This is a genomic window from Micromonospora sp. NPDC020750, from assembly GCF_044334565.1.
GTDB lineage: Bacteria > Actinomycetota > Actinomycetes > Mycobacteriales > Micromonosporaceae > Micromonospora.
Genome location: NZ_JBIRTH010000017.1, coordinates 1 through 51,875, shown reverse-complemented (window position 1 = coordinate 51,875; position 51,875 = coordinate 1). Strand labels below are relative to the sequence as shown.

Here is a 51,875-nt window from a genome sequence, read left to right as displayed (position 1 = left end):
CCACTACATCAGCGTCGTCGGCTACCGCGACAACGGGCATGTCGTGAAGATCGCCGACTCCGCCAACCCCGCCCAGGCCAGCTACGACATCACCGTCGACAACCTCGCCGACTGGATCGCCACCCGCGGCTACGCCACCTCCTGACCCACCCACAAACGACAAGGGCCGGCCCCCACCCGGGGAGCCGGCCCTTTCGTCGTACGAGGGAAACGTGTCGTCGGGCGTCAGCCGCCGGAGTCGGCCAGCTCCGCGCCCTCGGGCACGGTGTCGTCGTCCCGGCTGGCCAGCCAACCCTCGGGGAGGTAGACCTTGCCCGGGGAGTTCGTCCGGCCGCGCGGCTGGCCGAGCGTCGCCACCGGGAACGGCTCCGCCGGGTCGAGCTTGCCGAGCAGGTCGTCGAGCTGGGCCAGGCTGTCGATCATGGCGAGGGAGCGGCGCAGCTCGCTGCCGACCGGGAAGCCCTTGAGGTACCAGGCGACGTGCTTGCGGAAGTCTGTGCAGCCGTCCCGCTCGCCCCTGGCCGGGTTCCGCGCCCCCGCCACGAACTGGTCGACCAGCAGCTCGGCGTGCCGGCGCATGGTCACCGCCACCTCTCCGAGGGTGGGCAGCCGCCGCTCCGGCCGCCCGTCGAACGCGGCCTCCAGATCGGCGAAGAGCCACGGCCGGCCCAGGCAGCCACGCCCGATCACCACCCCGTCGACCCCGGTGTGGGCGACCATCCGCAGCGCGTCGTCGGCCTCCCAGATGTCGCCGTTACCGAGCACCGGCACGTCGAGGGTCTGCTTGAGGGTGGCGATCGCGTCCCAGTCGGCGGTGCCCGAGTAGCGCTGGGCGGCCGTACGCCCGTGCAGGGCGACCGCCACGACTCCGGCGTCCTGGGCGGCGAGCCCGGCCTCGACGTACGTCAGGTGGTCGTCGTCGATGCCCTTGCGCATCTTCACGGTGACCGGGACCCCGGCGGGCGACGCGGCGTCCACCGCGGCCTTCACCAGCCGGGCGAAGAGCCGACGCCGCCAGGGCAGGGCCGACCCGCCGCCCCTGCGGGTGACCTTGGGGACCGGGCAGCCGAAGTTCAGGTCGATGTGGTCGGCGAGGTTGCGCTCCACCACGATCCGCACGGCGGCGGCGGTGATCTCCGGGTCGGTGCCGTAGAGCTGGAGGCTGCGCGGCCGCTCGTCGTCGCCGAAGGCGATCATGCGCAGGGTCTTCGGGTTCCGCTGGACCAGCGCGATCGTGGTGATCATCTCGCAGACGTAGATGCCACCGCCCTGCTCCCGGCAGAGCCGGCGGAACCCGACGTTGGTGATGCCGGCCATCGGCGCGAGCACCACCGGCGGCCACACCTGGTGCCGCCCGAGGGTCAACGGACGCTGCGCGGGCAGGATCGGGGCGGTCACCGGACAAGTGTACGGGGCCCCGACCGGCACGTTTCCGCGCCGGCCGAGGCCCCGTGGACGGTGCTCAGCAGCCGGGGAGGCGCTCGATCAGGTAACGCTCGACCTGGTCCAGGGAGATCCGCTCCTGGGCCATGGTGTCCCGGTTCCGCACGGTCACCGCGTCGTCGTCGAGGGTGTCGAAGTCGACCGTCACGCAGAACGGGGTGCCGATCTCGTCCTGGCGGCGGTACCGGCGGCCGATGGCCTGCGAGTCGTCGAACTCGACCACCCAGCGCTTGCGCAGGTCGGCGGCGAGGCCCTTGGCCTTCGGGGAGAGCGCCTCGTTGCGGGACAGCGGCAGGACCGCCACCTTGACCGGCGCGAGCCGGGGGTCGAAGCGCATGACGGTGCGCTTGTCCACGCCGCCCTTGGTGTTCGGGGCCTCGTCCTCGTCGTACGCCTCCAGCAGGAACGCCAGCACCGCGCGGGTGAGGCCGGCGGCCGGCTCGATCACGTACGGCATCCAGCGCTCGCTCTTGCCCTGGTCGAAGTACGACAGGTCGACGCCGGAGTGCTTGCTGTGCGTGGACAGGTCGAAGTCGGTGCGGTTGGCGATGCCCTCCAACTCGGCGAACTCGCTGCCGCCGAACCGGAACCGGTACTCGATGTCGACGGTGCGCTTCGAGTAGTGGGAGAGCTTCTCCTTGGGGTGCTCGTAGAAGCGCAGGTTCTCCTCGGACAGCCCGAGGTCGAGGTACCAGTTCCAACGCTCGGAGAGCCAGTACTCGTGCCACTGCTCGTCGGAGCCCGGCTCGACGAAGAACTCCATCTCCATCTGCTCGAACTCGCGGGTACGGAAGATGAAGTTGCCCGGGGTGATCTCGTTGCGGAACGACTTGCCGGTCTGCGCGATGCCGAACGGCGGCTTCTTGCGGGCGACCGTCTCCACGTTCTTGTAGTTGACGAAGATGCCCTGGGCGGTCTCCGGGCGCAGGTAGTGCATGCCCTCGTCGCTCTCCACCGGGCCGAGGTAGGTCTTCATCAGGCCGTTGAACATCTTCGGCTCGGTGAAGGTGCCCTTGTTGCCGCAGTTCGGGCAGTTCAGCTCCGACAGCGAGGCCAGCGGCTTGCCGTGCTTCTCGGCGTACGCCTCCTCCAGGTGGTCGGCCCGGAACCGCTTGTGGCAGGACTGGCACTCCGTCAGCGGGTCGACGAACTCGGCGATGTGGCCGCTGGCCTCCCAGACCTTGCGGGAGAGGATGACCGCGGAGTCCAGGCCGACGACGTCGTCGCGCTGCTGGACCATGGTCTTCCACCACTGCCGGCGGACGTTCTCCTTCAGTTCCACGCCGAGCGGACCGTAGTCCCACGCCGACCGGGTGCCCCCGTAGATCTCACTGGAGGGGAAGACGAAGCCCCGGCGCTTGGCGAGGCTGACGACGGCGTCGATACGGTCGGCTGGCATGTTTCCTCCTACGCCGGCTGGCGGTCGGCGGGGGCGAGATGTGGATGGATCGGTCGGTTCGGGGACAACGGTACGACCGTACGGGCCCCGGGCCCAGCAGAATACCGGGGGCGGGGCCGGCCACCCCCGCGAGCCTCCGTTCGGCCAGCGGGGGCGGGTGGTCAGCTCACCCCGCACACCTCCATGGCCCCGGTCTGCCCGTCGGCGGCGAGGGTGACCTCCTGGTGGCCCCGGTTGCCGCCGCTGAAGGTGACAGACACCGGGGCGGTGAGGGTGGTGGGGTCCACCTCGCCCACCCGGTACGAGTCGATCTGCGGTTCGGCGGCGACCCGACGCTCGAACTCCGCCCGGGACTCGCGGCGCTGCGCGTCGTCGCAGAGCGTGTCGTACGACCTGCCGTACTTCCGCTCGACCAGCCCCTGGTAGTAGTCATCGGTCACCGCGCGGCCCTGCTCCCGCACCGCCTGCACGTTGCTGATCAGCAGGCCGACCACGGCCGCCCCGCCCCCGCCGCAGCAGAGCAGCACGGCCAGCGCCCCGACCCCGAGGCCGAGCCAGAGCCGGGCGCTGCGCCCCTCGGTCGGGGGCGCCACGAACGGCGGGGCCACCCCTGGGCCGGCCGGGGGCGCGGGCACCCCGGGCTCCAGGTGCGGCGGCGGCTCGTCCGGCCCGGGCGCCATGGGGTACGAGGGTGGACCGGCCGGTCCGGGTGCGGTCATAGGTGCAGGGTAGTGCCCGGCGACTCAGCGGTACGGGGCAGCGGCCCGATCACTGGGGTTCACCTCGACCGCCCCGCCGGGGGCCGCGGCGGCCAGCGCCTCGTATGCGGACGGCTCGTCGAGCGACTCGGCCAGCAGCGGCGTGGCGTGCACCTTGACGTCGAACCCGCCCAGTGCCCGCCGGTAGGCCCCGACGGACTCCCACTCGGTGACGAGACACCAGTGGCGCGGGTCGTCCAACGCCCGGAGCAGCTCCCCACGCAGGTAGCCGGGGCGGGTTGCGAGCGCAGCCAGGGCGGCGTGCGCGCGTTCGGTGAAGGTGGGGGCGACGTCCTCGTCGACCACGAACCGGTTGGTGACCAGCACCGGGTCCTCCTCGTAGAGTCTGTGGGATGCAGCGTACGCAGCGCACCTTGCTGGGCCGGTTGGCCCGGGCGAACCCGACGACGATCTTCCTGGTCACGCTGGCGCTGGTGCTGGTGGCGCTGTTCACCCCGGGCGTGGTCGGCGGGATGCTGCTGCTGGCCCTCGCCGCCGCCCTGGTCGCGCTGCTGCTGACCACGTGGGCGGTGCAGGCGCCGGCCACCCGGGTGATCCGGCTGGTGATGCTCACCCTGCTGGTCACCGCGGCGCTGACGAAGCTGCTCTGACCACCGCGTCGCGGCGAACCGGCCCGTCCGAACGGGGCACTATCAGACACCCCGCTCGCATGCAAGCATGCGTTTTTGACAATCAATTTCGTTGTCACGGAGAGTTGGGGCATGAAGCTCCGCCGCTCCACCGCACGTGCCCTGGCCGCAGCGACCGCCCTGATAGCCCTCGGCACCCTCACCGCCTGCGCGGAGGACGGCGCTGGCGCAGACCCGCAGCGGGTCGACGTGGCCGCCGCCTTCTACCCGCTCCAGTTCGTCGCCGAGCGGATCGGGGGCGACGCGGTCCGGGTGACGAACCTGACCAAGCCCGGCGCCGAGCCGCACGACCTGGAGCTCACCCCCCGCCAGGTCGGCGAGGTGAACCAGGCCGAGCTGATCATCTACCTCAAGGGCTTCCAGCCCGCGGTGGACGAGGCGGTCGAGCAGAACGGCGGCGACCGGGCCTTCGACGTCACCGGGGTGCAGCCGCTGCTGGCCGGGAACGCCGGCGGGCACGACCACGACGGTGAAGAGGCCGGACACGGGGGCGGGGAGGAGGGCGGCGGCCAGGACCCGCACCTGTGGCTCGACCCGACCCGGCTGGCCACCGTCGGTAACCGGCTCGCCGAGCGGCTCGGTCAGGTCGACCCGGACCGCGCCGCCGACTACACCGCCCGGGCGGGCGCGTTGCGCGCCGAGCTGGAGACGCTGGACGCCGAGTTCGCCGCCGGGCTGCGGACCTGCCAACGCCGCGAGCTCGTGGTGAGCCACACCGCGTTCGGTTACCTGACCGAGCGCTACCGGCTCGACCAGGTCGGCATCACCGGGCTGGCCCCGGAGAACGAACCCTCCCCGCAGCGCCTCGCCGAGGTCGCCCGGGAGGCCCGGGAGCATCAGGCCACCACGATCTTCTTCGAGACCCTGGTCAGCCCGAAGGTCGCCGAGACCATCGCCCGCGAGGTGGGGGCGAAGACCGCGGTGCTCGACCCGCTGGAAGGCCTGTCCGCCGATCACGGCGGGGACTACCTTTCGGTGATGCGCACCAACCTGGCGACCCTGCGGACGGCGTTGAGCTGCTCGTGAACGCGCCTGTCATCACCGTCACCCGGGGGACGGTCGGCTACGACGGCCGCCCGGTGCTGCGCGACGTCTCACTGACCGTCACCGCCGGCGAGGTGGTCGCCGTGCTCGGCGCCAACGGCTCCGGCAAGTCCACCCTGATCCGCGCGGTGCTCGGGCTGGTCCCGCTGCACGCCGGGTCGGTCTCGCTCTTCGGCGTCCCGCTGCGCCGGTTCCGGCAGTGGCAGCGGATCGGGTACGTCCCGCAGCGCCTCGGCGCCGGCGGCGGCGTCCCGGCCACCGTCCGCGAGGTGGTGGCCTCGGGCCGGCTCGCCCGCCGGGGCGTGCTGCGCCCGCCGGGCCGGGCCGACCGGGCGGCGGTCGACGCCGCGCTGGCCGCTGTCGGCCTGGCCGACCGGGCCGGCGACCCGGTGGCCACCCTCTCCGGCGGCCAGCAGCAGCGCACCCTGATCGCCCGGGCCCTGGCCGGCGAGCCGGAGTTGCTGGTCCTCGACGAGCCGACCGCCGGGGTCGACGCCGCCAGCCAGGAGGCGTTCGCCGGGGCGCTGCACGGCTTCGTCGACGGCGGCGGGACGGTGCTGCTGGTGGCCCACGAGCTGGGGCCGCTGCGACCGCTGATCACCCGGGCCGTGGTGGTGCACCACGGTGGGATCGCCCACGACGGCGCGGTCCCCGAGCCGGCCGGCCACCACGCCGATCCCGACCACGACCACGTGCACCCGCACGGACCCGACGAGCCCGCTGGGCTGTGGAGCAGTTGAGCATGGAGCTTTTCCAGTACCCGTACATGCAGCGCGCCCTGATCGGCGCGCTGGTCATCGGCCTGGCCGCCCCGGCGCTCGGCATCTACCTGGTGCAGCGCCGGCTGGCCCTGATCGGCGACGGGGTCGGGCACGTGGCGCTCACCGGCGTCGGCGCCGGGCTGCTGCTCAACCGCTCCCCGGTGCTGGTGGCCGTGGTCGTGGCGACGCTCGGCGCGATCACCATCGAGCTGGTCCGGGCGCGTGGACGCACCTCGGGCGACCTCGCGCTGGCGCTGCTGTTCTACGGCGGGATCGCGGGCGGGGTGACGCTGGTCGGGCTCTCCGACGCCACCAGCGCGAAGCTCAACGCGTACCTGTTCGGGTCGCTGACCACCATCTCGCCGCAGGACCTGACCACCATCGTGGTGCTCGGCGCGGCGCTCCTGGTGACCATGCTGGCACTGCGCCCGGCGCTGTTCGCGGTCTGCCACGACGAGGAGTACGCCCGGGTCGCCGGGCTGCCCGTGCGGGCGCTGAACATGCTGCTCGCGGTCGGCACCGCGGTCACCGTGACGATCGCCATGCGGGCCGTCGGGGTGCTGCTGATCAGCGCTCTGATGGTGGTACCGGTGGCCACCGCCCAGCAGGTCACCCGGGGCTTCCGCAGCACGATGGCCGCGGCGATGACGCTCGGGCTGTTCGCCGCCGGCTCCGGGGTCTGGGTGGCCGCCAACGCCGACACCGCCCCCGGCGCGTCCGTGGTGCTGCTGGCGATCGCCTCGTTCCTCGTCGTCGCGGTCGCCGGCGCCGGCTGGCGGGCGGTGCGCCGACGCCGGACGACGGCCGGGACGGCGGTCGTCGAGCCGCCCGAAGTGGTGCTTCGGTGATCCTGGGCCCCGACGGCCCGATGGGATTGGTTACCGTTACAAGGTGACCGGCGGATCAGGATACGAGGCGTACGAGGACGCCGGTGAGCTGCTGCGCGCCCTCGCGGCCCCGATCCGGCTGGCGATCGTGAGCGAACTGGCGCAAGGTGAACGGTGCGTGCACGAACTGGTGGAGAAGCTCGGGGCGACGCAGCCGCTGGTCTCCCAGCACCTGCGGGTGCTGCGGGGGGCCGGCGTGGTCCGTGGCTCCCGGCGCGGTCGGGAAATCGCGTACGCGCTGGTCGACGAGCACGTCGCGCACATCGTGGCCGACGCGGTCAGCCACGCAGGGGAGGCATCGTGACCGAGGGGAACCCCGTCCGGAACACCCGGCAGCGCTCGGCGGTGAGCGCGCTGCTCGCCGAGGTCGAGGGGTTCCACAGCGCGCAGGACCTGCATGCCATGCTCCGCGAACGCGGCGAGCGGGTGGGGCTGACCACCGTCTACCGCACCCTCCAGGGGCTCGCCGACGCGGGCGAGATCGACGTGATGCGCCCGCCCGGCGGCGAGCACCTCTACCGGCGGTGCAGCGAGGGCCACCACCACCATCTGGTCTGCCGGGCCTGCGGGCGCACCGTCGAGGTGGCCGGGCCGACCGTGGAGGCCTGGGCGGAGCGGGTGGCGGCGCAGCACGGGTACGCCGACGTCAGCCACACCCTGGAGATCTTCGGCACCTGCCCGGCCTGCGCCGGCTGACCCCGCCCGGCAGCCCCTCGCCCCACGGCCCGGCCGCCGTACCGCGCCGGCCGGGTCGCGTCCGCGCCGGCCGGGAAAACCGACCCGTGCCGGGCGGGTCGGGCCGTGGCACGCTGTCCGGCGTGAAGATCTACGCCGATCGCTTCCCGACCGCCGTCCGCCAGTTCCTGACCGACCTGCTCGTCGCCGTCTGGGTGTACGCCGCGATCCGCTTCGCGCTCTGGGTGCACGACCTGGTGCAGAAGCTCGCCGTACCCGGACAGAAGCTGGAGGGGGCCGGCGGCGGCCTCGCCGACAACCTGGCCGACGCCGGCGGCAAGATCCGCCGGGTGCCGCTGGTCGGCGACGAGCTGACCGCCCCGTTCGCGAAGGCCGCCGATGCCGCCCGGGCGATGGCCGAGGCGGGCCGGGACCAGCAGGAACTGGTCGGCCAGCTCGCCCTGGCGCTCAGCATCGCGGTGCTGGTGTTCCCGCTCGGCCTGGTGCTGTTCGGCTGGCTGCCGCTGCGGCTGCGTTGGATGCGACGGGCCGCCTCGGCCAAGGCGCTGGCCGCCGTCCCGGCCGGGCGGGACCTGCTGGCCCTGCGGGCGCTGGCCGGTCAGCCGATCGGCAAGCTGACGCGGATCGCCCCGGACGTGGCCGATGCGTGGCGACGCGGCGACGACGCCACGGTCGAGGCGCTCGCCGCGCTGGAGCTGCGCGGACTCGGGCTCCGGGGTGGCCGCTAGGGTGGTCCGGTGCTCTACTTCCTGATCGTCGTCGCCGTGCTGCTGCTGGCCTACGCCGTCGTGCTGGTCAGCTTCGTCCGCCGGGGCCGCAAGATACCGCCGGCGGCGTACCTGGTGCTGGCGGCGCTCAACGGGCTGATCCTGGCCGCCGTGCTGGCCTGGGCCATCGCCCGGTGAGCCCGCGCCGGCCCGGGGCGCGCCGCTCCGGACGGGCCCCCTGCCGTGCCACGGGCATCGGCAGGGGACCCTCCCTCGTCACTCGGGGCGGGGGATGCGGCGGCGGACGTCCTGGGCGGTGGACGGGCCGGGGGTCCAGCGGGCCACCCAGGGCAGGTCGGCCGGCGGGGTGATCACCCCGTCCTCCAGGGCCGCGTACCGACCGTCGAGGATCCGCTTCGCCGCCGCCACGTCGACGGAGTCGGTGTTCGCCCACAGGCCGGTGAACAGGGCGTCGACCCGCAGCCGGGCCTGGCGGCAGAAAAGGTCGGCCAGCTCGACGTTCTCCGGGCGGGTGTCCTTCTCCGCGTACGCCCGGACGCAGACCGCGGACATCGCGAACAGCTCCACGCCGATGTCCACCACCCGGCCGAGGAACGCCTGCTTGCGCTCCATCTTGCCCTGCCAGCGGGACATCGCGTAGAACGTCGACCGGGCCAGCTTGCGGCTGTGCCGCTCGACCTGGCGCAGGTGGCCGGCGAGCGGGCCGAACTCGGCGTACGCCCTCGGCGCCTGGCCCCGGCCGACGGCGAGGGTGGGGAGCCACTTCGCGTAGAAGGCCCCGGCCCGCGCGCCGGCCTTCGCCTTGCGGCCGAGCCCGGCGTCGGGGTCGATGATGTCCCCGGCGACCGAGAGGTGGGCGTCGACCGCCTCGCGGGCGATGAGCAGGTGCATGATCTCGGTGGAGCCCTCGAAGATCCGGTTGATCCGCAGGTCGCGCAGCATCTGCTCGACCGCGGCCGGGCGCTCGCCCCGGGCGGCCAGGGAGTCGGCCGTCTCGTAGCCGCGCCCGCCCCGGATCTGGAGCAGCTCGTCGCCGATCTTCCAGGCCATCTCGCTGGCGTAGAGCTTGACCAGGGCCGCCTCGATCCGGATGTCGTTGCGGTCGTCGTCGGCGAGCAGACAGCACAGGTCCAGCATGGTCTCCATGCCGTACGTGGTGGCGGCGACGAACGCGAGCTTCTGCGCGACGGCCTCGTGCGCGCCCACCGGCCGGCCCCACTGGACCCGGTCGGCGGCCCAGTCCCGGGCCACGTTCAGCGACCACTTTCCCGCGCCGACGCACATCGCCGGCAGCGACAGCCGCCCCGTGTTCAGCGTGGTCAGGGCGATTTTCAGCCCCTTTCCCTCGCCGCCGATGACGTTCTCGTTCGGCACGAACACGTCGTGGAACCGGGTGAGGCTGTTCTCCAGGCCGCGCAGGCCGGTGAACTCGTTGCGCCGCTCCACCGTGATGCCCTCGGCGTCGCCGTCGACGACGAACGCGGTGATCCCGCCGCGCCGCCCCTCGCCGGCCGGCACCCGGGCCATCACCACCAGCAGGGTGGCCACGGTGCCGTTGGTGGCCCACAGCTTCACCCCGTTGAGCCGGTACCCTGCGCCGTCGGCGGTCGGCTCGGCCGTGGTGCCCAGCCGGGCCGGGTCGGATCCGACGTCCGGCTCGGTGAGCAGGAACGCCGACACCTCGCCGGCGGCGAGCCGGGGCAGGAAGCGCTGCTTCTGCTCGTCGGTGCCGAACATCTTCAGCGGCTGCGGGACGCCGATCGACTGGTGGGCCGACAGCAGCGCGCCGATCGCCGGGCTGACCGACCCCGCCAGCATCAGGGCCCGGCAGTAGTGCAGGTTGCTCAGCCCGAGCCCGCCGTGGGACCGGTCGATCTTCATGCCGAACGCGCCGAGCCGGGCCAGCCCGTGGAACACCTCGTCGGGGATGCGGGCGTCGCGCTCGATCGCCGCCCCGTCCACCTCGGACTCCAGGTATGCCCGCAGCCGGCCGAGGAACTCCTCGGCCCGGGCGTCCTCGGCCGGGTCGGTACGCGGCCAGGGGTGGATCAGGTCGATCCGGAGCCGGCCGAGGAACAACTCCTTGCCGAAGCTCGGCCGGTCCCACGCGGACTCGCGGGCCGCCTCGGCGACCTGCCGGGCCTCCTTCTCCGACACCTGACCGGCCTCCGTCGGCAGCGCCCCCGCGCCCCCGGCGGCATCGACGGCGGCGGCGTCGGCAGTGGCCTCGGCGACGGTGGCGTCGGCAGTGGCCTCGGCGGTGACAGCGTCGGCGGTGGCCTCGCTGACGTCGGCGGCGGGGCCAGGGACGGCCGGGGCCGGATCGTCGATCGGCGCGACCCGGCCGGTGGGGCCGCCCGTCGGGGCTCCCCCCGCCGGGTCGGGCGTGGGTCGGCTGTTCTGCGTCGTGGTCACGGCGGCCCCCTCGAACCTCGGTCCGGATGCGTCAACGTGCTCGACAAAAGCAACGCTACCCCCGGCTGTTACCCAGGGGTAGCGTTGCGTGCACCTCGGAATTTCCCCAGCGTCCGCACTGGTCGGCGGGATCAGCCGCCGGTGATCATCTGCGGATCGTCATCGTCGTCGTCGATGTCGTCGTCGCCCCAGTTGCGGCGGGCGAACGGCAGGACCACCCAGAAGGCCAGGAACCAGACCGCCGTGATCCCGGTGAGCACGAAGGCGATGCCCCGGTCCAGCACGAAGTCGGTGATCAGCAGGACCGCGCTGACCATCGCGATGAGCATGAAGGCGAGCCCGCCGCTGGCCATCCGGTGGGCGAACCGGACCAGCTCCGGCTTGCGCCCCTGCCGGAACAGCGCCCGGTGGAAGGCGACCGGGGAGATGATCATGGCGGTAGCACCGGCCGCCGACAGCAACGCGACGATGTAGACGTCTCTCTGGAACTCGCTGGTGTGCGTGAAGCCGTTGCTGAACGGCAGGGTCAGCAGGAACGCGAACAGGATCTGCACGCCGGTCTGCGCGACCCGCAACTCCTGGAGCAGGTCGGCGAAGTTGCGCTGCCAGCGCTGCTTCTCGGTTTCCTTCGACACGCGCTACCTCCGGGGTGACGGTACTGCCGGCGGGATCCACCCCGCCGGCAGCATCGGCTTTGCCCCGTCGGGCGAACGGCGAAACCGACTCACGACCGCACCCGCCCGCCGCGGTCAGGACCCCCCGGCGGACACGGCCGGCGTACCGGGCCTCCATGCGTCCTCCGTACGTCGGTTGCGGGCCAGCCAGTCCACCGCGAAGTCGACCGCCGCCCGCTGGCGCATCGACCTGCCCGTCCCGTCGCCGACCGGGCCGATCCGGACCGCGCCGGTCGACTCCAGGTCCGCCCCGAGCCGGGGGAAGTCGGCCGAGTCGACCGCCACGTCCTCCCACCATGCCCAGTCCTGGCCGCCGTCGCGGGTGCGAACCGCCGCGCCCACCCGTTCCCTCGGCGGGGCGGCCTGCCGGTACTCCGCCAGGTGCAGCGACGTGTTGCAGCCGTGGTCGACGCCGAGCAGCAGCACGTCGGCGTCCAGGTCGTACAGCCGGCCCAGCGGCGAACCGGAACCGAGCATGTCGGCCAGCGGGTGCCCGGCCACGATCTCCTCGGCGGCGGCCCCGAGCGCGGCGAACGAGACGTGCGGGTGGTCGCTGCGCCGGGCCCCCGGCCAGCCCCGGACGGTCTCGGCCAGCGCCCCCATGAACCGGCTCGGGGTGACCGCCGGGTCGAAGCCGGGAGTCCCCGCGCGGATCACCGGCCACCAGTCCGCCGGCACCGGCGGGTTGCTCCACCCGGCCGGGTCGCTGTTCTCCGGCGTGTGGGTCGGCACCACCAGCGTGCCCTCGGGGCCGAGCACGTCGAGCAGGGCGAGGGCCACCGCCTGCGGGCCGCCGCAGACGAACCCGAGTGCCCGCAGTCCGGCGTGCACGAGCACGATGCCGCCGGGGCGTACCCCCAGGTCGTGGAGCTGCGCGGCGAGCGACGCGCGGGTGTGCGGCCGGGCCGCCGCGACGCCGCCGCCCGCCGCGCCCGGCGGACCCGGGACGGACAGCGGACCCGGGACGGACGGCGGACCCGGGACGGACGGCGGACCCGGGACGGACGGCGGGGCGAGGGCGGACGGCGGATCGGGGGCGGACGGCGGCGGGGCGGGGGTCACCGCGCGGCGCCCGTGCGGGCCAGGATCGCCTCGGCGAGCGGACCGGGCGCCTCGTCGGGAATCCAGTGCGAGACGCCGGGCAGCTCGACGAGGCGGTAGTCCCCGGTGACATGGGCGGCGCACGCCTCGGCGGCGGTGCGGCCGATCGCGATGTCCCTGCTGCTCCACACGAACGCGGTCGGCACCGGCACCGGCCCGACCGCCGCGAGGTCGGCCCGCGACATCGCCCGGTACCAGTTCAACGCGGCGGTCAGCGCGCCCGGCTCGCGCATCGGCTCGGCGTACCGGGCCACCCGGGCGGCGTCGCCGACCCCGCCGAGCAGCTTGCGCAGGGCGGCGGCCCGCAACGCCAGCAGCACCTTCTCCGCCTTGCCCGGCTTGCGGAACAGGGCGATGTACGACGAGCGGGCCTTCTGCCCGGTGTCCGTGGCCAGCGCGTGCGCCATCGCGGCGGGGTGCGGGACGGACACGGCGGTGAGGGTGCGCACCCGGTCGGGACGGCTCGCGGCCAGCCCCCAGGCCACGATCGCGCCCCAGTCGTGCCCCACCACGTGCGCCGCGTCGACGCCCAGCGCGTCGAGCAGGGCCGCCGCGTCGGCGACCAGTTCGGGGAGCCGGTACGCCTCGACCGCCCCGGGCCGGGCGAGCGGCGAGTAGCCCCGCTGGTCCGGCGCGTACGTGCGCAGCCCGGCGGCGTGCAGCGCCGGCGTCACCTCGTCCCACTCGCCGCCGTGCTGCGGGAAGCCGTGCAGCAGCAGCACCGGTTCGCCGTCGGCCGGCCCACCGGTGCGGGTCTCGAACGTCAGCCCCCGCGCCTCCACCTGCATGATCGGCAGCCTACCCAGCGGGGCCCGGCCTCACTCGTACTGGTTTCGCGGGACGGGCACCTTTCGCCAGGACTCCACGGCCAGGTACGGGATCTCGGCGTCGTTGACCGGGTCCCGCCCGACCCGGTCGCTGTACCGGCCGGTGGCCTCGACCCAGGTGTCGTTCGGCAGGCCGAGGGGCACATCGCCGGTCAGGCCCAGCTTGACCGGGCGTCCGTCGGCGGCGCAGCAGGACAGCACCATCCGGGCCAGCATCGGCTGCCCGTCGGGGCCGGCGACGATGAACCCGGTGAGCCGTACCCGGCGGTCGCCGATCGAGGTGCCCCGGTCGAACAGGGCCCGGGAGGCGTAGTCGAGCACGGTGACCGGGGCCGGGTCGCCCGGCGGCAGCGGCGGGTAGTCGGACGGCTGCTGTTCGGCGGCGAGCGCGGTGCCGGCCTGTTCCGCCGCGTACGAGCCGAGGGCCGGCGGGGCGACCAGCAGCAGGCCGAGCACCGGCAGCAGGAGCAGCCAGCCGACCCGCGGCTCGTGGTGCCCGTGGTCGTGGTCGCCGTGCCCGTCGTCGGGCTGGTGGTGCCCGGTGGCGGGCGGGCGCAGCTCGTACCACAGGGTCGTCACGGCGGTGGCGACCAGCACCAGCCCGGCGGCGATCAGGAACGGGCGCAGCCCCTCCTTGACGTAGCGCAGGTAGAGGTCGGTGACGCTGGCCCGGACCACCGCCCCGCCGAGCAGCAGCAGGACGACCGCCTGCGCCTGCCGGTTCACAGCAGCACCGCCCCGGCGAGGGTGGCCACCGCGACGGCGACGGCGAAGGTCGCCGGGGCGAACCGGAACGCGAACCGCCGGCCGAGGACGCCGGCCTGCATGGAGATCAGCTTGAGGTCGACCATCGGCCCGACCACCAGGAAGACCAGCCGGGAGGTGAGGGAGAACTGCGACAGCGACGCCGCGACGAAGGCGTCCGCCTCGGAGCAGATGGACAGCAGCACGGCGAGCACGGCCAGGGCGAGCACCGACAGCACCGGATCGTCGGCGAGGGTCCGCAACCAGCGCTCCGGCACGAGCACGTTGATGGTCGCGGCGGCCATCGCGCCGACGACCAGGAACCCCCCGGCGTGCACGACGTCGTGGCGCACGGCGGCCCAGAAGGCCCTCCCCCGCCCGGCGCCGTCCAGCTCCGGCCGGCGCGGCAGCCGGATCCAGTCGGCGCGGCCGAGCCGCAGCCAGAGCCATCCCATGGTCATGGCGACGGCCAGGCTGGCGAGCGCCCGCGCGAGCACCATCGGGGGGTTGCCCGGGAAGGCGACCGCGGTGGCGGTGAGCACGACCGGGTTGACCGCCGGGGCTGCGAGCAGGAAGGCCAGGGCCGCCGCCGGGGTGACGCCACGCCGGATCAGAGAGCCGGCGATCGGCACGGAGCCGCACTCGCAGCCCGGCAGCACCACGCCGGCGACGCTGGCCACCGGCACCGCCAGGGCCGGGTGCCGGGGCAGCGCCCGGGCCCAGAACGCGCGCGGGACGAAGACCGCGATCGCCGCCGACAGCAGCACCCCGAAGACCAGGAAGGGCACGGCCTGCACCAGCACCGAGACGAACACGGTGGTCCAGGTCTGCATCCGGGGCGCGGCCAACACGCCGGCCAACTGCTCGCGGAACACCACCAGCAGCACCAGCAGCACGGCCAGCACCTCGACCGAGCCGACGAGGCCGCCGTCCGGACGTCGCGGACCGCCCGCCGCCTCCCCCACCGGTACGTCCGGCGCGGCCACGCCGACCGACCCCGTCGCCGGGGCCCGCCCGCCGGCCCCGGCGGGCGGCGGGGAGCGGTCGGTCGGCGCCGTCACGGCTCGCCCCCTGGTGTTCGGCAGTTCGGCGGCGCGACACTATCGCGCGCGACGGGCCGGGTCGACGAAGTACGGCGAGATGACGGTTTCCGCATCGGGGGTGAGCTGCGATTGGATCACATTGCCCGGCGATCTTTCGAGGTGTTAGCGTCGGCGAGACAACTTCATATCCGACAGGGGAGCGCACAGCGCTGAGAGTGCGGGCACCGCCCGCAGACCCTCGAACCTGATCTGGGTAATGCCAGCGCAGGGAGTTCGGTCGACCTCCAGCCGCGCCGCCGTCCGGTAGCCCGGGCGCGGCGTGCGTCTTCTCCTGGTTCACTCACGAACTGGGAGCCATCACATGAACCACACCGACAACAACCGCTGGCGCACGATCGACATCGTGGTCGCCTCGGTGATCGCGGTCGCCTTCGGCGTCATCTTCTGGGCCTGGGGCCTGGTCTGGAGCGCCACCGACGGGGCGTTCGCGTTCTTCCCGCCCGCGCAGACCCTGCTCTACGGGGTCTGGCTGATGCCGGCCGTGGTCGGTGGCCTGGTGATTCGCAAGCCGGGCGCGGCCCTGTACTGCGAGACCGTCGCCGCCGTCCTGTCCGCCCTGCTGGGCAGCCAGTGGGCCGGCACGGTGATCCCGCAGGGCATGGTCCAGGGCATCGGGGCGGAGCTGGCCTTCGCGGCGTTCCGGTACCGCTCGTTCCGGCTACCGACCGCGCTGCTCGCCGGGGCGCTCACCGGCCTCAGCGCCGCCCTGTTCGACTTCCTCGTCTGGAACGCCGAGTACGACCTGACCAGCTACCGCATCCCGTACGCCCTGCTCACCATCGTCAGCGCCACGGTCGTCTCCGGCGCCGGCGGCTGGGCCCTCACCCGCGCCCTGGCCGGCACGGGCGTCCTGGACCGCTTCCCCGCCGCCCGCGACTACCGCGCCCCCGTCTGATCGGGTTGATCAAGAGGTTTGCGTCAGCCGAACCCGGTTCTCCGGACGCAAACCTCTTGATCAACCAGGCTGTTCGGGTAGGGCGGGGTTGAGGGGGTCGGGGTGGGCGGGGTTGGGGTGCGGGGGTTCGGGTGGCGGCATGCTGGGCGGCGGGCCTGGGCGGTGCGTGGGGTGGACCTGCGCGTCGAGCGTGGCGAGCGGGTGCTGCTGCTCGGGCCGTCGGGGGCGGGCAAGAGCACGCTGCTGGCCGCGCTGGCCGGGCTCCTGCCCGAGGACTCGGGCGAGCAGGAGGGCACCGTCGAGGTCGACGGGGTCGACCCGCGCGCGGACCGGGAACGGGTCGGCATCGTCTTCCAGGACCCGGAGACCCAGCTCGTCATGGCCCGCTGCGGCGACGACGTGGCATTCGGGCTGGAGAACCGGGGCGTACCGGCCGACGAGATCTGGCCCCGGGTGGACGAAGCGCTGCGCCGCGTCGGCTTCCCGTACCACCGGGACCGGCCGACCGCCGCCCTCTCCGGCGGGGAGCAGCAGCGGCTCGCCCTGGCCGGGACGCTCGCCCTGCGGCCGGGTCTGCTGCTGCTCGACGAGCCGACCGCGAACCTCGACCCGGCCGGGGCGGCGCTGGTCCGCCGCGCGGTGGCCGACGCGATGGACGGCGACACCACGCTGATCCTGGTCGAGCACCGGGTCGCCGAGGCGTTGCCACTGGTCGACCGGGTGGTGGTGCTGGAGCCCGGCGGCGGGGTACGCGCCGACGGGCCGCCGGAGGCGGTCTTCGCCGCCCACGGTGACGCCCTCGCCGCCGACGGAGTCTGGGTGCCCGGCCGGACCGTGCCGCCCCGGCGCGCCACCGCGGCTCCGGGTGACCTGCTGATCACCGCCGACCGGGTCGCCGTGCCGCCCCGGCTCGCCCCGACCGACCTCGCGGTACGCGCCGGCGAGGCGCTGGCCGTCCTCGGCCCCAACGGCGCCGGCAAGTCCACCCTGGCCCTACTGCTGGGCGGCCTGCTCCGGCCGGGGACCGGCCGGGTGGCGGCGACCGGGGAACTGGCCGGCAGGGATGCCCGGACTCCCCCGTACCGCTGGCGGGCCCCCGCCCTGGCGGGCCGGATCGGGTCGGTCTTCCAGGACCCGGAGCACCAGTTCGTCACCGGAACGGTCTTCGACGAGCTGGCCCTCGGGCCGCGCCGCACCGGCCGGCCCGAGACCGCCGTCCGGGCCACCGTGGACGGACTGCTGGATCGGCTGCGCCTGGCGGCGCTGGCCCGCGCGAACCCGTACACCCTCTCGGGTGGGGAGGCACGACGGCTGAGCGTGGCGACCGCCCTCGCCACCGCGCCCCGGCTGCTGGTCTGCGACGAACCCACCTTCGGCCAGGACCGACGGACCTGGCTGGAGCTGGTCGACCTCTTCGCCGAGCTGCGCGACGCCGGGCACGGCGTGGTCACCGTCACCCACGACCCGGACTTCGTCGCGGCCCTGGCCGACCGGCGGATCACCGTGACCCGCGAGCCGTCGGCGGCGACGTGACCGACATGAACGGCGACCTGACGGGCGGCGTGACCGGCAGGAACGGCGATCCGACGGGCAACGACGTGACCGGCGCGTCCGGCCGGGTGGTGGAGGCCACGTGATCAGCATCGAACCGGTGGCGACGCCGGGCGCGCCGCTGGCCCGACGCAACCCGGTGGCGAAGGTCGCGGCGGCGTTGGTCTTCTCGTTCATCCTGCTCGCCACCCTGGACCCGGTCGCCCCGGCGATCGCTCTCGTCATCGAGCTGGCCGTGCTGCCGCTGTTCGGCATCCGGTACCGGGTACTCGCCCGGCGGGCCGCGCCGCTGCTGCTCGGCGCGGTCGGCATCGTGGCCACCCTGGTCCTCTTCGCCGCCGATCGCTCCGGCCGGGTGCTGGTCGACGCGGGGCCGGTGCTGGTCACCACCGGGGTGCTGCTCACCGCGCTCGGGCTGGCGCTGCGCATGCTGGCCGTGGCACTGCCCGGCGTGATCGTCTTCGCCACCACGGACCCGACCGACCTGGCCGACGCGCTGATCCAGAACGCGAAGGCGCCGGCCCGGTTCGCGATCGGCGCGCTGGCGGCGTTCCGGCTGGTGCCGTTGCTGGGCCAGGAGTGGCAGATGATCAGCATGGCGCGGCGGGCACGCGGGGTCGACGCCGGGCGCAATCCCCTGGCCCGGATGCGGCTGTTCGTCTCGACCGCGTTCGCGCTGCTGGTGGGGGCGATCCGGCGCGGCACCCGGCTCGCGGTGGCGATGGACGCCCGCGGTTTCGACGCGGGCACCCCACGCACCGTCGCCCGGCGGCAGCGGTTCCGGGCCGCCGACGGCCTGCTGATCGCCGGGGCGGCGGCCCTGGCCGGGGCGGCGCTGGCGGTCAGCGTCGCGCTGGGCGCGTTCCGCCCACTGATCGGCTGACCGCCCCGCTGACCGGCTGCCTGAGCTGCTCCGGCTCGGGTGCGTTTGTTGTCGCTAAAGCGGCAACAAGCGCACCCGAAGGCCCGGAGGTGTGCGGATCAGCTGCGGCGGAACGCGTACCGGCGGCCCTGGCCGGCGCGCTGGCTGCGGGCAGCGCCGGTGAACCGGGTGCCGCCGGCAGGCGGACCGGCCTTCGGCGCGGGCGGCGTCGCCACCACCGGGACGACCGGGACGGCGGCGACACCGTCGAGGTCCGGCGGCGTCACCACCGGCGGAACCGGGACGACCGGCGCGACGGCGGCAGCGTCGAGGTCCGGCGGCGTCGCCTTCGCCGGGGACGGACGCGGGGACGACGGGCGGGGCTTGCGGGAACTGCGCTTGGCGGGCATACGCGGCCTCCTGGTCAGGTGGGCACCGGCGACGCCACCGGGACCGGGGCGCCGACGACGCGGCGAGCGGGGAACGAGGTGCCCCGGCGGGCCCGACCACGAGGAACGCCGCGCGAAAACGACGGCGGCGACGACGGAATGCGGACGCCCGGAGCGACGGACCCGCGGCGACAGCGGCGGGCCGGCTTCCGAAAGAGGGGCGTCAGTTACGCATGGACCCGACAGTAGTCCACCCACCCGCAAGGCGCACCCGAATTACCGGCACCGCCGAACTGCTGCGGCCCGCGGCCGAACGCGACCAACCTGTGACACCGCCTCGAGGTCCGTCCCCCGGCGCGCACCCGGCGCGATACGGTCGCACCACAGGCGACGCGAGGGATGGCGGGAACGGATGACGCAGCAGGCGAGGGCGCAGATCGGCGTGACCGGGTTGGCGGTGATGGGCAGGAACCTGGCCCGCAACCTGGCCCGCAACGGGTTCACGGTGGCGGTGCACAACCGGTCCCCGGAGCGCACCCGCAGCCTGGTCGCCGAGCACGGCGACGAGGGCACGTTCGTGCCGTCGGAGTCCCTCGTGGACTTCGTGGCATCGCTGGAGCGCCCCCGGGCGGTGATCGTGATGGTCAAGGCCGGCGCACCGACCGACGCGGTGATCGACGAGCTCGTCCCGCTCCTGGAGGAGGGCGACATCGTCGTCGACTGCGGCAACGCCCACTTCGCCGACACCCGGCGACGGGAGGAGGCGCTGCGCGGGCACGGACTGCACTTCTCCGGCACCGGCGTGTCGGGCGGCGAGGAGGGCGCGCTACGCGGGCCGAGCATCATGCCGGGCGGCTCCGCCGAGTCGTACGCGAAGCTCGGCCCGATGTTCGAGAAGATCGCCGCCCAGGTCGACGGCACGCCGTGCTGCCGGCACATCGGCCCGGACGGCGCCGGCCACTTCGTGAAGATGGTGCACAACGGCATCGAGTACGCCGACATGCAGCTCATCGCGGAGGCGTACGACCTGCTGCGGGCCGGGCTGTCGGCGAGCCCGGCGGAGATCGCGGATATCTTCCGGGAGTGGAACACCGGCGAGCTGGAGTCGTTCCTCATCGAGATCACCGCCGAGGTGCTGGGGCACACCGACGCGGCGACCGGGCGGGCGTTCGTCGACGTCGTGCTGGACCAGGCCGAGCAGAAGGGCACCGGCCGCTGGACGGTGCAGAGCGCGCTGGACCTGGGCATCCCGATCACCGGCATCGCCGAGGCCACCTTCGCCCGGTCGCTGTCCGGGCACGCCGACCAGCGCGAGGCCGCCCGCCGGGCGTTCGGCGACGCCGGGGAGAAGTGGCAGGTCGAGGACCGGGACGCCTTCGTCGAGGACGTGCGGCGCGCACTGCTGGCCAGCAAGATCGTCGCGTACGCGCAGGGCTTCGACCACATCCGCGCCGGTAGCCGGGAGTACGACTGGGACATCGACCTGGGCGGCACCGCGACGATCTGGCGGGGCGGCTGCATCATCCGGGCCCGCTTCCTGGATCGGATCAAGGAGGCGTACGACGCCCAGCCGGAGCTGCCGTCGCTGCTGGTGGCGCCGTGGTTCGCCGAGGCGGTCAGCGCCGGCGTGCCGAGTTGGCGACGGGTGGTGGTCGACGCGGCCCGGGCCGGCGTGCCGACTCCGGCGTTCTCCTCGTCGCTGGCGTACTTCGACGGGCTGCGCGCCCAGCGGCTGCCCGCCGCGCTGATCCAGGGGCTGCGGGACAACTTCGGCGCGCACACCTACCAGCGGGTGGACCGGGAGGGGTCGTTCCACACGCTGTGGGCCGGCGACCGCTCCGAGGTGCAGGCGTGACCGTCAGCTAGGCGTCAGCGCCGCCCCCCGGTGCGGGGGGCGGCGCTGACGGACGGCTCACCAGAACCGGCGGCGCTTCGCCTTCTGCGGGCGCAGCAGGTCGGCGCCCCTGCTGAGCACCCGGGTCACGCCGGTCGGGCCGCGCCGGGCCTCCAGGGTGTGGCTGAGCCGGCGAGCTCCGGCCGCGGCCAGCGGCACGGCGACCGCCATGACCGCCCACTGGCCTATCCGCTTCTGAATCATGTGGGTTCACCTCCGCGTCGTGGCTGCTGAGAAGGTGATACCCAGCCGGGCCCGCCGGTAAGCCTGGGCTCAGGTCGACGGGGCGACCGGGTTGGGCAGCGCCCCGCCGAAGCGCCGGTCCCGCTGGGCGTACAGCTCGCAGGCGTACCAGAGGTGGCGACGGTCGAAGTCCGGCCAGAGGGTGTCGAGGAACACCAGCTCCGCGTACGCGGTCTGCCAGAGCAGGAAGTTGGAGATCCGTTCCTCGCCGGACGGGCGGAGGAAGAGGTCCACCTCGGGGATCTCCGGGTGGTAGAGGTACTTCGCGATCAGCTTCTCGTTGACCTTGCCCGGGTCGAGCCGACCGGCCGCCACGTCGCGGGCGATCGCGGCGGCGGCGTCGGCGATCTCCGCCTGCCCGCCGTAGTTGACGCAGAACTGGAGGGTCAGCGTCGAGTTCCCCCGGGACATCTCCTCGGCGGTCTGCAACTCGGAGATGACGCTCTTCCACAGCCGCCCGGCCCGGCCGGACCAGACCACCCGGACGCCGAGGTCGACGAGCTGGTCGCGGCGGCGGCGGATGACGTCCCGGTTGAAGCCCATCAGGAACCGGACCTCGTCGGGCGAGCGCCGCCAGTTCTCCGTGGAGAACGCGTACGCCGAGAGGTAGGGCACGCCCAGCTCGATCGCGCCCTCGATGGTGTCGAAGAGGCTGAACTCGCCCGCCTCGTGGCCCTTGGTGCGGGGCAGACCGCGATCCTTGGCCCACCGGCCGTTGCCGTCCATCACCACGGCGACGTGCCGGGGCACCGCTGCGGGGGGCAGCGCCGGGGGCCGGGCGCCCGACGGGTGCGGAGTCGGTGGCACCGGCTCGCGCCGGCCGGCCCTCATCGATCGGATCACTCGGCTCTCCCCCTGCTCACGTCCGGCACCCCCGGGCCGGTGACCGGAGCGCCCCGGTCGACCAGCGGCAGCGAGCGTAGCGCGCGTTCCAGGTGCCACTGCAGGTGCGCCGCGACCAGGCCGCTGCACTCCCGGCGTACGCCGGTCTCGGTGGCGTCGGCGAGCACCCAGTCGCCGGTGGTCAGCGCGGACATCAGGTCGACGGTGGCCGGGGCGGGGTGCGCGGCGCCGGGGGGCCGGCAGTCCGGGCAGACCGCGCCGCCCGCCGGCACGGAGAACGCCCGGTGCCGCCCCGGGGTGCCGCAGACCGCGCACGCGGTCAGCGCGGGGGCCCACCCCGCGAGGGTCATCCCGCGCAGCAGGTACGCGTCGAGCACCAGCGTGGTGGCGTGGTCACCCCGGGAGAGGGACTTCAGCGCGCCGAGGGTGAGCTGGAACAGCCGCAGCGAGGGCTCCCGCTCGACGGGGGTGAGCCGCTCGGCCGTCTCGGCGATCGCGCTGGCCGCCGTGTAGCGCGGGTAGTCGCCGAGGAACCGCTTGCCGTACAGGTCGATCCCCTCGACCTGGCTGACGCTGTGCAGCGAGCTGCCGGTGTTGCCCTTCGGGTCGCCGGCGAGCTGCACGTCGACGTGGCCGAACGGCTCCAGCCGGGCGCCGAACTTGCTGGTGGTGCGGCGGACCCCCCGGGCCACCGCGCGGAGCCGGCCGTGCCGGCGGGTGAGCAGGGTGATGATCCGGTCGGACTCGCCGAGCTTCTGCACGCGCAGCACCACCGCGTCGTCGCGGTAGAGCTGTCGGCGGTACCCGGGCATCCGGTCATTCTCCTCGGGGTGCGAAATCAGGGTCGGTTCGGGGTAGCCGGCGCGCGATCCCGGATGCGCCCCGGGCCGGCCCGGCCGTAGCGTGCCGGCATGGCTCCGCATCCCACCGCCGCGCCCACCCGGGCCGCCCCGCCCCGCCGCGCCGCCGTCGCCGTCCGCCGGCCGGTGCCGCGCACCGCCGTCGCCGCCGGCGCCGCCGCCGCACTGATCCTCGTCGCCGGGTGCGACACCCTGTCGATGCGCCAGCTCGACTTCGACACCACCGAGACCGCCACCGTGGCCCGGGTCGTCGTCCGCCAGGGTTCGGGCGACGTGACGGTACGGGGCACCGGCCCGACCGGTCAGGTACGCGTCAAGCGGGTGCTGCGCTACCACGGCGCCCAGCCCGACACCCGGCACGAGGTGCACGGCGACGAGCTGGTGCTGGACACCGACTGTGGCCGCCGTTGCTCGGTGTCGTACGACGTGACCGTGCCCCCGGGGACGACGGTGCGCGGCGAGGGCGGCTCGGGCGACATCACCCTGTCCAAGGTCGGCGCGGTCGAGCTGCGGCTCGGCTCGGGCAACATGCACATCGACGGGGCCGCCGGCCCGGTACGGGCCGAGACCGGTTCCGGCAACGTGGAGGTGGACGACGTGCCCGGCGCGGCCATCCTGCGGGCCGGCTCCGGCAACATCACGGGGCGGGGCCTCAGCGGTCAGGTCGACGCCGAGACCGGCTCGGGCAACGTCGACGTGGAGCTGTCCGCCCCCGCCTCGGCGCGGGCCCACGCCGACAGCGGGAACGTGGACCTGATCGTGCCCGCCGGCCGGTACCGGGTGCGCTCGAGCGTCGGGTCGGGCGATGCCGACCTCGGCGTCCCGGACGACCCGGCCGCGCCACTGCTGATCGACGTCGCCGCCGGCAGCGGGAACGTGACGGTCAGCGCACGCTGATCCTGAGGGTGTGCTCCTCGGAGGCCCGGGGCGCCGGCACCACCGCCCGCCCCGCCGGAGCGGGACTGACCGGCACGACGGAACCGCCGGCCGGGGCGGGGCTGACCGGCACGGCACCGCCGGCCGCCGCGCGGGGTCGGCCGCCCGGAAGCAGCTCCGGGGGCCGGCGGGCCGCCACATCCTCCACCCAGCCGACCAGCACGGTGGCCACGCCGACCAGCGCGAAGACCAGCGCCACCCGGATCGCCAGCCCGACCGGGTCCTGGTGGGACCAGCCGACGACGTCGACCAGCGGGGTGAGCGCCACCACGAACGGCATGTGCCAGAGGTAGCAGGTCAGCGCCCGCCGGTTCAGCACGGTCACCGCGCGGCCGAGCAGCGCGTTGCGGTCCACCCAGGCCGCCGACGCCGGGGCCCGGCCGATCGCCACCAGGATGAAGGCCGCCGACCAGAGCGCGTTGCCCAGCGGCATGTCGTTCAGGTCGTACCCCCGGGGGCCGGGGTGGGTGACGATCCAGGCCGCCCCGGCGGCGCCGAGGGCGAGCGCGGTCGGGACCAGCACCCGGGTGGCCATGCGGCGCAGCAGGCCGTCGTGGTGGGCGAAGCCGAGCAGCCAGGCCCCGAAGTACAGGCCGAAGTCCCGCAGCACCGTCGGCGCGTTCGGCAGCATGCCGACCTCGATCGCGGCCAGCAGTGCGTACGGGGCGAGCAGGGTGGGCCACGGTGCCCGCCGGAACAGCCAGAGCGCGAGGGGCGAGGCGAACACGAACCAGAGGTAGTCACGCAGGTACCAGATCGGGCTGAGCGCCAGCGCCCCCCAGTAGTTGGCCGGTGGGTCGGCGACGGGGAACGCCCAGAGCAGCACCCTCGGCGTCAGCGGCAGCCCGGTGAGCAGCATGGCGGGTACGAAGATCGCGGCCACCACCCACAGCGACGGCAGCAGGCGGCGCAGCCGCCGGCCCACCGCCGGCGCCCCGGACCTGTCCAGCGACGCCGCCATGAGCGATCCGGCAAGCGCGAACATCACCGACATCGCCGGGAAGAGCAGCGTCAGCGTGCCCCATCCGGTCACGTGGTAGACCACGACTCGGATGATCGCCAGGAAGCGCAGCAGGTCCAGGTATCGGTTTCGCATCAGCCTGCTTCAATGTCAGGGGGCAGGGCGCAAACGTTCCCTACCCTCCGACCGGACGCCGGCAAACGCCCACCATCGCGGGCTGAAAGTGAAAAAGGCCATAACCGGGCCTGGCCCGGGAGCGCGCCGGGGGTGGATCAGCGCGACGGCGGGGCGGCGACGAAGCAGCGCCAGTCCCCCGGGGCGAACGCGAGTACCGGGCCGGCGACGTCCTTGCTGTCGCGCACCAGGACCCGGCCCGGCAGGTTGTCGGCCACCTCGACGCAGTCGCCGCCGTTCGCGCTCGACCGGGTCGAGGTACGCCAGCGCGGATCGGTCATCGCTCGTCCACCAGCTTCCTGATCAGGTCGCGCGACTGGGCACGCGGCAGGGCCTCGGCCCGGACAGCCTCCCACGTCCGCTCCAGCGCGGCAACGTGCTCCGGGTCCAGCACCACCCGGCCCGCGAGCTGGTCGTCGAGGTAGCCGACCGGGTCCCCGTCGGGCAGGCTGGCCAGCACGAACGCGCCGGACTGGCCGAGGTGGAGCCCGGCCGTCGCGGGCACGACGTGGATCAGGACGCGGGGCCGCTCGCTCATCGCCAGCAGGTGTGCCAACTGCGGGCGCAGCACCTCCGCCGACCCCCGGCGCAGCACCGTCTCGTCGATGACGAAGGTGGTCAGCGGGGGCGAGTCGCGGTCGAACACCAGCGCCGGGCGGCCCATCCGCAGCTCCAGCGTCCGGGCCTGCTCCTCGGGCGGGGCCAGCCCGGTCGCCAGGATCGCCCGGGCGTACTCCTCGGTCTGCAACAGCCCCGAGATCACCAGCGGCTGGTACGAGCGCAGCGCGGTCGCCCGCGCCTCGTACTCCAGCCAGGGCACCAGCCACGACGGGGCGGTGTCCAGGCTGACCAGGCGCAGCAGCCCCTGGTAGAGCCGCCCGGTGCCGGCCGCCTCGTCCACCCGCCGGCAGTAGTCCGCGCGGGGCGGCCGGTGCCCGGTCTCCACCGCCGAGACGTGCGAGTCCGAGAAGTGGATGGCCCGACCGAAGTCGATCTGGGTCAGGCCCATCCGCTGCCGGACCGCGCGCAGCTCGTGACTGAGGAACTGTGTCGGGTTCATGCACGGACAGTAAGAAGCCCTGGCCACGGTCCGCAATCCCCGACACTCCCAGAAATTCCCCAGATCCGCCCCGCACGTCGGCTGGCCCGGCGCGCGGGGCGGCCCCGGGTCAGAAGCCGAGCTTGCGGAGCTGGTTGGGGTCGCGCTGCCACTCCTTCGCCACCCGGACGTGCAGGTCCAGGTAGACCCGGGTGCCGAGCAGCTCCTCGATCTGCCGGCGGGCGGCGATGCCGACCTGCTTGAGCCGGCTGGCCTGGTGACCGAGCACGATCGCCTTCTGGCTGGACCGCTCGACGTAGACGTCGGCGTAGATCTTCATGAGCTGACCCTCAGGGATCATCTCCTCCACCACCACGGCGATGGAGTGCGGCAGCTCGTCGCGGACCCCCTCCAGGGCCGCCTCCCGGATCATCTCGGCGATCAGCACCTGCTCCGGGTCCTCGGTGAGCATGTCGTCCGGGTAGAGCTGCGGCGACTCCGGCAGGTAGCCGGTCATCACGTCGACCAGGGTGTCGACCTGGTGACCGGAGACCGCGCTGACCGGCACCACCTCGGCGAACTCGCCCAGCTTGCTGACCGCGAGAAGCTGCTCGGCCAGTTGCCGCTTGCCCACCAGGTCGGTCTTGGTCACCACGGCCATCACGGTGGCCTTCAGCTCGGCCAGCTCGCCGGTGATGAACCGGTCCCCCCGGCCGACCGGCTCGTTCGCCGGGATGCACAGGCCGATCACGTCGACCTCGCTCCAGGTGGAGCGGACCAGGTCGTTCAGGCGCTCGCCGAGCAGCGTGCGGGGGCGGTGCAGGCCCGGGGTGTCGACCAGGACGAGCTGCGACTCCGGCCGGTGCAGCACGGCCCGGATGATGTGCCGGGTGGTCTGCGGCTTGTTCGAGGTGATCGCGATCTTCGTGCCGATGATGGCGTTGGTCAGCGTCGACTTGCCGGCGTTCGGCCGCCCCACGAAGCAGGCGAACCCGGCCCGGTACGGGCTGGCCCCCGGCTCGCCGCCGCCGGGCACGTCGCCGCCGCCGGGAACGCGGCCACCGGCCGCAGCGCCCCCGCCGTCGCGGCGACCGGCGGCAGCGCCCCCGCCACCGCCGTCGCGGCGACCGGCTGCGGGACGACCGTCGCGACGGCCGGCGACGGGACGGCCGGCTGCGGGACGGCCGGTCACTCGACCACCGTGCCGAGGATGGTGCCGTCCGGGGCGGCCACGTGGACCGGCGCGTCGGCGGTCAGGTCGCGGACGGCGGCGTGCCCAGCCCCGTCCAGGGTCGACGCCTCGGTCACCACCACGGCGGCCTCCAGTCGGGTGGCCCCGGCCGCCACGGCGGAAGCCACCGCGAGCTGGAGGGCGGTGAGGGTGAGCGAGGGCAGCGAGACGCTCGCCGCCGCGTACGTGCGGCCGTCCTGGTCGCGTACCGCCGCTCCCTCCACGGCGCCCACCCGGCCCCGCGCGCCGCGCGCCAGGACGACCAGCTTGCCGTCCTCGGCGGTCAGCTCGACCGGCGCGGCCGGGGTGGGCAGGGCTGCGGGTGCGGCGGGTGACTCAGGCATCGGCGGATTGCCTCTCCTCGGATCGGTTCTGGTTGCCCCGGTGGTCGGCGGGCTCGCCGCGCCCCGGGGTGGTGTCGGGATGGTCGGTCGGCTCGACCCGGCTGACGAGCACGGTGTCTATCCGGTTGCGCCGGCCGGTGGTGCCCTCGGCGTGCAGCCGGAGCTTGGCCACGTCGGCCTCCGCGCCGGGGATCGGAACCCGGCCCAGGGCCTGGGCGAGCAGGCCGCCGACCGTCTCGACCTCGTCGGCGGGCAACTCGACGTCGAACAGCTCGCCGAGGGTCTCGACCGGCAGCCGGGCGGTGACCCGCACCGAACCGTCCTCCAGCCGCTCGACCGGCGGGCGCTCGACATCGTACTCGTCGGTGATCTCCCCGACGATCTCCTCGAGGATGTCCTCGATGGTGACCAGGCCGCCGGTGCCGCCGTACTCGTCGACGACGATGACCAGGTGGTTGCGGGCCGCCTGCATCTCCGACAGCAGGTCGTCGACCGGCTTGGACTCCGGCACGAAGGTCGCCGGGCGCATCAGCTCGGCCACCGGCAGCCGGGCCGCGGCCTGATCGCCGCCCCGGGTACGCCGGATCAGGTCCTTCAGGTAGAGCACGCCCAGCACGTCGTCGACGCTCTCCCCGATGACCGGGATGCGGGAGAAACCGGAACGCAGGAAGAGCGTCAGCGCCTGGGAGAGGGTCTTGCGTTCCTCGATCCACAGCATCTCGGTGCGCGGCACCATCACCTCGCGGGCGATGGTGTCGCCCAGCGCGAAGACCGAATGGATCATCTGCCGCTCGCCGTGCTCCACGACGCCGCGCTGCTCGGCCAGGTCGACCAGCTCACGCAGCTCCACCTGGGTGGCGAACGGCCCCTCCCGGAAGCCGCGCCCCGGGGTGACCGCGTTGCCGATCAGGATCAGCAGCGAGGCGAGCGGGTTGAGCGCCCGCCCGAGCCAGCGCACCAGCGGGGCGACCGCCCGGCCGACCGCGTACGCGTGCTGCCGGCCGATGGTGCGCGGGCCGACGCCGACCACCACGAAGCTGATCACGGTCATCGCGCCGGCGGTGATCAGGGCAGCCCGCCAGCCCGCACCGAACGTGTCGACCGCCACCAGCGCGACCAGCGTGGTGGCGGTCAGCTCGGCCAGCAGCCGGAGCAGCAGCAGCAGGTTGAGGTGGCGGACCACGTCGCCGGCGACCGCCTGGAGGGTGCGGGCGCCCCGGGCGCCGTCGCGGGCCAGCTCGGCCGCCCGGGCCGGGGACACCGCGGCGAGCGCCGCCTCGGTCATCGCGATCAGGCCGGCGAGCACCACCAGCCCGGCCGCGAAGACGAGCAGTTGCAGGTCGGGAAGGCCGGCGGTGGCGCCGGCCGCCGATATCAGGGTGGGCATCACCGGGACCGGGTCGACCGCCAGCCGGCCAGCAGCCGGGCCTGGAGCTCGAACATCTCCCGCTCCTCCTCCGGCTCGGCGTGGTCGTACCCGAGCAGGTGCAGGACCCCGTGCACGGTGAGCAGGTGCAGCTCGTCCGCCGCCGCGTGGCCGGCGGTCGCGGCCTGCTTGGCCGCCACCTCGGGGCAGAGGACGATGTCGCCGAGCAGGGCCGGCTCTCCGCCGGACGCGCTGGTCTCGCCCGGCCCGTGGTCGACGCTGCCCTCGTCCATGGGGAAGGCGAGCACGTCGGTCGGGCCGTCGCCACCCATCCAGCGGTGGTTCAGCTCGGTCATGTAGTCGATGTCGACGAGCAGCACGGACAGCTCGGCGAGGGGGTTGACCCCCATCTCGTCGAGGGCGTACCGGGCGACGGCGAGCACGGCGTCGGTGTCGACCTCGACACCGGACTCGTTGGCGATCTCGATGGACAACTGGGTTCCCTAGGTCTGGCGGCGCCGGCCGGCCCGACCGCCCGGGGCGGTCCGCCCCGGCACGGCGTGCACGCCCTGCGCCTGCTGGTTCTCCCGCTCGGCGTCCCAGCGGGCGTACGCTTCGACGATCTCCCCGACCAGCCGGTGACGCACCACGTCGGAGCTGGACAGCTGCGCGAAGTGCACGTCCTCGACACCCTCCAGGATCTCCCGGACGATCCGCAAGCCGCTGGTCGTCCCGCCGGGAAGGTCCACCTGGGTGACGTCGCCGGTGACCACGATCTTGGAACCGAAGCCGAGCCGGGTGAGGAACATCTTCATCTGCTCGGGCGTGGTGTTCTGGGCCTCGTCGAGGATGATGAACGCGCTGTTCAACGTGCGACCGCGCATGTACGCCAGCGGCGCGACCTCGATCGTCCCCGCCGCCATCAGCTTCGGGATGGTCTCCGGGTCGAGCATGTCGTGCAGCGCGTCGTAGAGCGGGCGCAGATACGGGTCGATCTTCTCGTTGAGCGTGCCGGGCAGGAAGCCGAGCCGCTCCCCCGCCTCGACCGCCGGCCGGGTCAGGATGATCCGGTCGACCTGCTTGGCCTGGAGCGCCTGGACGGCCTTGGCCATCGCCAGGTATGTCTTGCCGGTGCCCGCCGGGCCGATGCCGAAGACGATGGTGTGCGCGTCGATGGCGTCGACGTAGGTCTTCTGCCCGAGGGTCTTGGGGCGGATGGTGCGCCCGCGCCGGGAGAGGATGTTGTGCGTCAGGACCTCGGCGGGCCGCTCGGCGCCGCCCTGCTCGAGCATGCCGACGGTACGCCGGACGGCGTCAGTGGTCAGGGTCTCGCCTTTCTCGATCAGTTCGAGCAGCTCGCTGAAGAGGCGCTCGGCGAGGGCGTTGTCCGCGGGAGCACCGGTGATGGTGATCTCGTTGCCGCGGACGTGCACGTCGCTGGTGACCGAGCGTTCGACGAGTCGCAGGATCTCGTCGCCCGCGCCCAGCAGGTTGACCATGATCTTGGGATCCGGAACGGTGATCCTGGTCTGCACCCGGGGCGGGCCGGGAGGTGGGGTGCCGGTCATAGGTCGGGCCGAGGGGCCCTGCGCCACCTGCTCTCACTCTCGGCGCCGGGCCTGGCGGGCGCGGCGGTCGGACGTTGCCTCCATCCTATCGTTTCCCGCCCGGTGACACCTCTGCCATTACCCGGGCCGCCGACCCGCCCCGCCTGCCGCCGAGCCGCCCCACCCGGGGCGGGGTCAGCGACGCTCCGGGACGGGGGCCCGCGACGCTCGGGGCGGGGCCAGCGACGCTCCGGGGCGGGGGTCAGCGCCGGAAGTCGTACCCGTCGAAGGTCTCCTGGGCCCGGGTGAACCGGTAGGTGGCCCAGTGCAGCCGGACCACCGTCCCGTCCGCGTCCCGGGTCAGTCGGAGCAGCTCGCCAACCTCCCGCCCGGACACGGTGCGGAACACGTCCGGCCGCTCCGGCACCGGGGCGAAGACCGCCGGGGGCTTCCCCGCCGGGTCGTCCGCGCCCCGGGCCCGCAGGGCCCCGTCGTGCCAGCCGAAGACGTACTCGAAGCCCTCGCCCCACCAGCGGCCCAGCATCCCGCGCAGGTGCGCCGGGGCGGGCTCCCCCGGCAGCCACGGCTCGACGTCGGCCGGGTCGTGCTCGGCAGACGCCGCGAGCAGCCGGTGCGGCAGGTCCATCACCTGCACCCCGGTCCCGGACGAGCCGAGCACCGCCGCGCCCATCGCCCCGGCGGTGCCGTCGCCGCCGCGCCGGCCGTAGACGGCGGCCAGGAAGCCGGGCATCGCCCCGTCGTGCCCGACGTGCACCACCCGCTCGCCCTGCGGCACGAGGATGAGCCCCAGCCCGAAGCCCGCGCCCCAGGACGTCTCGTCGGTGACGGTCAGCGGCCAGCGCATCTCGTCCAGGGTGGCCGGGGCGAGCACCGCGCCGGCCGGGTCCAGCGCCGCCGGGTCGGCCAGGAACGCCGCCCACCGGGCCATGTCCGAGGCGGTGCTCCAGAGCTGGGCGGCCGGGCCGACCGCGCCGAAGTCGGTCGGCGGCTCCGGGTGCGCCTCGTCGGAGTACGCGTCGACCAGGAACCCGGTGGCCGCCGCCGGACCCGGCCGGTCGGCGGTGGCGGCCAGGCCGAGCGGGGCGAGCACCCGCTCGCCGAGCACCTCGGCCCAGGTGCCGCCGCGCAGCCGCGCGACGAGCTGGCCGAGCAGCGCCATGCCGAGGTTGGAGTAGTGGTAGCGGCGGGCCGGCGGCAACACCCGCTCGGCCCGGGCCAGGTCGGCCAGCAGCGCGTCCACGTCGGGGGCGGCCAGGGTGTCCCAGACGTCGCCGTGCGGCTCCCGTTGCAGGCCCGAGGTGTGCGACAGCAGCCGGCGCACGGTCAGCTCGGCGTGCGCCGGTACGTCGAGGTGCCGGCCCACCGGGTCGTCCAGGTCGAGCAGGCCCGCGTCGCGGCACTGGAGGACCAGCACGGCGGTGAAGGTCTTGGTGACCGAGCCGATCCGGAACAGCGTCTGCGGGCCGAGGACGCCGTCGTTGCCGGTGCCGCCGACCGCGCACGTCCACGGCGGCCGGTCGGCCCGGTGCAGGGCGGCCGACACGGCCGGCACCCGCCCGTCGGCCTGGACCCGCCGCACCATCCGCTCCAGGCGGCCGTCGATCTCGCTCACCACCGTCCGCCTACCGGCAGATCATCGGGCCGAGCGGCGCGCCGCCGAGCACGTGCGCGTGGACGTGGAAGACCTCCTGGCCCCCGTACGCCCCGGTGTTGAACATCAGCCGGTAGCCGTCGCCGAGCAGCCCCTCCTCCTCGGCCACGACGGCCGCCGCGGCCAGCAGCTCCCCGGCCAGCGCCGGGTCGCCCTGGCCCAGGGTGGCCACGTCGGCGTAGTGCTCCTTGGGGATGACCAGCACGTGCACCGGGGCCTTCGGGGAGATGTCCCGGAACGCCAGGGTGGTGTCGGTCTCCCGGACGATGGTGGCCGGGATCTCCCCGGCGACGATGCGGCAGAACAAGCAGTCGGATCCCATCGGGGCATGGTAAGGCGTGCCGGCCTGCTCAGGCATGATGGCGGCGTGACTTCACGGGCGGTACTGGTGACGGGGTCCTCACGCGGCATCGGGCGCGCGGTGGCGGCGAGGTTCGCGGCGGGCGGGGACCGGGTGGCGATCCACCACCGGGACTCGGCGGAGCTGGCCGAGCGGCTGCGCGCCGAACTGCCGGGTGACGGCCACGTCGTGGTCCGCGCGGACCTGACCGACCCCGACGCGGTACGGGCGATGGTCGACGACGCGGCGGCCCGCCTCGGCGGCCTGGACGTGCTGGTCAACAACGCCGGGGTGTACGGCGAGCGGGACGCCCCGCACCCGGTCTTCGGCACGTCCTACGCCGACTGGCAGCGGCGCTGGCGGCAGGTGCTGGAGACCAACCTGACCGGGGCGGCCAACGTGACCTGGTGCGCCGCCCAGCACATGCGCGAGCGGGGCGGGCGGATCGTGAACGTCTCCTCCCGGGGCGCGTTCCGGGGCGAGCCGGACCAGCCGGCGTACGGGGCGAGCAAGGCGGGGCTGAACGCGCTCGGCCAGTCCCTCGCGGTGGCCCTCGCCCCGTACGGCATCGCGGTGGCCACGGTGGCCCCCGGCTTCGTGGAGACGGACATGACCACAGAGCACCTGGCCGGCGAGCGGGGCGCGACGATCCGCGCCCAGAGCCCGTTCAACCGGGTGGCCCGCCCCGACGAGATCGCCGCCACCATCCACTGGCTGACCAGCCCCGAGGCGGAGTGGACCTCCGGCACCATCATCGACCTCAACGGCGCCAGCTACCTCCGCACCTAACCCCCACCCCACCCCCCGCGTCACCCCCTCCCCGGGTAACCCCGTGGCGCAAATTCACGGAATGAGTGGCTATTCCACGTGGAATAGCCACTCATTCCGTGTAAGTGCGGGCTAACGGCCCCGGGGGGGAGGGGTGGGGTGGGTGGGTTACCAGCGGGGGAGGCGGGTGGAGAGGACCGAGAGTGCGGCCACGCCGGCCGTGGAGGTGCGCAGGACCGACGGGCCCAGGCGGACCGGGCGGGCGCCGGCGGCGGCGAAGGTGGCCAGCTCGGGCTCGGCGATACCGCCCTCCGGGCCGACTACCAGCACGATCTCGCCCGCGTCGGGCAGCTCCACGGTGGTCAGCCGGTCGTCGGCCTCCTCGTGCAGGACGAACGCGGCGGTGGCCCCGGCGATCCGCCGGGCCACGGCGGCGGTGGACTCGTCGGGGGACCCGGCCAGCACCGGCAGCCACGCCCGGCGGGCCTGCTTCGCCGCCTCCCGGGCGGTGGCCGCCCACCTCTCCCGCGCCCGTACGCCCCGGTCGCCGCGCCACTGCACCACCGAGCGTGATGCGCCCCAGGGGACGATCTCGTCCACCCCGACCTCGGTCATCGCCTGCACGGCCAGTTCGCCCCGGTCGCCCTTGGCGATGCCCTGCACCACCACGAGCCGGGGCACGGACGCGTCGACGTACCCCCGGGAGGTGATGTCGAGTTCCAGGCTGCCCCGGCCGACGGCGGTGACCACGGCGGACGCGGTGCCGCCCCGGCCGTCGGCGAGCAGCAGCTCCTCGCCCACCCGCAGCCGCTGCACGGTGGCGGCGTGGTGCCCCTCGGGGCCGTCCAGGGTGAGCTGGGCAGCGGTGGGCAGCGACTCGACCAGGAACAGCGGCGCGGACACGACGATCAGGTTAGCCGCCCCGGCGGGAACCGGGGCGGCGAGGCCGGAGGACCGGGGTCAGGGGTGCCCGTTGAACGCGTCGCGCATCCGGGAGAAGAAGCCGCCCTGCTTGGACAGCTCGGCGACCTCCTCGCCCCGGGTCTTGGCGAAGTCGCGGAGCATCTTCTCCTGGTCGGCGTCGAGCTTGGTCGGGGTCCGCACGTCGAGGTGGACGTAGAGGTCGCCACGGCCGGTGCCGCGCAGGTGCGGCACGCCCCGGGCACGCAGCCGCAGGGTGCTGCCCGGCTGGGTGCCGGCCTTGACGTCGACCGTCTCCTCGCTGTCCAGCGTCTTGATGGTCAGCCGGGTGCCGAGCGCGGCGGCGGTCATCGGGACGGTCACCCGGCAGTGCAGGTCGTCGCCCTTGCGGGAGTAGACGTCGTGCGTGCGCTCGTGGATCTCCACGTACAGGTCGCCGGCGGTGCCGCCGCCCGGGCCGACCTCGCCCTGCTGGGCCAGCCGGATCCGCATGCCGTCCTCGACCCCGGCCGGGATCTTCACGGTCAGCGAGCGGCGGGTGCGCACCCGCCCGTCGCCGGCGCAGGTCGGGCAGGGGTGCGGGATCGTGGTGCCGTACCCCTGGCAGACCGTGCACGGCCGGGCGGAGACCACCTGGCCGAGGAACGTGCGCTGCACCGACTGGACCTCGCCCCGGCCGCCGCACGCCTCACAGGTGGCCAGGTGGGTGCCGGCGGCGGTGCCCGCGCCGGAGCAGGTGGTGCAGAGCACGGCGGTGTCGACGGTGATCGGCGCCTCGACGCCGAACGCCGTCTCGTGCAGGTCCAGCTCCAGCCGCAGGATCGCGTCGGCCCCCGGCCGGGTACGCGGGCGGGGCCCGCGCGCGCCGCCGGCCGCGCCGCCGAAGAAGGCGTCCATGATGTCCTGGAAGCCGACGAACGGGCCGGCCCCGCCGGGCCCGCCCGGGCCCGCGCCCCCGCCGCCCGGCGCGAGCGGGTCACCGCCCAGGTCGACGATCTGCCGTTTCCGGTCGTCCGAGAGGACCTCGTACGCGGCGTTGATGTCCTTGAACTTCTCCTGTGCCTCCGGGTCCGGATTCACGTCCGGGTGGAACTGCCGCGCCAGCTTGCGGTAGGCGCGCTTGATCTCGTCGTCGGAGGCTTCCCGGCCTACGCCGAGGATGCCGTAGTAGTCCCTGGCCACTGCGTTCCCGTGTCCTCATGTTCGTCTCGCGTTGCGCCGGTCGGCGGCCGGAGCCGGCCGTCGGCCCTGACTGGTCAGTTCTGGGCCAGCAGCTCGCCCACGTAGCGTGCCACGGCCCGCACCGTGGCGATGGTGCCGGGGTAGTCCATCCGGGTGGGGCCGAGCACGCCCAGGCCGCCGAGCGCGGCCGCCCCCGGCCCGTACCCGGTGCTCACCACCGAGGCGGCGCGCAGGTTGTCGATCTCGTTCTCGTCGCCGATCAGCACCCGGGTGGTGGTCGACTCGGCCTCGCCGATGAGTTTGAGCATCACCACCTCCTCCTCCAGGGCCTCCAGGATCGGCCGCAGCGAACCCTGGAAGTCCAGCAGGCCGCCCCGGGTGAGGTTGGCGGTGCCGGCGAGCGCGATGCGTTCCTCGTGCCGCTCGACCAGCGTCTCCAGCAGCACCGTGGACAGCGTGGTCATGGCCGGACGCAGGTGCGCCGCCGACTCCTCGACCAGGGCCTGCACCAGTGGCGGGGTCTCCGACAGCCGGCTGCCGACCAGCTTCTCGTTGACCAGCCGGCGCAGGTCGGTGACGACGTCGGCGGGGACCGGCGCGGGCAGCTCGACCAGCCGCTGCTCGACCCGCCCCGTGTCGGCGATCATCACCAGCATCAGCCGGGTGGTGGAGATCGGCACCAGCTCCAGGTGCCGCACCGAGGACCGGGCGAGCGACGGGTACTGCACCACGGCGACCTGCCGGGTGAGCTGGGCCAGCAGCCGGACCGTGCGGTGCACCACGTCGTCCAGGTCGACTGCGCCGACCAGGAAGCGCTCGATGGCCCGGCGCTCGGCCGGGCTGAGCGGCTTGACCCGGGAAAGCCGGTCGACGAAAAGCCGGTAGCCCCGGTCGGTGGGAACCCGCCCGGCGCTGGTGTGCGGCTGCCGGATGTACCCCTCCTCCTCCAGCACCGCCATGTCGTTGCGGACGGTCGCCGGGGAGACGCCGAGCTGGTGGCGCTCGACCAGGGCCTTGCTGCCGACCGGCTCCTGGGTGGCGACGTAGTCCTCGACGATCGCGCGGAGCACGGCGAGCTTGCGGTCGTCGAGACCCACTCCCCTTACCTCCTGTCGCACGTCGGTGCCCCGTCGTCGCGGCGACGCCCCGGGCCTGCCCGCCGGCTGGCGAAGCCTGGCACTCGACTGTAATGAGTGCCAGTCTACGTCGGCTGCCCCGCCGTCGGTAAGATCACAGACGGACCGTCGGCCCGGCCACGGCACCCGGGCGACGGAGCGGGACGCCGGCCCCGCTGCCGATCATCCCCTCGTCCCGACCAGTGTCGCTCTGGTGCCCACTTGTCGGCAGCCCCTACCGTGACGTGCATGACTGAACCACCTCGCCCTCCCGGATCAGGCGACCCGGGCGGCTACCCGCCCGAGGCCAACCCGCCGTCGGCACCGTACGGCTCGTCGGCGGACGAGCCGCCCACCGCACCACTTTCCGGGGCTCCCGGGGTGGGCGGCTATCCCCCGCCCGGTGGCTATCCACCACCCACCGGCGACCAGTCGCCGTCGGGCGGTTACCCGCCGCCCGGCAGCCAGCCCCCGCCGGGTGGCTTCAACCCGGGCGGCTACCCCCCGGGTGGCGCATACCCCCCGGGTGCCGGATATCCGACCGGCGGGGCGTACCCGGGCCCGACCGGCGGCTACCCGACCAACGACGACAAGACCTGGGCGCTGATCGCGCACTTCGGCGGTCCGCTCGGCGTGGTGGTCGGCGGCAGCCTGCTCGGCTGGGTCGCCCCGCTGATCGCGCTCGTGGTCAAGGGCCCGCAGTCGCCGACCGTGCGCGCGCACGCCGTCGCGGCGCTGAACTTCCAGCTCACCTGGGTGATCGCCCTCCTGGTCAGCTTCGTGCTCGCCGTGGTCACCTGCGGGGTCCTGTTCTTCATCCCGATGCTGGTCGCCCTGGTGCCGATCATCTTCGGCATCATCGGCGGCATCAAGGCCAACGAGGGCACGCTCTACCGCTATCCGATGACCTACAACCTCGTGAAGTGACCCGCTTCGGCCGGCCCCCGTCGGGCCGGCCGGAAGCCGGGCAGCCGGCCCGGCGCACGGGGGCGCGGGACAAGGCGTCCGATCAGGGCAGCAGGTCGCGCACGACCGCGTCGGCCAACAGCCGGCCACGCAGGGTGAGCACGGCCCGGCCGGCCGCGTACCCGGCCGGGTCGAGCAGCCCGCCGGCCACGGCCCGCTCCGCGCCGGCCCGGCCCGGCGCGTCCAGCACTTCCAGCGGCAGGCCGGAGGCGAGCCGCAGGCGCAGCATTACGTCCTCCATGTGCGCCTCGCCGGGTGTGAGCACCTCCCGGGCCAGGCCGGGGGACTCCCCCACCGCGAGCCGCTTCGCGTACGCGCTCGGGTGCTTGACGTTCCACCAGCGCACCCCGCCGACGTGGCTGTGCGCCCCCGGCCCCAGGCCCCACCAGTCCGCGCCGGTCCAGTAGAGCAGGTTGTGCCGGCACCGCCCGGCCGGCGTGCGGGCCCAGTTGGACACCTCGTACCAGGAGAAGCCGGCCGCGCCGAGGGCGGCCTCCGCGGCCAGGTAGCGGTCCGCCGCCACGTCGTCGGAGGGGTACGGCAGCTCGCCGCGCCGCATCCGCGCGGCCAGCCGGGTGCCGTCCTCCACGATCAGGGCGTACGCGCTGACGTGGTCCACCCCGGCGGCGACCACCTGGTCGAGGGACGCCGCGAAGTCCTCGGCGCCCTCCCCCGGCGTGCCGTAGATCAGGTCCAGGTTGACGTGGTCGAACCCGGCGTCGCGGGCCTCCGCCGCGGCGGCGGTGGCCCGGCCGGCGCTGTGCCGACGGTCGAGTACCGCCAGCACCCCCGGGGCGGCGGACTGCATGCCCAGCGAGATGCGGGTGTACCCGGCCGCCCGCAGGGTCTTCAGCGACTGCGGCGTGACCGACTCCGGGTTGGCCTCGGTGCTCACCTCGGCGTCGGCCGCCAGCCCCCAGGTGCGGTCGATGCCGTCGAGGATCCGGGCCAGGTCGTCGGCCGGGAGCAGGGTCGGGGTGCCGCCGCCGACGAACACGGTGTCGACCCTCGGCGGCGGGGTCCCGCCGAGCACCCGGCCCGCGAGGGCCAGCTCGGCCAGCACCGTGTCGGCGTACGACTCGCGGCCGACCCCGCCGCCCAACTCGTCGGCCGTGTACGTGTTGAAGTCGCAGTAGCCGCACCGGCTGGCGCAGAACGGCACGTGCACGTACACGCCGAAGCCGCGCGCGCCGACGGCGCGGGTGGCGGTGGCGGGCAGCGAGCCGTCGGCGGGGACGGCTTCGCCTTCTGGAAGGACGCCGGGCATGGCCACTAGTGTGCCCGCATGACCTCCTCCGACGCGCTCGTGCGGGTCACCACGGCCCGCGGGGTGACCACCCTCACCCTGAACAGCCCGCACAACCGCAACGCGCTCTCGACGCCGCTGATGACCGAGCTGCTGGCCGGGCTGTCCGCCGCGGTGGCCGACGACGCGGTCCGGGTGGTCGTGCTCGACCACACCGGCCCGGTGTTCTGCTCCGGCGCCGACCTGAAGGAGACCGCCGCCGCGTACGCCGGCGGCAGCGTCCCGGCGGGGATGCTCGGCGACGTGCTCGCGGCGGTCTGGGAGTGCCCGAAGCCGGTGGTGGCCCGGGTGGCCGGGCCGGCGCGGGCCGGCGGGCTCGGCCTGATCGCGGCGGCCGACCTGGCGGTCTGCGCACAGGAGGCGACGTTCGCCTTCACCGAGGTACGGATCGGGGTGATCCCGGCGGTGATCTCGGCGACCGTGCTTCCCCGGCTGGCCCCCCGGGCCGCCGCCGAGCTGTACCTGACCGGCGACACCTTCGACGGCCGGCGGGCCGCCGAGATCGGCCTGGTCACCACCGCCGTGCCGGCCGACGGGCTGGACGCGGCGGTGGAGCGGGTGTGCGCGTCGCTGGTGCGGGGCGCGCCGCAGGCGCTGGCCGGTGCGAAGGCGCTGCTGCGCCGGCCGCCGGCCGCCGACCTGGCCGCCGAGATCGCCGAGCTGGCCGCCGTGTCGACCGGGTACTTCCTCTCCGGGGAGGGGCGCGAGGGGGTGCTGGCGTTCCGGGAGAAGCGGGACGCAAGCTGGGTGCCGACCGCCTGAGGCGTTTCCCGCCCCGGCCGGCGGGAAAGCCGGCCGGCACCGCGCCCGTCGCGCCCCGGCACCGGGCCGGGCGGAACACACCGCCCCGGACGGGAAATGTGGTCGACTCGCTACGGAACGGAGCGAACCGGTCGGACGAGCCGGTCGGCGACGGTGGGGACGTACTCTTGGCGGACGCTGGCGAACAGGGGGTGCGGGTGCGAACTCGGGCAGTCGTCGCGGCCGGTGTCGTCGTCGCCGTCATCGCCGCCATCGGGATCTGGTTCGTGGCCCGCCAGGTGGGTGAGCGCCTGCGGCTCCCCCTGGCCAGCCGCACCTGTCTCGTGCAGGCGGACGGCCAGGTGCGCCTCGACGCCGACCAGATGGCCAACGCCGCCACCATCGCGGCGATCGGCACCCAGCGGAAGATGCCGGAGCGTGCCGTGGTGGTGGCCCTCGCCACGGCGTACCAGGAGTCCGGGCTGCGCAACCTCGACGGCGGCGACCGTGACTCCGTGGGGCTGTTCCAGCAGCGGCCGAGCCAGGGCTGGGGCACCGGGGAGCAGATCGGTGACCCGCGGTACGCGACCAACAAGTTCTACGCCGCGCTCAAGCGGGTGCGCGGCTGGGAGAAGATGCGGGTCACCGATGCGGCGCAGCGGGTGCAGCGCTCGGCCTACCCGGAGGCGTACGAGAAGTGGGCCGACGAGTCGCAGGTGTTGACCCGGGCGCTGCTCGGTCAGGCGACCGGGGCCGTGGCCTGCACCGTGGGGTCGACGCCGGTGATGCGCGGCGAGGCCGCGGCGGCGGCGCTGACCCAGGGCCTGAGCCTCGACTGGGGGCTGCCGAGGACGGTGTCGCTGGCCGAGCTGACCGGGCTCGCCGTGCCGACCACCGACCAGCGCGACGGCTGGCGGTACGCGCACTGGCTCGTCTCGCACGCCTCCGATCACGGGGTGAAGCGGGTGCGCTTCGGCGGGTTGGAGTGGACCGCCAAGGCCGGCACCTGGGGTCGGGTTGCCGACGCCCCGAGTGCCGACCAGCGGGTCGTAGCGGAGGTCTTCGCCGACTCCTGATCGTCCCCGGATCTCCCCACCGACGGTGACCGCGCAATCCGGCATAGAGGGCAAATTCCCCGGGTTGACACCCAATTGTCACCCTCCGCGCCCGACCGACTGCCGATCGTCGGGTGACCGCCCGGCCCCGGCCGGGCGCGGCGCCACCCCCGATGCCGGCGCAGTACCATCGGCTGCCTGGGCCAGAGATGGTTTCCTCATGGGGAGGGGTACTACGCGGTGTTCGATTACGACGGCCGGACCGGCTACGAACCGATCAGCGACACCGATCGCAAGGAGTTCCACGAGCAGGGCTTCCTCCTGCTGCGGAACGTGCTGACGGAGGATCACCGGGCCGCCCTGGAGGAGGCCGTCGACCGCGTCTACGCGGAGGAGAAGGCCAAGGGCAAGACCACCAAGGACGGCACCCTGCACCTGCTGGGCTTCCTGGATCGGGACGAGCTCTTCGGCAACCTGCTCACCCACCCGATCGCCTTCCCGTACATGTGGGGCCTGGCCGGGTGGAACATCTACACCCACCACAACCACCTGGACGTCACCCCGCCGGCGGCGGAGCCGGAGAAGCCGTACTGGGGTTGGCACCAGGACGGGTACCGGCAGAACTCCGACCCGGAGACGATGGACCCGAACCTGCCCCGGCCGATGTTCTCGCTGAAGGTGGCGTACGTGCTCTCCGACCTGTCGGAGACCGGGCGCGGCGCGACCAAGGTGATCCCGGGCAGCCACCTGTGGAACTCGCTGCCCCGGCCGGACGACCTGACGGTGCACAACCCCGACCCGGAGGGCACGGTGGAGATCACCGCCAAGCCGGGCGACGCGTTCATCTTCGACCGCCGCCAGTGGCACTCCCGGTCGACGAACCTCTCCACGATCACCCGCAAGATGCTCTTCGTCGGCTACACCTACCGGTGGATCCGCCCCCTCGACGAGCTGCACATCGACCCCGAGAGCGAGTGGTGGGCCAACCGCACGCCGGTGCAGCGCCAACTCTGCGGCGAGGGCACCCACACCGCGAACTACTGGGGCATCAACTGGAACGGGTACGTCGACGACGAGATCCCGCTGCGCAAGGAGCTCAAGGAGCGCGGCCAGCTCGACCGCAACATCCCCTGGCTCCGCTGACGCGATAGGCGAAGGGCCCCCTGTCGGCGCGTGTCGCGCACGGCAGGGGGCCCTTCCGCACGCCCGGCGCGGTCAGGCCCGCCCCGCGTCGAGCCGGCGGCGGGCCTTCTCCCGGACCGACTCCGGCAGCTCGGGGACGTCGAGCAGCCGGGGCAGCAGTTCCGGTTCCAGGGTGCCGGCCCGGAACACCTCGCCGATGGTGACCCCGTGCGCCGGCCGGTCCACTACCTCGACCGGGTCGCCCGCGCTGACCTCGCCCTCCCGCAGCACCCGCAGGTACGCCCCGGGCGCGGCCCGCACGGTGAACCGCTTGATCAGGCCGGGCACGCCCCAGAACCCGGCGAACGTGGCGCACGGCGTGCGCGGCTTGGTCACCTGGAGCAGGGCCGAGCCGATCAGCCACCGCTCCCCGATCACCGCCCCGGTCACGTCCACGGCGTACGTGGTCAGGTTCTCGCCGAAGCCACCCTCCCGGACGGCCCGGCCCAGCTCGGCTGCCCACCAGGCGGCGTCCTCCTCGGCGTACGCGTAGACCGTCTGGTCGGGGCCGCCGTGGTGGGCCCGCTCGGCGATGAAGTCCCCATCGACGCCGTCGGCCCGCAGCAGCACCGGCCCGTCGACCGGTCGCTTGTCGATCCCACTGCGGCCGCTCGCGTCGCCCGCCCACTCCGCCTCGGTCACCACGCCGACGTTCACCGCCACCAGCCTGCCTGTCATGGCGTCAGCCTACGTCCGGGCACCGGCGACCGCCGTCCCCGCATCGGCGGAGCCTCGCCGCCGGGCGACGGGCAGGGACCCCTCCGGACGCTCACGCGCCCGGCCGGCCCCTGCCAGCACCTCAGCCCTTGACTGCGCCCGCCACCAGGCCGGAGACCATCCGGCGCTGCACCAGCAGGAAGAAGATGATCACCGGAAGGGTGAACAGCGTCGAGGCGGCCATCACCGGCCCCCACGCGGTGTCGTCCCGGCCGAAGAAGAACGTCATCGCCACCGGCAGGGTGTACCGGTCCTGATCGTTGATGAACGTCAGCGCGAAGATCAGCTCGTTCCAGGCGGTGATGAAGGAGAAGATGCTGGTCGCGACCAGGCCGGGCGCGACCAGTGGGAACAGGATGCGGCGGAAGATCTGCACCCGGCTCGCCCCGTCGATCGCTGCGGCCTCCTCGAGTTCCTTGGGCACCGCGGCCACGAAGCCGCGCAGCATCCAGACCGCGAACGGCAGCGAGAAGCCGAGGTAGGTGAGGATCAGGCTGGGCAGGGTGTTGTAGAGGCCCAGCCGTTGGATCATCAGGAACAGCGGGATGACCAGCGCCTCCAGCGGGATCATCTGCACCACCAGCAGCATGATCAGGAAGCTGGTCCGCAGCTTGAACCGGAACCGGGCCACCGCGGTCGCCGCGAGCAGCGCGACCAGGCTGCTGAGCACCACGGTCGAGACCGCCACCAGGACGCTGTTGAGGAAGAAGTCCGCGAACGTCACGCCGGGAATCAGGTTCCCGGTCAGGATCTCCCGGTAGTGCTCCAGCGTCGGGTTGGCCGGCACCGGCCGGGGCGTGGCCGAGAAGATCTCCCGGTTCGGCTTGAGCGACGTCGCGATCATCCAGTAGACGGGGAACGCCGCGAAGAGCGCCACCAGCAGGCCCGCGCCGTTGAGGGCGACCCGCTTCACCACCGCGCCGCGCCTCACGACTCCTCCTCCTGCTTGAGCACCATCCGCACGTACACCCCGGTCACCAGGAGCAGGATCAGCGTGAGGATGACCGCGATCGCCGCGCCCAGGCCGTACTTCGGGGGCGGGGAGAACGCCTCGGCGTACGAGTAGATCGACAACATGAACGTCGGCCGGTCCTGGGTGCCGCCGGCCAGCACGAACTGCTGGGTGAAGACCTTGAAGTCCCAGATGGTGGAGAGCACCACCAGGATTCCGAAGACCGGGCGCAGCAGCGGGAAGGTGATCTTCCAGAACACCTTCCACGGCCCGGCCCCGTCGACCCGGGCCGCCTCGTGCAGCTCGCCCGGCACGCTCTTGAGCCCGGCCAGCACGCTGACCGCGATGAACGGGAAGGAGTGCCAGACCACCACGAGGGTGAGGATCGAGAAGAACATCAGCGGCGAGTTGAACCAGCCGTAGCCGGTCCAGTCGGCGCGCCCGAACAACGCGTTCGACAGCCCGTCCGGCAGGGCGTTGAACAGCCAGGTCACCAGGCCGGAGGTGTCGTCGAACATCCACTTCCACACGATGGTGCCGGTCAGCGCCGGGGTGGCCCAGGCCAGCATCACGCAGCTCGCGACGAAGGTGGCCATCCGCTTGCCCAGCCCGTTGAGCAGCAGCCCGACCAGGGTGCCGAGGATCATCGTCAGCGCCACGTTGGCCACGGCGAAGAGGACCGTGTTGCGCAGCACCGTCAGGAAGAACGGGTCCCCGAGGATCTCGGCGTAGTTGCCGAACCCGACCCAGGGCCATTCCCGGTCGCCGCGCAGCTGCCGGACGTTGTTCAGCCGGAAGAAGGACATCGCCACCACCTGGCCGAGCGGCCACAGCAGCAGCACGCCGATGATCACCAGGCAGGGCAGGAGCAGCAGGTAGGGCAGGCGGTCCACCCGGCGACGCCGCCGCGCGGGGTTCTCCCGCACGGCGGACGTCTCCGGCGCCTGGATCAGCGTGGTCACTTCGCGTTGAGGATGCTTTCCATCTCGGCAGCCGCCTCGGCGGTGGCCTTCTCGACCGTCTTCTGACCCTTGATGACCGAGCTGTTCATGGCCTGGGTCACCGTCTTGGTACGGCTGACCTCGACCCACTTCGGGGTGAGCGGGGTCAGCTTCGTGTTCTGCATCGTCGTGGCGAACGCCGCCATGAGCTTGTCGTTGGCGTACTCGCCGCCGCTGACCAGGTCGGAGTAGACCGGGAAGAAGCCGAGGCTGCTGGCGAACTCCTTGTCCTTCTGCTTGCTCAGCAGCACGGTCAGGTAGTCCCAGGCGAGGTCCTGCTTCTTGCTGTCCTTCCACAGGGCGATGTCCGAGCCACCCGCGAAGGCCGGGGCCGGCTTGCCGTCCGGGCCGGGGATGGGAAAGGTGCCCCAGACCTTCTCGATCTCGGGGTTGTCCTTCTTGATGGCGCCGGCCTGCCAGCTACCGCCGAAGGCCATCGCCGCCTTGCCGGTGGCGAACTGGGTCCGGGCGTCGATCTCGTTCCAGCCGGCGGCGGCGGGCGGGGCGACCTTGTGCACGGTGACCATGTCGGTCCAGAACTTGACCGCCTTCTGGGCCTCCGGGGTGTTGTAGCCGGACTTCCAGGTGTCGCCCTGCTTGGTGGCGATCTCGCCGCCCGCGCCCCAGAGGAAGGAGTAGAACGGCAGCTCCGAGTTGCCCGGCAGCGCGATGCCGTAGGTGCCCGGCTTCTTCGCCTGGACGGCCTTCGCGGCGGCGACCAGCTCGTCCCAGCTCGTCGGCGGCTTCACGCCGGCCTCGGCGAACCAGTCGGTGCGGTAGTACAGCGCGCGGACGCCGGCGTACCACGGCACGCCGTACTGCTTGCCGTCGAGCTGGGCGTTCTTGACCAGGTCGGGAAGGATGTCCTTGCCCTCGGACCAGCCGCCGAACTTGCCGGTGACGTCGGCCAGCGCCTCCTGGGCGGCCCAGCCCTGGGTCTCGGTGTTGCCGAGCTCGGTGACGTCGGGTCCCTCACCGCCGGCGAGCGCCGCCTGGAACTTCTTGGGCGCCTCGAGCCAGGGGATGTACTGCACGACCACGTCGGTGTCGGGGTGCTTCTTCTTGAACTCGGTCTCGACGCCGTCGAGGAACGCGGTCTGCGCCTCGCTGCCCTCGCCCATCATCCAGACCGTCAGCTTGCTGTTGTCGGCGGCCTTGTCGTCCCCCGAGCCACCGCAACCGGTGAGCACCATCGCGGCCGACGCCACCACGGCGGTGACCGGGGCCAGCCGTTTCCACCTGTTCACGCCACATCTCCCTCGCGCCGTCCTGGCACTAACCTTCTCCGCCGCACCCTAGTAGGAAAAATTCCTTTACGACAGGGGCGACTTGGAAGCGAGGCGACCGTACCGCAGCGGGGGCGCGGCGGCAGTCCGACGTGGACCGAACCGGGCGGGACGCAGACGAACGGGCGCCCGACCGGAGAGGTCGGGCGCCCGTTGACGAGACGGTGGCTGTTACCGGTGGGTGACGCTGCGGCGACCACCCACGCCGGCCACGATCGCGACCGCGATGGCGGCGACGACGACCTGCACCAGCAGCTCGGCCCAGTCGACCCCGGCGGTGTTGGTGGAGATGCCGACGGCGTTGGCCAGCACGGTGCCGAGCAGGGCGGCGCCTACGCCGACGAGCATGTGCAGCCAGATCGGCATGTTCTGCCGGCCCGGGACGACCAGGCGGCCCAGGGCGCCCACGATCAGACCGACGATGAGCGCGGTGATGATTCCGGTAACAGTCATGGTCGTTCTCCTCAGAAAGCTTCACAAGTTCTGTTCGCTGTGGCGACAACTAAGTTCCCGACCCACCGGAAATCCAAACCCACCCTCCGGACATTGCGATGGATGCCCGCCACTCGGAACGTCTGAGCAGCTCAGGCCGCACGCGGCAGCCCTTCGGTGCACTCCCGGGCCTGGCCGGCAAACCGGAGCCCGCATTGACGAGAGACAACTCGTGCCCGCTTTCCCCACGCCTTCGGCACGGGCGCGGAAAGGCCGGCGCACGCGAAGGGCGCCCGACCGCTGTGGTCGGGCGCCCTCCGGGAGAAAACGGTGTGCCGTTACCGGTGGCTGACGCTCCGGCGACGGCCGACACCGGCGACCAGGGCCACGGCGACGGCGGCCAGCACGACCTGCACCAGCAGTTCGGTCCAGTCGATCCCGGCCGTCTCGGTGGCGATGCCCATGGCCCGGGCGAGCACGGTGCCGAGCAGGGCGGCGCCGACACCGATCAGCATGTGCAGCCAGATCGGCATGTTCTGCCGGCCCGGAACGACCAGGCGGCCCAGAGCGCCGATGATGAGACCAACAATGAGTGCGGTGATGATGCCCCAAACGGTGAGCTCCACGGGTCGCCCTCCTCCTAAAGATGTGTCACAACGGTGTCGTTGCTGTCGTGACCGCTAAGTTCCCGAGGGCCCGAAAATTCAAACCGGGTTCGCCGCCGATCTGCTGCCGCACGTCGATGTCGCCGCCCCCTCCGCCCACCCGCAAGGCGGGAAAAGGCCAGCTGGAAGGGCTCCCACCGCCCCCGCGGCGCGCGCTGCCGGGCCCGGAAAATTCCTTCCGGTACGACCGGACGCCCGTCCCCGGGCCGGCCTGGCTGGGCGTCCGTCGCGGTCACCCACGGTGGCCTGACCTCCCGGGGGGCGGTGGCGCGGCTACTTCTTGCCGGCGGCCTTGCCGTCGCTGTCGTCGGAGGAGAGGGCGGCGATGAAGGCCTCCTGCGGGACCTCGACCCGGCCCACCATCTTCATCCGCTTCTTGCCCTCCTTCTGCTTCTCCAACAGCTTGCGCTTGCGGCTGATGTCACCGCCGTAGCACTTGGCGAGCACATCCTTGCGGATCGCCCGGATGGTCTCCCGGGCAATCACCCGGCTGCCGATCGCGGCCTGGATGGGCACCTCGAACTGCTGCCGGGGAATCAGTTTGCGCAGCTTCGCGGCGATGGTGACGCCGTAGTTGTACGCCTTGTCCTTGTGCACGATGGCGCTGAACGCGTCCACCGGCTCGCCGTGCAGCAGGATGTCCACCTTGACCAGGTCGGACGCCTGCTCGCCCGAGGGCTCGTAGTCCAGCGAGGCGTAGCCCTTGGTGCGGCTCTTGAGCTGGTCGAAGAAGTCGAAGATGATCTCCGCGAGGGGCAGCGTGTAGCGCAGCTCCACCCGGTCGGCCGAGAGGTAGTCCATCCCGAGCAGGTTGCCCCGGCGGCCCTGGCACAGTTCCATCACCGCGCCCACGTAGTCGTTCGGGGTGAGCACGGTGGCCCGCACGACCGGCTCGTACACCTCGGCGATCCTGCCGGCGGGGTACTCGCTCGGGTTGGTCACGACGATCTCCTGGCCCTCCTCCGTGATGGCCCGGTAGACCACGTTCGGCGCGGTGGAGATCAGGTCGAGGTTGTACTCCCGCTCCAGCCGCTCCCGGATGATCTCCAGGTGCAGCAGGCCGAGGAAGCCGCACCGGAAGCCGAAGCCGAGGGCGCCGGAGGTCTCCGGCTCGTAGTCGAGCGCGGCGTCGTTGAGCTTGAGCTTGTCCAGCGCCTCGCGCAGGTTGGGGTAGTCGGACCCGTCGATCGGGTAGAGGCCGGAGTAGACCATCGGCTTCGGGTCCTTGTAACCGCCGAGCGCCTGCGTCGCCGGCTTGGCGTTGATGGTGACCGTGTCGCCGACCCGGGACTGGCGGACGTCCTTCACGCCGGTGATCAGGTAACCCACCTCGCCGACGCCGAGCGCGTCGGCCTTCACCATCTCCGGCGAGATGACGCCGATCTCCAGCAACTCGTGGACGGCGCCGGTGGACATCATCTTGATCCGGTCCCGGGCGCCGATCCGGCCGTCGATCACCCGGACGTAGGTGACCACGCCCCGGTAGACGTCGTACACCGAGTCGAAGATCATCGCCCGGGCGGACGCGTCGGCGTCGCCGACCGGCGGGACGAGCTGCCGGACGATCTCGTCGAGCAGGTACGGCACGCCGACGCCGGTCTTGCCGGAGACCCTGATGCAGTCCGCCGGATCGCAGCCGATCAGGTGGGCCAGCTCCTCGGCGTACTTCTCGGGCTGGGCGGCCGGCAGGTCGATCTTGTTGAGCACCGGGATGATCCGCATGTCGTTCTCGAGCGCCAGGTAGAGGTTCGCCAGGGTCTGCGCCTCGATGCCCTGGGCGGCGTCGACCAGCAGGACCGCGCCCTCGCAGGCGGCGAGCGAGCGGGACACCTCATAGGTGAAGTCGACGTGGCCCGGGGTGTCGATCATGTTGAGCACGGCCTGTTCGCCGACCCGGTCGCCCTCGCGGACCGTCCACGGCATCCGGACAGCCTGGCTCTTGATGGTAATGCCGCGCTCGCGCTCGATGTCCATCCGGTCGAGGTACTGCGCGCGCATCTGCCGGGGGTCGACCACGCCGGTGAGTTGCAACATCCGGTCGGCCAGGGTCGACTTCCCGTGGTCGATGTGGGCGATGATGCAGAAGTTCCGGATGCGCGCCGGGTCGGTGGCACCGGGAGCGTTCGCGCCGGAATCGAGCGTCGGTGACACAGCGGTCCGTTCTGGTCGGCTGACGTGAGCGGGCCGACGCAACGCCGGCCCCCTCTATGCTCCCACGTCGCCCCGAGCCCGGTCGGATCACTCCTCCCGCCGCCCGGGGCACGGCCGGCGGCTCACTCCTCGGGCGGCTCGACGAAGAGCGCGGCGAGCTTCGGCAGCCGGCGGCGGGCCTCATCCTCGTCGTCGAAGTCCCAGAACTCGCCCAGCTCCGGGTAGGGCGTCTCCGGCACCGCCGGCAGCTCGTTGGCGGTCGCCTTCCGGTACGCCTCCTCGGCGACTGTGAGCATCTGCTCGGCCTCGAACTCCTCGCCGGTGAGCGCCGCCTGACGGATCTGCGGCAGCGCCGCCAGCGAGTCCGGGTCGGCCACCGCGCGGGCGAAGACCTCCCGGCCCTGGGTGATCAGCCAGCCCCGGAAGTACTCGAAGCCGTCGTCGGACGCGCCCCCGTTGATCAGGTAGGCCGCGCCCCAGAGATCGGCCCGGTGGGACGCCGCCATGACTCGGCGCTGGTGCTGCGCGTACCCGACGATGTCGGCGGCGTCGCGCTCGGCCAGCAACGCCACGGCCCGGGCTGCGACGGGGCCGGCCGCTCCGCCCCCGCCGGCCCGGGCCCGGTCGATCAACTGCCAGAAGTCGTCGGTCCTCATGGGTTGGCAGTCTGACAGAGCCGGCCGCCGCCACGGCGGTCGCGCGGGTCGCGGCGGTGCCGCGCCGCACCGCGGACGCCGCGGGTCACAGGCGGGCGGGAATGGGCGGGAACATCGCCGCCAGGCGTGGGTACCGGCGGGCGAACTCGGCCGGATCGTCCGACTCCTCCGGCTCGTCGCCGGGGTCCGGCGAGTCGTCGCCCGGCTCGCCGCCGCGCGCGAGCACCGCGCCCTCCAGGCCCTCGGCGACGCCGGTGATCCGCTCGTGCGCCTCGTCCGCCACGTAGTCGAGGGACTCCCAGTCCGGCCACTCGTCGTCGGACCACTCGCGGGTGGGGCGGCCGGCCAGCCGGCGCACCTGGGGAACGTCGGCCAGGGTGTCCGGGGCCGCCACCGCCCGCTCGAAGGCCGACCGCCCCAGCCCGACCAGCCACGCCTGGAAGTAGCGGAACCCGTCGTCGGAGCAGAGCCCGCCGCAGATCCGCAGCGCGGCGACCCAGAGCAGCGTGGTGTCGGCCCGGGCGTGGGCCTCGTCCAGCCGGAGCTGGAAGTCGACCACCTCCGTCGCGGGGAGGCCGGCGAGCCGTTCCGTGAGCCAGGTCAGCCGCTCGTCCGGGCCGCCACAGGCCCGGGCGGACGCCTCCACCAGCGCCCAGAATCCCTCCGTGTCCATGACGGCATCATCGCGCGGCGGTACGACATCCTTGGCCTGCTCACGGCGCCCGGCGAACGGCGCATCGGGCGCGGGTGGGGCAGCATGGTCGGATGGTCCCGATCTCACTTCCCCCGGTGCCGTACGACGCGACCGCGCTGCGCCCCGGCTGGGCGGAACTGCCGGCCGGCCTGCGGGCGGCGGTGACCGCCCGGCTGGGCGGTCCGGTGGCGGTGGCCCGGGTGGCCGGCGCGGGGTTCACCCGGGGCTTCGCCGCCGTCCTGGAGACCGCCGCCGGGCGGCGGACCTTCGTCAAGGCGGCGTCGCTGACCGAGCAGCGGCACCTCGTCGACTGGTACGCCCGGGAGGCCGCAGTCCTGGACCGGCTCCCCGCCGGCCTGCCGGTCCCCCGCCCGCGCTGGGTGGTGGCGGCGGCCGGCTGGTACGCGCTCGGCCTGGACGCGATCGACGGTCGCACGCCCACGCTGCCGTGGACCCCGGCGGACCTCGACGCGACCCTGGCCGGGTACGCCGAGGTGGCCGCCGCGCTGGCCGACCCTCCCCCCGAGCTGCTGGGGCTCGGCCTGCCCCGGCTCGCCGACCTGGCCCGGGAGGACATCCTCTGGTGGGGCGAGGTGGCCGCCGGCCGGGAGCCGGCCCCGGAGCTGCCGTCCCCGGCCCGGGACCGGCTGCCCGAGCTGGTCGCACTGGAGTCGCGCCTGCCCCGGTACGCCGAACGCGGCGGCCTGGCCCACGGCGACCTGCGGCTGGACAACGTACTCGTCGACCCGACCGGCCGGGCGTGGTTCTGCGACTGGACCTGGACCTGCCACGGGCCGGCATGGTTCGACCTGGTCAGCCTGCTGATCACCGCCCACGCCAGCGGCCTGGACGCCGACGGGCTCTTCGCCGGGCACCCCGCGGCGGCCGGCGCACCCCCGGACGCCCTGGACGTGACCCTCGCCGCGCTCTCCGGTTACCTGCTCACCTCGGCCGCCGCCGGGCCGACGAGCGCGTCCCCGCACATCCGGGCACACCAGCGCTGGAGCGGCGGGCAGGCGCTGGGCTGGCTCGCCGTCCGGCAGGGCTGGGCGGCGGCGCCGGAGGGCCGGGAGCCAACCACCCCCGGGCTGCGGAAGTGAGCCGTTTTGGCTCGTCCGGGCGGACCTGGTAACCTGGCTATTCGCGCAGCGATGACGCATGCTCGTCGCAGCGGAATGCAGACCATACCGAGCTATCAAGACGAGGCTGTCGCGTGGCGAACATCAAGTCCCAGATCAAGCGCAACCGGCAGAACGAGAAGCGCCGGCTGCGTAACAAGTCGGTCAAGTCGTCGCTGAAGACCGCCATCCGCAAGTTCCACGAGGCTGCGGCGGCCGGTGACGCCGAGAAGGCCACCGTCCTCATGCAGGATGCCTCGCGCAAGCTGGACAAGGCTGTCAGCAAGGGCGTCATCCACTCGAACCAGGCGGCGAACCGCAAGTCGGCGATCGCCAAGCGCGTGACCTCGCTCGCTGCCTGACCGGCGTCCACAGACCTGACCGGAAGCCCCGGGTCAACCGGGGCTTCCGGTTTTCTGTGTGTCCGCACCGGCCTCCCGCGCGCTGGCTCCTGCGCACGGGGAACGCGGATGGCTGTCACCTCACGGTCACGTTTGCTTCGGCAGGGTGAGGATTTCGGCTCCGTCGTCGGTGATGGCGATCGTGTGCTCACTGTGCGCTGTCCGGCAGCCTGTCGCGCTTCGGAGTGT

57 protein-coding genes, 2 pseudogenes and 1 riboswitch are annotated in these 51,875 nt (G+C 73.4%); of the genes and pseudogenes, 21 read left to right on the top strand and 38 right to left on the bottom strand.

Going from position 1 to position 51,875, the window contains the following annotated elements:
• A pseudogene (locus ACH4T9_RS31015) lies at nt 1–145 on the top strand (phytochelatin synthase); the annotation flags it as partial.
• Between the two features lie 80 nt (nt 146–225).
• Here the strand turns inward: ACH4T9_RS31015 and dusB are convergent.
• The 4 genes from dusB to ACH4T9_RS30995 all read right to left on the bottom strand — a co-directional run bounded on the left by dusB (nt 226) and on the right by ACH4T9_RS30995 (nt 3,927).
• Nucleotides 226–1,398, bottom strand: coding sequence for a tRNA dihydrouridine synthase DusB (gene dusB / locus ACH4T9_RS31010; RefSeq protein ID WP_396671404.1), 1,173 nt, complete (start codon nt 1,396–1,398; stop codon nt 226–228).
• Between the two features lie 64 nt (nt 1,399–1,462).
• On the bottom strand, nt 1,463–2,842 hold the full coding sequence (locus ACH4T9_RS31005; RefSeq protein ID WP_396671405.1) for a glycine--tRNA ligase: 1,380 nt from the start codon (nt 2,840–2,842) through the stop codon (nt 1,463–1,465).
• A gap of 161 nt (nt 2,843–3,003) precedes the next feature.
• Entirely contained in the window at nt 3,004–3,477 is a 474-nt protein-coding gene (locus ACH4T9_RS31000; protein ID WP_396671483.1) for a hypothetical protein, read from the bottom strand.
• Nucleotides 3,478–3,585: 108 nt separating this feature from the next.
• Complete coding sequence (locus tag ACH4T9_RS30995) at nt 3,586–3,927, bottom strand: antibiotic biosynthesis monooxygenase family protein (RefSeq protein ID WP_396671406.1); 342 nt, start codon at nt 3,925–3,927, stop codon at nt 3,586–3,588.
• 26 nt (nt 3,928–3,953) lie between these two features.
• Between ACH4T9_RS30995 and ACH4T9_RS30990 the strand changes: the two genes are divergently transcribed.
• The 8 genes from ACH4T9_RS30990 to ACH4T9_RS30955 all read left to right on the top strand — a co-directional run bounded on the left by ACH4T9_RS30990 (nt 3,954) and on the right by ACH4T9_RS30955 (nt 8,543).
• Entirely contained in the window at nt 3,954–4,211 is a 258-nt protein-coding gene (locus ACH4T9_RS30990; protein ID WP_396671407.1) for a hypothetical protein, read from the top strand.
• 111 nt (nt 4,212–4,322) lie between these two features.
• Nucleotides 4,323–5,276, top strand: a complete 954-nt coding sequence (locus tag ACH4T9_RS30985) for a metal ABC transporter substrate-binding protein (protein WP_396671408.1) — start codon at nt 4,323–4,325, stop codon at nt 5,274–5,276.
• Nucleotides 5,273–6,034, top strand: coding sequence for a metal ABC transporter ATP-binding protein (locus ACH4T9_RS30980; protein WP_396671409.1), 762 nt, complete (start codon nt 5,273–5,275; stop codon nt 6,032–6,034). Before ACH4T9_RS30985 ends, ACH4T9_RS30980 begins: the two co-directional genes overlap by 4 nt.
• A 2-nt stretch (nt 6,035–6,036) precedes the next feature.
• On the top strand, nt 6,037–6,903 hold the full coding sequence (locus ACH4T9_RS30975; protein ID WP_396671410.1) for a metal ABC transporter permease: 867 nt from the start codon (nt 6,037–6,039) through the stop codon (nt 6,901–6,903).
• A gap of 43 nt (nt 6,904–6,946) precedes the next feature.
• Nucleotides 6,947–7,246 carry a metalloregulator ArsR/SmtB family transcription factor gene (locus ACH4T9_RS30970; RefSeq protein WP_161691876.1) on the top strand — a complete coding sequence of 100 codons (300 nt, stop codon included), beginning with the start codon at nt 6,947–6,949 and terminating at the stop codon, nt 7,244–7,246.
• The gene (locus ACH4T9_RS30965) at nt 7,243–7,638 is read left to right on the top strand and encodes a Fur family transcriptional regulator (RefSeq protein WP_387024987.1); all 396 of its coding nucleotides are present in this window, start codon (nt 7,243–7,245) and stop codon (nt 7,636–7,638) included. The genes ACH4T9_RS30970 and ACH4T9_RS30965 overlap by 4 nt, the downstream gene beginning before the upstream one ends.
• A 122-nt stretch (nt 7,639–7,760) precedes the next feature.
• Nucleotides 7,761–8,366, top strand: a complete 606-nt coding sequence (locus ACH4T9_RS30960; protein WP_396671411.1) for a hypothetical protein — start codon at nt 7,761–7,763, stop codon at nt 8,364–8,366.
• Nucleotides 8,367–8,375: 9 nt separating this feature from the next.
• Nucleotides 8,376–8,543: a hypothetical protein gene (locus tag ACH4T9_RS30955; protein WP_387024991.1), complete on the top strand. Its 168-nt coding sequence runs from the start codon at nt 8,376–8,378 to the stop codon at nt 8,541–8,543.
• 78 nt (nt 8,544–8,621) lie between these two features.
• Here ACH4T9_RS30955 and ACH4T9_RS30950 read toward each other — a convergent pair whose 3' ends face one another.
• The 6 genes from ACH4T9_RS30950 to ACH4T9_RS30925 all read right to left on the bottom strand — a co-directional run bounded on the left by ACH4T9_RS30950 (nt 8,622) and on the right by ACH4T9_RS30925 (nt 15,092).
• The gene (locus ACH4T9_RS30950) at nt 8,622–10,781 is read right to left on the bottom strand and encodes an acyl-CoA dehydrogenase family protein (protein WP_396671412.1); all 2,160 of its coding nucleotides are present in this window, start codon (nt 10,779–10,781) and stop codon (nt 8,622–8,624) included.
• A 131-nt stretch (nt 10,782–10,912) separates the two neighbouring features.
• On the bottom strand, nt 10,913–11,416 hold the full coding sequence (locus ACH4T9_RS30945; protein ID WP_396671413.1) for a DUF6328 family protein: 504 nt from the start codon (nt 11,414–11,416) through the stop codon (nt 10,913–10,915).
• A 114-nt stretch (nt 11,417–11,530) separates the two neighbouring features.
• Nucleotides 11,531–12,517, bottom strand: coding sequence for an aminoglycoside N(3)-acetyltransferase (locus ACH4T9_RS30940; protein ID WP_396671414.1), 987 nt, complete (start codon nt 12,515–12,517; stop codon nt 11,531–11,533).
• Nucleotides 12,514–13,344, bottom strand: a complete 831-nt coding sequence (locus ACH4T9_RS30935; protein ID WP_396671415.1) for an alpha/beta fold hydrolase — start codon at nt 13,342–13,344, stop codon at nt 12,514–12,516. Before ACH4T9_RS30935 ends, ACH4T9_RS30940 begins: the two co-directional genes overlap by 4 nt.
• Nucleotides 13,345–13,374: 30 nt before the next feature.
• Complete coding sequence (locus ACH4T9_RS30930; RefSeq protein ID WP_396671416.1) at nt 13,375–14,109, bottom strand: TIGR03943 family putative permease subunit; 735 nt, start codon at nt 14,107–14,109, stop codon at nt 13,375–13,377.
• Nucleotides 14,106–15,092 (bottom strand): permease, encoded by a 987-nt coding sequence (locus tag ACH4T9_RS30925; RefSeq protein WP_396671484.1) that lies wholly within the window; start codon nt 15,090–15,092, stop codon nt 14,106–14,108. The genes ACH4T9_RS30930 and ACH4T9_RS30925 overlap by 4 nt, the downstream gene beginning before the upstream one ends.
• Nucleotides 15,093–15,353: 261 nt before the next feature.
• Nucleotides 15,354–15,459, top strand: a riboswitch (TPP riboswitch).
• A gap of 72 nt (nt 15,460–15,531) precedes the next feature.
• Here ACH4T9_RS30925 and ACH4T9_RS30920 point away from each other — a divergent pair.
• The 3 genes from ACH4T9_RS30920 (at nt 15,532) to ACH4T9_RS30910 (ending at nt 18,559) form a co-directional block, all read left to right on the top strand.
• Nucleotides 15,532–16,125, top strand: a complete 594-nt coding sequence (locus tag ACH4T9_RS30920; protein ID WP_396671417.1) for an ECF transporter S component — start codon at nt 15,532–15,534, stop codon at nt 16,123–16,125.
• A gap of 102 nt (nt 16,126–16,227) precedes the next feature.
• Complete coding sequence (locus ACH4T9_RS30915) at nt 16,228–17,658, top strand: ABC transporter ATP-binding protein (RefSeq protein ID WP_396671418.1); 1,431 nt, start codon at nt 16,228–16,230, stop codon at nt 17,656–17,658.
• Between the two features lie 100 nt (nt 17,659–17,758).
• Nucleotides 17,759–18,559 (top strand): energy-coupling factor transporter transmembrane component T family protein, encoded by an 801-nt coding sequence (locus tag ACH4T9_RS30910; RefSeq protein WP_396671419.1) that lies wholly within the window; start codon nt 17,759–17,761, stop codon nt 18,557–18,559.
• 98 nt (nt 18,560–18,657) lie between these two features.
• Here ACH4T9_RS30910 and ACH4T9_RS30905 read toward each other — a convergent pair whose 3' ends face one another.
• Entirely contained in the window at nt 18,658–18,948 is a 291-nt protein-coding gene (locus ACH4T9_RS30905; protein ID WP_396671420.1) for a hypothetical protein, read from the bottom strand.
• A 391-nt stretch (nt 18,949–19,339) separates the two neighbouring features.
• Here ACH4T9_RS30905 and gndA point away from each other — a divergent pair, with 391 nt between their 5' ends.
• On the top strand, nt 19,340–20,782 hold the full coding sequence (gene gndA / locus ACH4T9_RS30900; protein ID WP_396671421.1) for an NADP-dependent phosphogluconate dehydrogenase: 1,443 nt from the start codon (nt 19,340–19,342) through the stop codon (nt 20,780–20,782).
• A gap of 57 nt (nt 20,783–20,839) precedes the next feature.
• Here gndA and ACH4T9_RS30895 read toward each other — a convergent pair whose 3' ends face one another.
• The 3 genes from ACH4T9_RS30895 to recO form a co-directional block, all read right to left on the bottom strand.
• Nucleotides 20,840–21,025 carry a hypothetical protein gene (locus ACH4T9_RS30895; protein ID WP_396671422.1) on the bottom strand — a complete coding sequence of 62 codons (186 nt, stop codon included), beginning with the start codon at nt 21,023–21,025 and terminating at the stop codon, nt 20,840–20,842.
• Between the two features lie 69 nt (nt 21,026–21,094).
• Nucleotides 21,095–21,895, bottom strand: coding sequence for an isoprenyl transferase (locus tag ACH4T9_RS30890; RefSeq protein ID WP_396671485.1), 801 nt, complete (start codon nt 21,893–21,895; stop codon nt 21,095–21,097).
• Between the two features lie 8 nt (nt 21,896–21,903).
• Nucleotides 21,904–22,719, bottom strand: a complete 816-nt coding sequence (recO, locus tag ACH4T9_RS30885; protein ID WP_396671423.1) for a DNA repair protein RecO — start codon at nt 22,717–22,719, stop codon at nt 21,904–21,906.
• 99 nt (nt 22,720–22,818) lie between these two features.
• On the opposite strand from recO, the gene ACH4T9_RS30880 reads away from it, so the two are divergent.
• Nucleotides 22,819–23,664, top strand: a complete 846-nt coding sequence (locus ACH4T9_RS30880) for a DUF4097 family beta strand repeat-containing protein (protein ID WP_396671424.1) — start codon at nt 22,819–22,821, stop codon at nt 23,662–23,664.
• On the opposite strand, the gene ACH4T9_RS30875 is transcribed toward ACH4T9_RS30880, so the two are convergent.
• The 10 genes from ACH4T9_RS30875 to ACH4T9_RS30830 all read right to left on the bottom strand — a co-directional run bounded on the left by ACH4T9_RS30875 (nt 23,651) and on the right by ACH4T9_RS30830 (nt 32,359).
• The gene (locus ACH4T9_RS30875; protein ID WP_396671425.1) at nt 23,651–24,799 is read right to left on the bottom strand and encodes an acyltransferase; all 1,149 of its coding nucleotides are present in this window, start codon (nt 24,797–24,799) and stop codon (nt 23,651–23,653) included. The genes ACH4T9_RS30880 and ACH4T9_RS30875 overlap by 14 nt on opposite strands.
• Before the next feature lie 137 nt (nt 24,800–24,936).
• A complete protein-coding gene (locus tag ACH4T9_RS30870) occupies nt 24,937–25,119 on the bottom strand; it encodes a DUF397 domain-containing protein (protein WP_396671426.1) in 183 nt (60 codons plus the stop codon).
• Nucleotides 25,116–25,898, bottom strand: coding sequence for a Scr1 family TA system antitoxin-like transcriptional regulator (locus ACH4T9_RS30865; protein WP_396671427.1), 783 nt, complete (start codon nt 25,896–25,898; stop codon nt 25,116–25,118). The genes ACH4T9_RS30870 and ACH4T9_RS30865 overlap by 4 nt, the downstream gene beginning before the upstream one ends.
• A gap of 109 nt (nt 25,899–26,007) precedes the next feature.
• Nucleotides 26,008–26,913 (bottom strand): GTPase Era, encoded by a 906-nt coding sequence (era, locus tag ACH4T9_RS30860; RefSeq protein WP_396671486.1) that lies wholly within the window; start codon nt 26,911–26,913, stop codon nt 26,008–26,010.
• A 152-nt stretch (nt 26,914–27,065) separates the two neighbouring features.
• Complete coding sequence (locus ACH4T9_RS30855; protein ID WP_396671428.1) at nt 27,066–27,452, bottom strand: cytidine deaminase; 387 nt, start codon at nt 27,450–27,452, stop codon at nt 27,066–27,068.
• Nucleotides 27,445–28,863, bottom strand: coding sequence for a hemolysin family protein (locus ACH4T9_RS30850; protein ID WP_387025126.1), 1,419 nt, complete (start codon nt 28,861–28,863; stop codon nt 27,445–27,447). The genes ACH4T9_RS30855 and ACH4T9_RS30850 overlap by 8 nt, the downstream gene beginning before the upstream one ends.
• Nucleotides 28,839–29,312, bottom strand: a complete 474-nt coding sequence (gene ybeY, locus ACH4T9_RS30845) for an rRNA maturation RNase YbeY (RefSeq protein ID WP_350887230.1) — start codon at nt 29,310–29,312, stop codon at nt 28,839–28,841. Before ybeY ends, ACH4T9_RS30850 begins: the two co-directional genes overlap by 25 nt.
• Nucleotides 29,313–29,321: 9 nt before the next feature.
• Nucleotides 29,322–30,386: a PhoH family protein gene (locus ACH4T9_RS30840; protein ID WP_396671429.1), complete on the bottom strand. Its 1,065-nt coding sequence runs from the start codon at nt 30,384–30,386 to the stop codon at nt 29,322–29,324.
• 241 nt (nt 30,387–30,627) lie between these two features.
• The gene (locus ACH4T9_RS30835) at nt 30,628–31,968 is read right to left on the bottom strand and encodes a serine hydrolase domain-containing protein (protein WP_396671487.1); all 1,341 of its coding nucleotides are present in this window, start codon (nt 31,966–31,968) and stop codon (nt 30,628–30,630) included.
• 40 nt (nt 31,969–32,008) lie between these two features.
• Nucleotides 32,009–32,359 (bottom strand): histidine triad nucleotide-binding protein, encoded by a 351-nt coding sequence (locus ACH4T9_RS30830; protein ID WP_387025026.1) that lies wholly within the window; start codon nt 32,357–32,359, stop codon nt 32,009–32,011.
• 45 nt (nt 32,360–32,404) lie between these two features.
• Here ACH4T9_RS30830 and ACH4T9_RS30825 point away from each other — a divergent pair, with 45 nt between their 5' ends.
• Nucleotides 32,405–33,166 carry an SDR family NAD(P)-dependent oxidoreductase gene (locus ACH4T9_RS30825; RefSeq protein ID WP_396671430.1) on the top strand — a complete coding sequence of 254 codons (762 nt, stop codon included), beginning with the start codon at nt 32,405–32,407 and terminating at the stop codon, nt 33,164–33,166.
• 147 nt (nt 33,167–33,313) lie between these two features.
• On the opposite strand, the gene ACH4T9_RS30820 is transcribed toward ACH4T9_RS30825, so the two are convergent.
• The 3 genes from ACH4T9_RS30820 to hrcA all read right to left on the bottom strand — a co-directional run bounded on the left by ACH4T9_RS30820 (nt 33,314) and on the right by hrcA (nt 36,345).
• A complete protein-coding gene (locus ACH4T9_RS30820; protein ID WP_396671431.1) occupies nt 33,314–34,048 on the bottom strand; it encodes a 16S rRNA (uracil(1498)-N(3))-methyltransferase in 735 nt (244 codons plus the stop codon).
• Between the two features lie 57 nt (nt 34,049–34,105).
• Nucleotides 34,106–35,248 (bottom strand): molecular chaperone DnaJ, encoded by a 1,143-nt coding sequence (dnaJ, locus tag ACH4T9_RS30815; RefSeq protein ID WP_396671432.1) that lies wholly within the window; start codon nt 35,246–35,248, stop codon nt 34,106–34,108.
• Nucleotides 35,249–35,322: 74 nt separating this feature from the next.
• Nucleotides 35,323–36,345, bottom strand: a complete 1,023-nt coding sequence (gene hrcA, locus ACH4T9_RS30810) for a heat-inducible transcriptional repressor HrcA (RefSeq protein WP_387025034.1) — start codon at nt 36,343–36,345, stop codon at nt 35,323–35,325.
• 267 nt (nt 36,346–36,612) lie between these two features.
• Between hrcA and ACH4T9_RS30805 the strand changes: the two genes are divergently transcribed.
• Nucleotides 36,613–37,290 (top strand): DUF4870 domain-containing protein, encoded by a 678-nt coding sequence (locus ACH4T9_RS30805; protein ID WP_396671433.1) that lies wholly within the window; start codon nt 36,613–36,615, stop codon nt 37,288–37,290.
• A gap of 82 nt (nt 37,291–37,372) precedes the next feature.
• On the opposite strand, the gene hemW is transcribed toward ACH4T9_RS30805, so the two are convergent.
• Nucleotides 37,373–38,596, bottom strand: coding sequence for a radical SAM family heme chaperone HemW (gene hemW, locus ACH4T9_RS30800; RefSeq protein ID WP_396671434.1), 1,224 nt, complete (start codon nt 38,594–38,596; stop codon nt 37,373–37,375).
• Nucleotides 38,597–38,614: 18 nt separating this feature from the next.
• Between hemW and ACH4T9_RS30795 the strand changes: the two genes are divergently transcribed.
• The 3 genes from ACH4T9_RS30795 to ACH4T9_RS30785 all read left to right on the top strand — a co-directional run bounded on the left by ACH4T9_RS30795 (nt 38,615) and on the right by ACH4T9_RS30785 (nt 41,574).
• The gene (locus ACH4T9_RS30795; protein ID WP_396671435.1) at nt 38,615–39,397 is read left to right on the top strand and encodes an enoyl-CoA hydratase-related protein; all 783 of its coding nucleotides are present in this window, start codon (nt 38,615–38,617) and stop codon (nt 39,395–39,397) included.
• Between the two features lie 191 nt (nt 39,398–39,588).
• Complete coding sequence (locus tag ACH4T9_RS30790) at nt 39,589–40,452, top strand: hypothetical protein (protein WP_396671488.1); 864 nt, start codon at nt 39,589–39,591, stop codon at nt 40,450–40,452.
• A gap of 219 nt (nt 40,453–40,671) precedes the next feature.
• On the top strand, nt 40,672–41,574 hold the full coding sequence (locus tag ACH4T9_RS30785) for a phytanoyl-CoA dioxygenase family protein (protein ID WP_396671436.1): 903 nt from the start codon (nt 40,672–40,674) through the stop codon (nt 41,572–41,574).
• A gap of 72 nt (nt 41,575–41,646) precedes the next feature.
• On the opposite strand, the gene ACH4T9_RS30780 is transcribed toward ACH4T9_RS30785, so the two are convergent.
• The 9 genes from ACH4T9_RS30780 to ACH4T9_RS30740 all read right to left on the bottom strand — a co-directional run bounded on the left by ACH4T9_RS30780 (nt 41,647) and on the right by ACH4T9_RS30740 (nt 50,146).
• Nucleotides 41,647–42,291, bottom strand: a complete 645-nt coding sequence (locus tag ACH4T9_RS30780) for an MOSC domain-containing protein (RefSeq protein ID WP_396671437.1) — start codon at nt 42,289–42,291, stop codon at nt 41,647–41,649.
• Nucleotides 42,292–42,412: 121 nt separating this feature from the next.
• The gene (locus ACH4T9_RS30775) at nt 42,413–43,246 is read right to left on the bottom strand and encodes a carbohydrate ABC transporter permease (RefSeq protein WP_396671489.1); all 834 of its coding nucleotides are present in this window, start codon (nt 43,244–43,246) and stop codon (nt 42,413–42,415) included.
• An 11-nt stretch (nt 43,247–43,257) separates the two neighbouring features.
• Entirely contained in the window at nt 43,258–44,244 is a 987-nt protein-coding gene (locus ACH4T9_RS30770) for a carbohydrate ABC transporter permease (RefSeq protein ID WP_396671438.1), read from the bottom strand.
• Nucleotides 44,241–45,530: a sugar ABC transporter substrate-binding protein gene (locus ACH4T9_RS30765; protein WP_396671439.1), complete on the bottom strand. Its 1,290-nt coding sequence runs from the start codon at nt 45,528–45,530 to the stop codon at nt 44,241–44,243. Before ACH4T9_RS30765 ends, ACH4T9_RS30770 begins: the two co-directional genes overlap by 4 nt.
• 210 nt (nt 45,531–45,740) lie before the next feature.
• On the bottom strand, nt 45,741–46,022 hold the full coding sequence (locus ACH4T9_RS30760) for a GlsB/YeaQ/YmgE family stress response membrane protein (protein WP_387025050.1): 282 nt from the start codon (nt 46,020–46,022) through the stop codon (nt 45,741–45,743).
• 317 nt (nt 46,023–46,339) lie between these two features.
• Nucleotides 46,340–46,627, bottom strand: coding sequence for a GlsB/YeaQ/YmgE family stress response membrane protein (locus ACH4T9_RS30755; RefSeq protein WP_350887192.1), 288 nt, complete (start codon nt 46,625–46,627; stop codon nt 46,340–46,342).
• 312 nt (nt 46,628–46,939) lie between these two features.
• On the bottom strand, nt 46,940–48,817 hold the full coding sequence (gene lepA, locus ACH4T9_RS30750; RefSeq protein WP_396671440.1) for a translation elongation factor 4: 1,878 nt from the start codon (nt 48,815–48,817) through the stop codon (nt 46,940–46,942).
• Between the two features lie 122 nt (nt 48,818–48,939).
• Entirely contained in the window at nt 48,940–49,473 is a 534-nt protein-coding gene (locus tag ACH4T9_RS30745; RefSeq protein ID WP_396671441.1) for a DUF4240 domain-containing protein, read from the bottom strand.
• An 85-nt stretch (nt 49,474–49,558) separates the two neighbouring features.
• Nucleotides 49,559–50,146, bottom strand: a complete 588-nt coding sequence (locus ACH4T9_RS30740) for a DUF4240 domain-containing protein (protein ID WP_396671442.1) — start codon at nt 50,144–50,146, stop codon at nt 49,559–49,561.
• A gap of 92 nt (nt 50,147–50,238) precedes the next feature.
• Here ACH4T9_RS30740 and ACH4T9_RS30735 point away from each other — a divergent pair, with 92 nt between their 5' ends.
• Together ACH4T9_RS30735 and rpsT are read left to right on the top strand one after the other, a co-directional pair.
• Nucleotides 50,239–51,267 carry a phosphotransferase family protein gene (locus ACH4T9_RS30735; protein ID WP_396671443.1) on the top strand — a complete coding sequence of 343 codons (1,029 nt, stop codon included), beginning with the start codon at nt 50,239–50,241 and terminating at the stop codon, nt 51,265–51,267.
• Between the two features lie 113 nt (nt 51,268–51,380).
• Nucleotides 51,381–51,647: a 30S ribosomal protein S20 gene (rpsT, locus tag ACH4T9_RS30730; RefSeq protein ID WP_396671444.1), complete on the top strand. Its 267-nt coding sequence runs from the start codon at nt 51,381–51,383 to the stop codon at nt 51,645–51,647.
• A 126-nt stretch (nt 51,648–51,773) separates the two neighbouring features.
• Here the strand turns inward: rpsT and ACH4T9_RS30725 are convergent.
• Nucleotides 51,774–51,875 (bottom strand): annotated as a pseudogene (locus ACH4T9_RS30725) (type I methionyl aminopeptidase); the annotation flags it as partial.

Bases quoted from the DNA above. Each gene is read 5' to 3' on its own strand.
- ACH4T9_RS31005 (WP_396671405.1), bottom strand. From the start codon at position 2,842: ATGCCAGCCGACCGTATCGACGCCGTCGTCAGCCTCGCCAAGCGCCGG.
- ACH4T9_RS30990 (WP_396671407.1), top strand. From the start codon at position 3,954: ATGCAGCGTACGCAGCGCACCTTGCTGGGCCGGTTGGCCCGGGCGAAC.
- ACH4T9_RS30985 (WP_396671408.1), top strand. From the start codon at position 4,323: ATGAAGCTCCGCCGCTCCACCGCACGTGCCCTGGCCGCAGCGACCGCC.
- ACH4T9_RS30975 (WP_396671410.1), top strand. From the start codon at position 6,037: ATGGAGCTTTTCCAGTACCCGTACATGCAGCGCGCCCTGATCGGCGCG.
- ACH4T9_RS30935 (WP_396671415.1), bottom strand. From the start codon at position 13,344: ATGCAGGTGGAGGCGCGGGGGCTGACGTTCGAGACCCGCACCGGTGGG.
- ACH4T9_RS30920 (WP_396671417.1), top strand. From the start codon at position 15,532: ATGAACCACACCGACAACAACCGCTGGCGCACGATCGACATCGTGGTC.
- ACH4T9_RS30905 (WP_396671420.1), bottom strand. From the start codon at position 18,948: ATGCCCGCCAAGCGCAGTTCCCGCAAGCCCCGCCCGTCGTCCCCGCGT.
- gndA (WP_396671421.1), top strand. From the start codon at position 19,340: ATGACGCAGCAGGCGAGGGCGCAGATCGGCGTGACCGGGTTGGCGGTG.
- ACH4T9_RS30895 (WP_396671422.1), bottom strand. From the start codon at position 21,025: ATGATTCAGAAGCGGATAGGCCAGTGGGCGGTCATGGCGGTCGCCGTG.
- ACH4T9_RS30890 (WP_396671485.1), bottom strand. From the start codon at position 21,895: ATGAGGGCCGGCCGGCGCGAGCCGGTGCCACCGACTCCGCACCCGTCG.
- recO (WP_396671423.1), bottom strand. From the start codon at position 22,719: ATGCCCGGGTACCGCCGACAGCTCTACCGCGACGACGCGGTGGTGCTG.
- ACH4T9_RS30880 (WP_396671424.1), top strand. From the start codon at position 22,819: ATGGCTCCGCATCCCACCGCCGCGCCCACCCGGGCCGCCCCGCCCCGC.
- ACH4T9_RS30875 (WP_396671425.1), bottom strand. From the start codon at position 24,799: ATGCGAAACCGATACCTGGACCTGCTGCGCTTCCTGGCGATCATCCGA.
- ACH4T9_RS30870 (WP_396671426.1), bottom strand. From the start codon at position 25,119: ATGACCGATCCGCGCTGGCGTACCTCGACCCGGTCGAGCGCGAACGGC.
- ACH4T9_RS30865 (WP_396671427.1), bottom strand. From the start codon at position 25,898: ATGAACCCGACACAGTTCCTCAGTCACGAGCTGCGCGCGGTCCGGCAG.
- ACH4T9_RS30855 (WP_396671428.1), bottom strand. From the start codon at position 27,452: ATGCCTGAGTCACCCGCCGCACCCGCAGCCCTGCCCACCCCGGCCGCG.
- ACH4T9_RS30840 (WP_396671429.1), bottom strand. From the start codon at position 30,386: ATGACCGGCACCCCACCTCCCGGCCCGCCCCGGGTGCAGACCAGGATC.
- ACH4T9_RS30835 (WP_396671487.1), bottom strand. From the start codon at position 31,968: ATGGTGCGGCGGGTCCAGGCCGACGGGCGGGTGCCGGCCGTGTCGGCC.
- ACH4T9_RS30830 (WP_387025026.1), bottom strand. From the start codon at position 32,359: ATGGGATCCGACTGCTTGTTCTGCCGCATCGTCGCCGGGGAGATCCCG.
- ACH4T9_RS30805 (WP_396671433.1), top strand. From the start codon at position 36,613: ATGACTGAACCACCTCGCCCTCCCGGATCAGGCGACCCGGGCGGCTAC.
- hemW (WP_396671434.1), bottom strand. From the start codon at position 38,596: ATGCCCGGCGTCCTTCCAGAAGGCGAAGCCGTCCCCGCCGACGGCTCG.
- ACH4T9_RS30795 (WP_396671435.1), top strand. From the start codon at position 38,615: ATGACCTCCTCCGACGCGCTCGTGCGGGTCACCACGGCCCGCGGGGTG.
- ACH4T9_RS30780 (WP_396671437.1), bottom strand. From the start codon at position 42,291: ATGACAGGCAGGCTGGTGGCGGTGAACGTCGGCGTGGTGACCGAGGCG.
- ACH4T9_RS30760 (WP_387025050.1), bottom strand. From the start codon at position 46,022: ATGACTGTTACCGGAATCATCACCGCGCTCATCGTCGGTCTGATCGTG.
- ACH4T9_RS30745 (WP_396671441.1), bottom strand. From the start codon at position 49,473: ATGAGGACCGACGACTTCTGGCAGTTGATCGACCGGGCCCGGGCCGGC.
- ACH4T9_RS30740 (WP_396671442.1), bottom strand. From the start codon at position 50,146: ATGGACACGGAGGGATTCTGGGCGCTGGTGGAGGCGTCCGCCCGGGCC.
- ACH4T9_RS30735 (WP_396671443.1), top strand. From the start codon at position 50,239: ATGGTCCCGATCTCACTTCCCCCGGTGCCGTACGACGCGACCGCGCTG.